The sequence below is a fragment of the Micromonospora sp. LOL_013 genome, assembly GCF_048060315.1.
GTDB lineage: Bacteria > Actinomycetota > Actinomycetes > Mycobacteriales > Micromonosporaceae > Micromonospora_E.
In genome coordinates this window covers 1-56,133 of the sequence record NZ_JBHMIQ010000011.1, presented here as the reverse complement: position 1 = coordinate 56,133, position 56,133 = coordinate 1, and the positions used below count along the sequence as shown (strand labels likewise).

The 56,133-nt window shown below is 71.5% G+C and carries 53 protein-coding genes and 1 pseudogene (1 of these 54 only partly in view); 30 read left to right on the top strand and 24 right to left on the bottom strand.

Annotated elements, in window-relative coordinates; translation table 11 throughout:
* Positions 1 to 1,651, top strand: the 3' portion of a protein-coding gene (gene dnaB / locus ACFHWS_RS09520; RefSeq protein ID WP_416568038.1) for a replicative DNA helicase. Its footprint begins 692 nt before the window's first position; 1,651 of the gene's 2,343 nt are visible here — the last part of the coding sequence; its start codon lies beyond the left edge, outside the window; it ends in the stop codon at positions 1,649 to 1,651.
* A gap of 84 nt (positions 1,652 to 1,735) precedes the next feature.
* On the opposite strand, the gene ACFHWS_RS09515 is transcribed toward dnaB, so the two are convergent.
* The 6 genes and pseudogenes from ACFHWS_RS09515 to ACFHWS_RS09490 all read right to left on the bottom strand — a co-directional run bounded on the left by ACFHWS_RS09515 (position 1,736) and on the right by ACFHWS_RS09490 (position 7,596).
* Positions 1,736 to 2,104 (bottom strand): zf-TFIIB domain-containing protein, encoded by a 369-nt coding sequence (locus ACFHWS_RS09515; protein WP_416568037.1) that lies wholly within the window; start codon positions 2,102 to 2,104, stop codon positions 1,736 to 1,738.
* Positions 2,105 to 2,129: 25 nt separating this feature from the next.
* Positions 2,130 to 2,756: a phosphoribosyltransferase gene (locus ACFHWS_RS09510; RefSeq protein ID WP_416568036.1), complete on the bottom strand. Its 627-nt coding sequence runs from the start codon at positions 2,754 to 2,756 to the stop codon at positions 2,130 to 2,132.
* A 76-nt stretch (positions 2,757 to 2,832) separates the two neighbouring features.
* On the bottom strand, positions 2,833 to 3,204 hold the full coding sequence (locus ACFHWS_RS09505) for a fluoride efflux transporter FluC (RefSeq protein WP_416550859.1): 372 nt from the start codon (positions 3,202 to 3,204) through the stop codon (positions 2,833 to 2,835).
* 37 nt (positions 3,205 to 3,241) lie between these two features.
* Positions 3,242 to 3,667, bottom strand: a complete 426-nt coding sequence (locus ACFHWS_RS09500) for a fluoride efflux transporter FluC (RefSeq protein WP_416550858.1) — start codon at positions 3,665 to 3,667, stop codon at positions 3,242 to 3,244.
* A pseudogene (locus ACFHWS_RS09495) lies at positions 3,664 to 5,147 on the bottom strand (glycosyltransferase 87 family protein). The gene ACFHWS_RS09500 and the pseudogene ACFHWS_RS09495 overlap by 4 nt, the downstream one beginning before the upstream one ends.
* Positions 5,062 to 7,596 (bottom strand): putative bifunctional diguanylate cyclase/phosphodiesterase, encoded by a 2,535-nt coding sequence (locus tag ACFHWS_RS09490; protein WP_416568035.1) that lies wholly within the window; start codon positions 7,594 to 7,596, stop codon positions 5,062 to 5,064. The pseudogene ACFHWS_RS09495 and the gene ACFHWS_RS09490 overlap by 86 nt, the downstream one beginning before the upstream one ends.
* 482 nt (positions 7,597 to 8,078) lie before the next feature.
* On the opposite strand from ACFHWS_RS09490, the gene moaC reads away from it, so the two are divergent.
* Genes moaC through ACFHWS_RS09470 form a run of 4 tightly spaced genes read left to right on the top strand, consistent with a single transcriptional unit; the run spans position 8,079 to position 10,794 of the window.
* Entirely contained in the window at positions 8,079 to 8,570 is a 492-nt protein-coding gene (moaC, locus tag ACFHWS_RS09485) for a cyclic pyranopterin monophosphate synthase MoaC (RefSeq protein ID WP_416550855.1), read from the top strand.
* Entirely contained in the window at positions 8,543 to 9,049 is a 507-nt protein-coding gene (locus tag ACFHWS_RS09480) for a MogA/MoaB family molybdenum cofactor biosynthesis protein (RefSeq protein WP_416551096.1), read from the top strand. The genes moaC and ACFHWS_RS09480 overlap by 28 nt, the downstream gene beginning before the upstream one ends.
* Positions 9,050 to 9,097: 48 nt before the next feature.
* Positions 9,098 to 10,360, top strand: a complete 1,263-nt coding sequence (locus ACFHWS_RS09475) for a molybdopterin molybdotransferase MoeA (protein ID WP_416550854.1) — start codon at positions 9,098 to 9,100, stop codon at positions 10,358 to 10,360.
* Between the two features lie 26 nt (positions 10,361 to 10,386).
* Positions 10,387 to 10,794: a molybdenum cofactor biosynthesis protein MoaE gene (locus ACFHWS_RS09470; RefSeq protein ID WP_416568059.1), complete on the top strand. Its 408-nt coding sequence runs from the start codon at positions 10,387 to 10,389 to the stop codon at positions 10,792 to 10,794.
* On the opposite strand, the gene ACFHWS_RS09465 is transcribed toward ACFHWS_RS09470, so the two are convergent.
* The 10 genes from ACFHWS_RS09465 to ACFHWS_RS09420 form a co-directional block, all read right to left on the bottom strand.
* Complete coding sequence (locus ACFHWS_RS09465) at positions 10,781 to 12,304, bottom strand: glycosyltransferase 87 family protein (protein WP_416550853.1); 1,524 nt, start codon at positions 12,302 to 12,304, stop codon at positions 10,781 to 10,783. The genes ACFHWS_RS09470 and ACFHWS_RS09465 overlap by 14 nt on opposite strands.
* Positions 12,305 to 12,551: 247 nt before the next feature.
* Positions 12,552 to 13,118 carry a DoxX family membrane protein gene (locus tag ACFHWS_RS09460; protein ID WP_416550852.1) on the bottom strand — a complete coding sequence of 189 codons (567 nt, stop codon included), beginning with the start codon at positions 13,116 to 13,118 and terminating at the stop codon, positions 12,552 to 12,554.
* A 92-nt stretch (positions 13,119 to 13,210) separates the two neighbouring features.
* A complete protein-coding gene (locus ACFHWS_RS09455; RefSeq protein ID WP_416550851.1) occupies positions 13,211 to 14,515 on the bottom strand; it encodes an ATP-binding protein in 1,305 nt (434 codons plus the stop codon).
* Positions 14,516 to 14,705: 190 nt separating this feature from the next.
* Positions 14,706 to 15,494 (bottom strand): LppU/SCO3897 family protein, encoded by a 789-nt coding sequence (locus ACFHWS_RS09450; RefSeq protein ID WP_416550850.1) that lies wholly within the window; start codon positions 15,492 to 15,494, stop codon positions 14,706 to 14,708.
* A gap of 145 nt (positions 15,495 to 15,639) precedes the next feature.
* Positions 15,640 to 16,578 carry an LppU/SCO3897 family protein gene (locus ACFHWS_RS09445; RefSeq protein ID WP_416550849.1) on the bottom strand — a complete coding sequence of 313 codons (939 nt, stop codon included), beginning with the start codon at positions 16,576 to 16,578 and terminating at the stop codon, positions 15,640 to 15,642.
* Between the two features lie 196 nt (positions 16,579 to 16,774).
* A complete protein-coding gene (locus tag ACFHWS_RS09440) occupies positions 16,775 to 20,077 on the bottom strand; it encodes a UvrD-helicase domain-containing protein (RefSeq protein WP_416568034.1) in 3,303 nt (1,100 codons plus the stop codon).
* 99 nt (positions 20,078 to 20,176) lie between these two features.
* Positions 20,177 to 21,460 (bottom strand): metallophosphoesterase, encoded by a 1,284-nt coding sequence (locus ACFHWS_RS09435; protein WP_416568033.1) that lies wholly within the window; start codon positions 21,458 to 21,460, stop codon positions 20,177 to 20,179.
* 14 nt (positions 21,461 to 21,474) lie between these two features.
* Positions 21,475 to 21,714 carry a MoaD/ThiS family protein gene (locus ACFHWS_RS09430; RefSeq protein ID WP_416568032.1) on the bottom strand — a complete coding sequence of 80 codons (240 nt, stop codon included), beginning with the start codon at positions 21,712 to 21,714 and terminating at the stop codon, positions 21,475 to 21,477.
* Positions 21,715 to 21,752: 38 nt separating this feature from the next.
* Complete coding sequence (moaA, locus tag ACFHWS_RS09425; protein ID WP_416550846.1) at positions 21,753 to 22,787, bottom strand: GTP 3',8-cyclase MoaA; 1,035 nt, start codon at positions 22,785 to 22,787, stop codon at positions 21,753 to 21,755.
* A gap of 49 nt (positions 22,788 to 22,836) precedes the next feature.
* Complete coding sequence (locus ACFHWS_RS09420) at positions 22,837 to 23,730, bottom strand: fructosamine kinase family protein (RefSeq protein WP_416568031.1); 894 nt, start codon at positions 23,728 to 23,730, stop codon at positions 22,837 to 22,839.
* Between the two features lie 175 nt (positions 23,731 to 23,905).
* Here ACFHWS_RS09420 and ACFHWS_RS09415 point away from each other — a divergent pair, with 175 nt between their 5' ends.
* Positions 23,906 to 25,084: a DUF4192 domain-containing protein gene (locus ACFHWS_RS09415; protein ID WP_416550844.1), complete on the top strand. Its 1,179-nt coding sequence runs from the start codon at positions 23,906 to 23,908 to the stop codon at positions 25,082 to 25,084.
* 156 nt (positions 25,085 to 25,240) lie between these two features.
* Here ACFHWS_RS09415 and ACFHWS_RS09410 read toward each other — a convergent pair whose 3' ends face one another.
* From ACFHWS_RS09410 to fdhD, 3 genes are all read right to left on the bottom strand, one after another.
* On the bottom strand, positions 25,241 to 25,759 hold the full coding sequence (locus tag ACFHWS_RS09410) for a hypothetical protein (protein ID WP_416568030.1): 519 nt from the start codon (positions 25,757 to 25,759) through the stop codon (positions 25,241 to 25,243).
* Positions 25,760 to 26,216: 457 nt separating this feature from the next.
* Positions 26,217 to 26,429 (bottom strand): hypothetical protein, encoded by a 213-nt coding sequence (locus ACFHWS_RS09405; protein ID WP_416550842.1) that lies wholly within the window; start codon positions 26,427 to 26,429, stop codon positions 26,217 to 26,219.
* Positions 26,430 to 26,736: 307 nt separating this feature from the next.
* Positions 26,737 to 27,585, bottom strand: coding sequence for a formate dehydrogenase accessory sulfurtransferase FdhD (gene fdhD, locus ACFHWS_RS09400; protein WP_416550841.1), 849 nt, complete (start codon positions 27,583 to 27,585; stop codon positions 26,737 to 26,739).
* A gap of 93 nt (positions 27,586 to 27,678) precedes the next feature.
* Between fdhD and ACFHWS_RS09395 the strand changes: the two genes are divergently transcribed.
* From ACFHWS_RS09395 to ACFHWS_RS09380, 4 genes are all read left to right on the top strand, one after another.
* Positions 27,679 to 27,945, top strand: a complete 267-nt coding sequence (locus tag ACFHWS_RS09395; protein WP_416568029.1) for a ribbon-helix-helix domain-containing protein — start codon at positions 27,679 to 27,681, stop codon at positions 27,943 to 27,945.
* A 26-nt stretch (positions 27,946 to 27,971) separates the two neighbouring features.
* The gene (locus tag ACFHWS_RS09390; RefSeq protein WP_416568028.1) at positions 27,972 to 28,334 is read left to right on the top strand and encodes a type II toxin-antitoxin system VapC family toxin; all 363 of its coding nucleotides are present in this window, start codon (positions 27,972 to 27,974) and stop codon (positions 28,332 to 28,334) included.
* 129 nt (positions 28,335 to 28,463) lie between these two features.
* A complete protein-coding gene (locus ACFHWS_RS09385; protein ID WP_416550838.1) occupies positions 28,464 to 29,771 on the top strand; it encodes a helix-turn-helix transcriptional regulator in 1,308 nt (435 codons plus the stop codon).
* A 45-nt stretch (positions 29,772 to 29,816) separates the two neighbouring features.
* Positions 29,817 to 30,185: a hypothetical protein gene (locus tag ACFHWS_RS09380; RefSeq protein WP_416550837.1), complete on the top strand. Its 369-nt coding sequence runs from the start codon at positions 29,817 to 29,819 to the stop codon at positions 30,183 to 30,185.
* An 18-nt stretch (positions 30,186 to 30,203) separates the two neighbouring features.
* On the opposite strand, the gene ACFHWS_RS09375 is transcribed toward ACFHWS_RS09380, so the two are convergent.
* Positions 30,204 to 31,028, bottom strand: coding sequence for a prepilin peptidase (locus ACFHWS_RS09375; protein ID WP_416550836.1), 825 nt, complete (start codon positions 31,026 to 31,028; stop codon positions 30,204 to 30,206).
* Between the two features lie 619 nt (positions 31,029 to 31,647).
* Between ACFHWS_RS09375 and ACFHWS_RS09370 the strand changes: the two genes are divergently transcribed.
* The 12 genes from ACFHWS_RS09370 to ACFHWS_RS09315 are packed head-to-tail and all read left to right on the top strand — an operon-like array spanning position 31,648 to position 41,127.
* Entirely contained in the window at positions 31,648 to 32,175 is a 528-nt protein-coding gene (locus ACFHWS_RS09370) for a hypothetical protein (protein WP_416568058.1), read from the top strand.
* Positions 32,169 to 33,104 (top strand): hypothetical protein, encoded by a 936-nt coding sequence (locus ACFHWS_RS09365; protein WP_416568027.1) that lies wholly within the window; start codon positions 32,169 to 32,171, stop codon positions 33,102 to 33,104. The genes ACFHWS_RS09370 and ACFHWS_RS09365 overlap by 7 nt, the downstream gene beginning before the upstream one ends.
* Complete coding sequence (locus ACFHWS_RS09360) at positions 33,101 to 33,754, top strand: SAF domain-containing protein (protein ID WP_416550834.1); 654 nt, start codon at positions 33,101 to 33,103, stop codon at positions 33,752 to 33,754. Before ACFHWS_RS09365 ends, ACFHWS_RS09360 begins: the two co-directional genes overlap by 4 nt.
* A gap of 3 nt (positions 33,755 to 33,757) precedes the next feature.
* Positions 33,758 to 34,558: a ParA family protein gene (locus ACFHWS_RS09355; RefSeq protein ID WP_416568026.1), complete on the top strand. Its 801-nt coding sequence runs from the start codon at positions 33,758 to 33,760 to the stop codon at positions 34,556 to 34,558.
* On the top strand, positions 34,548 to 36,401 hold the full coding sequence (locus ACFHWS_RS09350) for a CpaF family protein (protein WP_416568025.1): 1,854 nt from the start codon (positions 34,548 to 34,550) through the stop codon (positions 36,399 to 36,401). The genes ACFHWS_RS09355 and ACFHWS_RS09350 overlap by 11 nt, the downstream gene beginning before the upstream one ends.
* 2 nt (positions 36,402 to 36,403) lie before the next feature.
* Positions 36,404 to 37,306: a type II secretion system F family protein gene (locus ACFHWS_RS09345; protein ID WP_416568057.1), complete on the top strand. Its 903-nt coding sequence runs from the start codon at positions 36,404 to 36,406 to the stop codon at positions 37,304 to 37,306.
* A complete protein-coding gene (locus ACFHWS_RS09340) occupies positions 37,306 to 38,172 on the top strand; it encodes a type II secretion system F family protein (protein WP_416551090.1) in 867 nt (288 codons plus the stop codon). Before ACFHWS_RS09345 ends, ACFHWS_RS09340 begins: the two co-directional genes overlap by 1 nt.
* A gap of 58 nt (positions 38,173 to 38,230) precedes the next feature.
* Positions 38,231 to 38,473 carry a hypothetical protein gene (locus tag ACFHWS_RS09335; RefSeq protein WP_416550831.1) on the top strand — a complete coding sequence of 81 codons (243 nt, stop codon included), beginning with the start codon at positions 38,231 to 38,233 and terminating at the stop codon, positions 38,471 to 38,473.
* Complete coding sequence (locus ACFHWS_RS09330) at positions 38,470 to 38,967, top strand: TadE/TadG family type IV pilus assembly protein (protein WP_416550830.1); 498 nt, start codon at positions 38,470 to 38,472, stop codon at positions 38,965 to 38,967. The genes ACFHWS_RS09335 and ACFHWS_RS09330 overlap by 4 nt, the downstream gene beginning before the upstream one ends.
* A 2-nt stretch (positions 38,968 to 38,969) precedes the next feature.
* Positions 38,970 to 39,443: a TadE/TadG family type IV pilus assembly protein gene (locus ACFHWS_RS09325; protein ID WP_416550829.1), complete on the top strand. Its 474-nt coding sequence runs from the start codon at positions 38,970 to 38,972 to the stop codon at positions 39,441 to 39,443.
* A complete protein-coding gene (locus ACFHWS_RS09320; RefSeq protein WP_416550828.1) occupies positions 39,440 to 39,910 on the top strand; it encodes a pilus assembly protein TadG-related protein in 471 nt (156 codons plus the stop codon). Before ACFHWS_RS09325 ends, ACFHWS_RS09320 begins: the two co-directional genes overlap by 4 nt.
* Before the next feature lie 32 nt (positions 39,911 to 39,942).
* Entirely contained in the window at positions 39,943 to 41,127 is a 1,185-nt protein-coding gene (locus tag ACFHWS_RS09315; RefSeq protein ID WP_416550827.1) for a LysM peptidoglycan-binding domain-containing protein, read from the top strand.
* Between the two features lie 41 nt (positions 41,128 to 41,168).
* Here the strand turns inward: ACFHWS_RS09315 and ACFHWS_RS09310 are convergent, their stop codons facing one another.
* Both ACFHWS_RS09310 and ACFHWS_RS09305 read right to left on the bottom strand, forming a co-directional pair.
* Positions 41,169 to 42,767 carry a class I adenylate-forming enzyme family protein gene (locus ACFHWS_RS09310; protein WP_416568024.1) on the bottom strand — a complete coding sequence of 533 codons (1,599 nt, stop codon included), beginning with the start codon at positions 42,765 to 42,767 and terminating at the stop codon, positions 41,169 to 41,171.
* A complete protein-coding gene (locus ACFHWS_RS09305) occupies positions 42,754 to 44,313 on the bottom strand; it encodes an NAD(P)-binding domain-containing protein (RefSeq protein ID WP_416568023.1) in 1,560 nt (519 codons plus the stop codon). The genes ACFHWS_RS09310 and ACFHWS_RS09305 overlap by 14 nt, the downstream gene beginning before the upstream one ends.
* 126 nt (positions 44,314 to 44,439) lie before the next feature.
* Between ACFHWS_RS09305 and ACFHWS_RS09300 the strand changes: the two genes are divergently transcribed.
* The 7 genes from ACFHWS_RS09300 to ACFHWS_RS09270 are packed head-to-tail and all read left to right on the top strand — an operon-like array spanning position 44,440 to position 53,489.
* Positions 44,440 to 45,999, top strand: coding sequence for an aromatic amino acid ammonia-lyase (locus tag ACFHWS_RS09300; RefSeq protein ID WP_416550824.1), 1,560 nt, complete (start codon positions 44,440 to 44,442; stop codon positions 45,997 to 45,999).
* A 22-nt stretch (positions 46,000 to 46,021) separates the two neighbouring features.
* A complete protein-coding gene (locus ACFHWS_RS09295; RefSeq protein ID WP_416550823.1) occupies positions 46,022 to 47,602 on the top strand; it encodes an FAD-dependent oxidoreductase in 1,581 nt (526 codons plus the stop codon).
* Positions 47,599 to 48,723, top strand: a complete 1,125-nt coding sequence (locus tag ACFHWS_RS09290; protein ID WP_416568022.1) for an alpha-hydroxy acid oxidase — start codon at positions 47,599 to 47,601, stop codon at positions 48,721 to 48,723. The genes ACFHWS_RS09295 and ACFHWS_RS09290 overlap by 4 nt, the downstream gene beginning before the upstream one ends.
* Entirely contained in the window at positions 48,720 to 50,096 is a 1,377-nt protein-coding gene (locus tag ACFHWS_RS09285) for a cytochrome P450 (protein ID WP_416568021.1), read from the top strand. The genes ACFHWS_RS09290 and ACFHWS_RS09285 overlap by 4 nt, the downstream gene beginning before the upstream one ends.
* A gap of 27 nt (positions 50,097 to 50,123) precedes the next feature.
* Positions 50,124 to 51,422 carry a cation:proton antiporter gene (locus tag ACFHWS_RS09280; RefSeq protein ID WP_416568020.1) on the top strand — a complete coding sequence of 433 codons (1,299 nt, stop codon included), beginning with the start codon at positions 50,124 to 50,126 and terminating at the stop codon, positions 51,420 to 51,422.
* A 31-nt stretch (positions 51,423 to 51,453) separates the two neighbouring features.
* Positions 51,454 to 52,137 (top strand): response regulator transcription factor, encoded by a 684-nt coding sequence (locus tag ACFHWS_RS09275; protein WP_416551089.1) that lies wholly within the window; start codon positions 51,454 to 51,456, stop codon positions 52,135 to 52,137.
* A complete protein-coding gene (locus ACFHWS_RS09270; protein ID WP_416568019.1) occupies positions 52,137 to 53,489 on the top strand; it encodes a sensor histidine kinase in 1,353 nt (450 codons plus the stop codon). Before ACFHWS_RS09275 ends, ACFHWS_RS09270 begins: the two co-directional genes overlap by 1 nt.
* Here ACFHWS_RS09270 and ACFHWS_RS09265 read toward each other — a convergent pair.
* Together ACFHWS_RS09265 and ACFHWS_RS09260 are read right to left on the bottom strand one after the other, a co-directional pair.
* Positions 53,432 to 54,283: a Rieske 2Fe-2S domain-containing protein gene (locus ACFHWS_RS09265; protein ID WP_416568018.1), complete on the bottom strand. Its 852-nt coding sequence runs from the start codon at positions 54,281 to 54,283 to the stop codon at positions 53,432 to 53,434. The two genes, ACFHWS_RS09270 and ACFHWS_RS09265, sit on opposite strands and share 58 nt — an antisense overlap.
* Positions 54,284 to 54,376: 93 nt before the next feature.
* Complete coding sequence (locus tag ACFHWS_RS09260) at positions 54,377 to 55,087, bottom strand: ABC transporter permease (RefSeq protein ID WP_416568017.1); 711 nt, start codon at positions 55,085 to 55,087, stop codon at positions 54,377 to 54,379.
* A gap of 85 nt (positions 55,088 to 55,172) precedes the next feature.
* On the opposite strand from ACFHWS_RS09260, the gene ACFHWS_RS09255 reads away from it, so the two are divergent.
* Positions 55,173 to 56,129, top strand: a complete 957-nt coding sequence (locus ACFHWS_RS09255; RefSeq protein WP_416568016.1) for an IS630 family transposase — start codon at positions 55,173 to 55,175, stop codon at positions 56,127 to 56,129.
* The last annotated feature ends 4 nt before the right edge of the window (positions 56,130 to 56,133 follow it).

The following is a 56,133-nucleotide window of genomic DNA, read 5'->3' as shown; positions in this document are numbered from 1 at the left end:
GCTCAACGGGCTGCACCCCGGGCAGTTGATCATCGTCGCCGGCCGGCCCGGCCTCGGCAAGGCGCTGGCGCTGGACACTCCGCTGCCCACCCCGACCGGCTGGACCACCATGGGTGAGGTCGCGGTGGGTGACCGACTACTCGACGCCGCCGGTCGACCTACCACGGTCGTCGGCACCTCTGCCGTCCTGCTCGGCGGACGGTCCTACCAGGTCGAGTTCTCCGACGGCTCGGCCATCGTCGCCGACGGTGACCATCTCTGGCAGGTGACACACCGGCCCGCCGTGCCGGTACCGGCAGCGGCCGCCGCGGCGCTGGCCGCTGTCACCCCGGCACCGGTCTCGGCCGATCCGGTCCTGGCCGGCCGATCCCGGCCAGGACCGGATCGGTCCGCACCTGCACGGGCCACCCAGGTACTGACCACCGAGGAGATCCTGGACCTGCTCGACCGGTCACCTGCGGAGCATCCCGAGGTCACCGTCGCGAACTGCCGTGCCCTGGCGCTGCCCGACCGCGACGACCTGCCGGTGCCGCCGTACCAGTTGGGGGTCGATCTTGCCGGTGGTGACCCGGCTGCCGACCACCGCCAGGTCGACCGGCGGATCCCCGACGCGTACCTGCGGAGTTCCGAGCGGCAGCGGCGGGCGCTGCTGACCGGTCTGTTGGACACCGCCGGCACCCGCAACCCGGGCGGGCTGGACGAGTACCGGACCAACTCGCGTTCGATGGTCGAGGCGGTACGCGAGTTGGTGGCGAGCCTCGGTCTGCACTGCACGGTGTCCGTGGCCACCGTCCAGGGCCGGATGACCTCGCCATCCACCGTCTACACGGTGAGCATCCAGACCGACGACGAGCAGCAGCGAGGAATCACCTCGGTCCGACCGGTCCGCAGCGTGCCGGTGCGCTGTGTCACCGTGGACAACGCCGACCACCTGTATCTCGCCGGTCGGACGATGATCCCGACGCACAACTCGACCGCGTCGATGGACTTCGCCCGCAACGCGGCGATCCGGGCCGGTCACGCCAGCGCGATCTTCTCGCTGGAGATGAGCAAGGTGGAGATTGTCATGCGGCTGCTCTCCGCCGAGGCGAAGGTGCCGTTGCATGTCCTGCGCTCCGGCCAGCTCTCCGACGACGACTGGACGAAGCTGGCCCGGCGGATGGGCGAGATCAGTGAGGCGCCGCTCTTCGTCGACGACACGCCGAACATGAACTTGATGGAGATCAGAGCCAAGGCGCGGCGGCTACGGCAGCGGCACGACCTGAAGATGATCGTCGTCGACTACCTGCAGCTGATGACCTCACCGAAACGCACCGAGAGCCGTCAGCAGGAGGTCGCGGACCTGTCCCGTGGGCTCAAGCTGCTGGCCAAGGAGGTCGAGTGCCCGGTGATCGCGGTCAGCCAGCTGAACCGTGGCCCTGAGCAGCGTACCGACAAGCGGCCGCAATTGTCCGATTTGCGCGAGTCGGGGTCGATCGAGCAGGACGCGGACGTGGTCATTCTGTTGCACCGAGATGACTACTACGACAAGGAGTCGCCTCGGGCGGGCGAGGCGGACTTCATCGTCGCCAAGCACCGGAACGGGCCGACCGACACGGTGACCGTCGCCGCGCAACTGCACCTATCCCGGTTCGTCGACATGGCGATCTGAGCCACCATGCCGGGACGGCCGCCCGATTCCAACGGCGCGGCGGCCCGGACCAGCGCAGCGTTCCGGACCGCCGGGGGCACAGGCTCAGTCGAACAGCTGGTTGAGGAAGCTCTTCTGCCGCTTGTGCCGGTAGTGCCCGTGGTAGCCGTGGTGCCCGTAGGCGGCCGCCGGCGGGTAGGCCGGGGCCGGCGGCGGGTAGCCGGGCTGGTGGTGCGTCGGCGGGGGTGGCGGAGGCGGCGGGTATCCGCCGGCCGGGCTCGGTGCCGGGCGGGGCGGTTGACCGGGCTGCTGGCCGCCGGCACCACCGTTCCAGGCTGCCTCCGCGTCCAGCAGGCGCTCCAGCTCGCCCCGGTCGAGAAAAATGCCGCGACACTCGGTGCACTGGTCGACGGTGATCCCACTGCGCTCGTACTGCCGCATGGCGCCGTGACACTTGGGACAGTTCATCTGCATGACTTGACGGTACCGGCTGGGATCCTCACCTGCCGACCGGCAACGCGGTGACCTCGTCGTCGGACACCTGGTGGAAATCCTGGTAGTGACAACCGACGGCGCGAAAGTCCGTTGGCCGCAGCGGGCAGACGACCTCGTCGACCACGTCTTGAAGCGTGCCGATCGCCTCGGCCGAGCCGACCGGCACCGCCAGCACCACTCGGTCCGCACCGAGGCTTCGACTCACCGTGACCGCTGCCCGGGCCGACGCGCCGGTGGCCAGCCCGTCGTCGACCAGAACGGCGGTCCGGCCGCGCAGGTCCAGCGGCGGCCGGTCGCCCCGGAACAGCCGCTCGCGGCGGCGCAACTCGGTGGTCTCCGCGGTGGTGATCCGGGCGATCTGTCCCGGGTCGAGCTGGTCGGCGATCTCCGGGTTCAGCACCCGCACCCCGCCCGGCCCGATCGCGCCGAAGGCGACCTCGGACGCCGACGGCAGACCGAGTTTGCGGATGACCAGCACGTCGTACGCTACGTCGAGCTGGTCGGCGACCACCGCCGCGACCGGTGCTCCGCCCCGCAACAGTCCAAGGACGACGACGTCCGGTCGCCCCCGCAACTGCGCCAACTGCCCGGCCAACTGCTCCCCGGCGTCGCGGCGGTCCCGGTAATCCATCTCCATGTCCTCAAGGTGTACGCCGTTTCCCGCCCGCCCGCCGCCCGGTCGGCGGATTCCACACCGACGGTCGCGGTCACCCTGCCAGGATGTCGCCGGCCAGGCGGCCGACCAGCAGCGCGGCGAATCCGGCCAGCAGGGTGCCGGTGGCGTAGCCGGCGGCCGTCCAGCGATCCCGCGCGGAGCCGCCGGCCAGCTGGACCACCTCGTAGGCGAAGGTCGAGTACGTGGTCAGCGCGCCGCAGAAGCCGGTGGCGAGTAGCCGGGCCAGCCAGCCGGCACCGGTCAGTCCGGCACCGGCGAGTACGCCGATCAGCGCGGCCCCGGCCAGGTTGACCAGGAAGGTGCCCCAGAAGCTGGGCTGACCGAGCCCCACCACGACCCGGTCGGTGAGGTAACGAACCAGCGCGCCGACCGCCCCGCCACACATCACCAGGAGCAGACTCATCCCGTACCTCCCGAATGTTCCGGATGATCGGGGCGGGTCACCGGACCCGCCGCGCGATCCGGTCGGCGAGCGGCCGGGCCGCCGCGCCGCCGAGCCAGACCGCGACCAGCGCGCCCGCCAGGGTGCCGAGCGCGTAGCCTGCGGCCAGCCAGGGCCGTCCGGCGGTGAGCAAGTCGGCGACCTCCAGAGTCTGGACCGAGAAGGTGGTGAAGCCGCCGAGTACGCCGGCACCGAGGAACGGCCGGAGCAGCAGGTGCGGGTGAGGCACGGCGGTGACCACCCGCATCAGGACACCGATCAACGCACATCCGACGAGATTGGTGACCAGGGTCGGCCAGGGCAGCCCAACCTCGGCCGGGCCCGGCCAGCTGGCGGCGATGCCGTAGCGGGCGGCCGCTCCGGCCGCGCCGCCGACAGCCACCGCGGCGAGGACCGCCGGTGCCGCCGACCCCCGGGGGATCACCGGTCGGGCCCGTACGCCGGCACCAGCCCGTCACGGTCCGGCGCGAACGCCTGCGCCGGCACCTCGGCGACCCGGAGCACAGGGATCCAGCTGAACAGGGCGACCGGGTAGAGCAGGTAGCCGAACCGGGTCGACGGCAGCAGCAGCGTCGCCGCCAACAGGCCGAGGCCGCAGATCAGGGCCGCGGCGGCCGGCGGACCAGCCGTACCGCGATGGTGAACCCGGCGAGCAGCAGCAACCCGCTGGCGACGATCCGTCCGCCGGGCATCCAGGTGGCGATCAGCATGCCGGGCAGCGGCGAGGCCGCCGGGCTGGGGACCATGCCGGCACCGAGTGGGAAGCCGAGCACGTTGTGGATCAGCGCGGCGTGGTCGACCACTGCCACCGGCAGCAGGGCGAGCAGCGGCAGAGTGATCCCACCGGCCGCGACCCGGCCTACGGCCCGTCGACTACCGGTGGCGGCGTGGCAGAGCAGCACCAGCAGGACCGGCCAGGCGAACAGCTTGAGCGCGGCGGCCGCGCCGATGGCCGCCCCGGCTGCCGCGTACCGGCCGCCGGCGCAGAGCACCAGGGCGAGCAGGGCGAGAGCCAGCACCGGAAGGTCGTCGCCACCGGTGCTCATGGCCAGCGCGGCGATCGGCAGTACGGTGCTGAGCTGAGCGGCGCGCACGATTACCCGATCGCCGGACGGGCCGGCCCGGCGGCGCGCCAGAGTGAGGGCCGCGGCCAGGGCGGCGAGGGTGGCGACGGCGAACCAAACCCGGGCGTCGGTCCACCAACCGGTGCCGGCCAGCGCCCGGGGCAGCCCGAAGATCGCCATCCCGGGCTGGTACGGCAGGTATCCGAGTAGCCGTTCGTCCGCCGGCAGCGCCGCGATCTGCTGTTCGGACAGGTACGGGCTGCCGTCGGCGAGCAGCCGGGAGGCACCGCCATCGTCGACCACAACCACCTCTTCCTGGGCCCGGTCGGTGCGGCCATCGGCCCGCTGCTCGGCCTGCAGGACCAGGGGCACCGCGACCACCGCCGCCCAGGTGGCTCCGGTAAGCCACGCGCGGGCGACGCCGCCGGTCAGCCGCAGCCGCTGGCGGGCCGCGGCGTGCCGGACGACGAGTTGGCCGACCACGACGAGGGCCGCGGCCGCGTAGCCGACAACCGCGACGGCCCCCCAGGCTCGGTGCGGGGCGAGCGTGGAGGCGACCGCGGTGACCGCCGCGAAGACTGCGGAGAGCAGATAGAGGGCCAGGTCGCCGCCGAGGCCGTCGGCGCTTCGGTCCAGTTGCACCCAGCGGCGGGTGGCGACGGCTCGCCACCGCCGGGCCGGGCCAGCCGGGCGGCGCTGGCGAGCTGCGGGTCCGGCCGCCGTGACGGTCACGCCGGCAAGTCTGACAGAACGGTCAGGCCGGCAGGTGCGGTACCTTCTCGTTCCGTTGCCGCTGGCCGGCGCGGCGGGTGTGGTCGATGCGGACGACGGCGCCTGCATCGTGCAGTGGACTGGCCAGGCTGCCGGGGCGGCCGTCGGACCCGCACTGTAGCGCGGTGAGCAGCCGGTGGGCCGGCATCGGCCGGGCGAACAGGTGTCCCTGACCAGCGGTGCAGCCGATCGTCCACAACGCGCGGCGCTGTGGCTCGCTCTCCACGCCCTCGGCGACGACGGCCAGGCCGAGGCTGCGGCCGAGGTCGACGGTCGACCGGATGACGGCGGCCGATTCGGAGGAGGCCTCCATGCTCATCACGAATGAACGGGCGATCTTGAGCTCGTGCACCGGAACCCGGGACAGCATGGACAGCGACGAGTAGCCGGTGCCGAACTCGTCCATGGCGAGCCGTACCCCGGCGTCACGTAGCTGGCCGAGCACCTGGTCGACCACTTCGAGTTGGCTGAGGGTGAGGGTCTCGGTCAGCTCCAGGATGAGCCGCTCGGGCGGGACGTCGTGGGCCTGCAAGCGGGCCAGTACGGCACCGGGGAACCGCCGGTCGAGCAGGCTGCGCGGGGACAGGTTGACCGCGACCGGCAGAACGAAGCCGGATTCGTGCCAGGTGGCGGCGGCGATCAGGGACTGCTCCAGGACCGCGTCGGCGAACGCGGGGAGCAGACCGGAGCGCTCGACGGTTTCCAGGAAGCGCTTCGGGTCGAGACGGCCCCGGTCGGGGTGCTGCCAGCGGGCGAGCGCCTCTGCGGCGATCACCTCCCCGGTGCCGAGGTCGACGATCGGTTGGAAGTCGACGTTGAACTCGTGCTGGGCGACCGCGCGACGCAGGTTTCCGCCGAGCGCCAGCCGGCCGACGTCGGCGGTGTCCCGGCTGCGGGCGTAGACGGCGGTCCGGCCGCCGGATCGCTTCGCCTGGTACATCGCCACGTCGGCGCGGCGCAGCAGTTCGGCCATTCCGCCGCTGCCCGGTGCGACGGCGATGCCGCCACTGGCTTCGACGTTGATCCGCATGCCGTCAAGTTCCATCGGTTCACAGATCGCGGTGAGTAGCGCGTCCGCGCGGTGCGCGGCGATCGCGGGAGCCGGCAGCGTGGTCAGCAGTACGGCGAACTCGTCGCCGCCGAGCCGGGCCACCAGGTCACCAGGCTGCACGTTCGCGGACAGTCGCCGGGCGACCTGGATCAGCACCTTGTCGCCGGCGCCGTGGCCGAGCGTGTCGTTGATCTCCTTGAAGTGATTGAGGTCGACGAGGAGCAGCGCGGTGATCCCGCAGGTGCGCCGTCGGCCGAGCAGTTCGGAGCCGTGCTCCATCAGCCGGCGCCGGTTCGCCAGCCCGGTCAGTTCGTCCTGTGCGGCCTCGCGGGCGTGCCGTTCGGCGTCCTGGTTCAGCTGCCGGTAGAGCGAGGCGTTGCGGACCGCCGTGCACAGTGCGGACGCGAAGGTAAGCAGCGTGTAGTGCTCCCGGTCGGAGAACTTGACCGGGCCGGTCAGGCAGAGCCGCAGGGTGCCGACACTTAGGGTGCTGCCCGGACCGGCGAGCGGTACGGCGATCACGGTCCGCATGTGCGGGGTGGGGGCGCTGCCGGTGGGGCCGTCGTACTGCACACCGTCGCTGTTGCCTTGAACCAGCCGGGCAGGTTCGTTGAGTTCGATCTCGACCCGGTCGGTGGAGAACAGGTCGGCGGCCTGCACCACCGCGATGGACAGCACCGCGTCGAGGTCGACGACGTTGAGCGCGTCGGTGGCCCGGGCGAGCCGCTGCCAGGCCTGCTGGTCGTCGCGGGCCCTGGCATGTCCGGCGTAGGCCAGGTGGATGCAGAGCACTACGGGCGGAATCGTTACCAGTAGCCACTGGTCCGCCTTGAGGATCAGCAGGATGGCGACGATCAGCGGGAACCGGATCACCGCGCTGGAGAGCCGGAGTCCGAGGTTGTGCCGGAAGATGGCGCACAGTCCGGTTCCGGTGTCGCGGGCGATGACCGGGATGGTGAGCACCTCGTCGAGCACGACCGCTACGACATAGGCGGTGACGAGTGGACCGAAGAACGCCGTGCTGTAGATCGCCAGCTCCGGATCCCAGTTCGGCGTGTGCAGGACGGCACCAGCGGCGGCGGCGACGAGCATGTTCTTCGCGACGGCGAAGGTCGCCTTTATCCGGGCCATCCGTTGCACGATCATCGCGAGGCCGACGCCCAGGCCGGTGCAGAGCACCACCAGGGTGGCGGGTGCCACCGCGAGTCCGACCAGGATGGCGACTTCACTCCAGGCGATGGCGTGGGCCGTCGACCGGATACGGACGAACCATTTGACGGTGACCCCGACCGCGGCGAGGAAGACCAAGGCGGCGACGAGCGCCAATTCGTCGGCAGTGCTGACCAGCGACCCGGCGACGAGGTAGAGCGACGAGACGCCGACGGCCACCGCACAAACGGCGACGAGACCGACGAGCAGCACCAGCTGCCGATCGGTCTCGTTGTCGTGTCGAACCGTGCGGGTCACATCTGTTCCTGATCTTGTTGCGCTGCGTGGCCCGCAGAACTACTGCTCGTCATCGGTAGACGACAGTATCAGTACCATTCGTTGCTGCGCATGGTCTTCCCCTCCACTCGATTGGGCAGTTGATGCTGCCGGCTCTTGCTGACAGGAGAATCATAGAGTTGCGATATGCCACTTGCATACGGATAAATGTCCATATGCGCATGATTAGTCAAGATGGCGGCGGTTCGTCACCCTTGGTTATTGATCGCCGACGGAATGCATTCGAACAGTTCGTTCATAACCTTATGAATTCCTTAGGCGTGCACGATTTGGGGGCTGTAGTGGGTATCCGCGAAGGTGATCCGAGAAGTGCGGGTCGGTGGAGAAGCGGAAGGTGACATCCGGGCCGGCAGGTCGCCGGTACGGCCGGCCTGATGCCAACTCTGCCGCCAACCGTGGCGGTCGAGCCAGGGCCGACTGGTTTGCCCGATAGGCTCGTTCAGGTGACCGAGGTGCCGAACCTGACCCATGTCGATGAAACGGGCGCTGCGCGGATGGTCGACGTCACCGCCAAGCCGCCGACCGTCCGCCGCGCCGTGGCAGCGGGACGACTGCGTACCACCGGCGAGGTCGTCGAGTTGCTGCGCCGCGACGGTCTGCCCAAGGGCGACGCACTGGCCGTCGCCCGGATCGCCGGCATCATGGGTGCCAAGCGCACCCCCGACCTGGTCCCGCTGTGCCATCCGATCGCGCTGCACGGTGTGGTCGTCGACCTGGCGCTGACCGCAGACTCCATCGAGATCACCGCCACGGTGCGGACCGCTGACCGGACCGGGGTCGAGATGGAGGCCCTCACCTCGGTCGCCACCGCCGGGCTGACCCTGATCGACATGATCAAGGCGGTCGACCCGGCTGCGTCGCTGGACGACGTCCGGGTGCTGTCCAAGGAAGGCGGCAAGACCGGCGACTGGCACCGTCCGGCGGACCGGTCGTGAGCCCGTACGCCCGGGTGGTGGTCGCCTCCAACCGCGCCGCCGCCGGCGTCTACTCCGACACCAGCGGTCCGCTGCTGGTGTCCGGCCTGCGTGACCTCGGCTGCCGGGTCGACGACCCGTTGGTCGTCGCCGACGGCGAACCGGTCACGCAGGCGCTGCGCCGGGCGGTCGCCGACGGGGTCCAGCTGGTCGTCACCAGCGGCGGTACCGGGATCACCCCTACCGACCGCACCCCGGAGGCGACCCGCTCGGTGCTCGACTACGAGATCCCGGGGATCGCCGAGGCGATCCGGGCGGTCAGCCGGTCGGCGGTGCCGACCGCTGCGCTGTCCCGGGGCATCGCCGGGGTGGCCGGTCGTACGTTGATCGTCAACCTGCCCGGCTCCACCGGCGGTGCCCGCGACGGACTGGCTGTGCTCGGGCCGATCCTGCGCCACGCGCTCGACCAACTGGCCGGCGGCGACCACCCCCGCGCCTGACACCACCGCACCCCGGCCGCACACCTGGCCGGCGGATAGGCTCGGTCGGTGAGCGCCGAACCGACGACCGGCAGGGCCGCCCCGGCCGCCGGGCACCCACCCGTCGACTGGGGGCAGGCCCGCGCCCTGGTGCACGCCGCCGGCCGGGCCGCGCGCCGCCCGCCGGTCCGGCTGCCGTTGCCGCAGGCCGACGGGACCACCCTCGCCGCGCCGCTGACCGCCCTGACCGACCTGCCGGCCTTCCGTACCGCCAGTGTCGACGGCTGGGCGGTGCGCGGCGGTGCCCCGTGGCGGGTGGTGGGCCGGGTGCTGGCCGGCGGAGTGCCGCCGGAGTTGTCCGACGACGGCACCGCGGTGCAGATCGCCACCGGCGCGATGGTCCCCGCCGGGGCCACCAGTGTGCTGCGGGTCGAGGAGTCGACGCGAGACGACACCGGGTTGGTACGCGGCGAGCCGCGGCCGCAGCCGGAGTGGCGCTCGCCCGGCGAGGAGGCGTCGGCTGGCGAGGAACTGCTGGCGGCCGGTACGCCGGTCGACCCCGGGGTGATCGGTCTCGCCGCCTCCTGCGGCTACGACGACCTGCCGGTGTATCAGCGGATCCGGGCCGGCCTGCTGGTCTTCGGCGACGAACTGCTGAACACCGGGCCACCCGGCGCCGGTCGGGTGCGCGACGCGCTCGGCCCGGCGGTGCCCGGGTGGCTGCGCCGGTACGGCTGCGAACTGCCTGCCGAGGAGGTGACCGGGCCGGTCGCCGACACCCTCGCCGCACACGTCGACGGGCTGCGGTCGGCGCTGGCCGGCGCCGATCTGGTCTGCACCACGGGCGGCACCATGCACGGTCCGGTGGACCACCTGCATCCGGCGCTGGCCGAGCTCGGTGCCGAGTACGTGGTCAACACGGTCGCGGTCCGACCCGGGTTCCCGATGCTGGTCGCCCGGGTGACCGGTGCCGACGGGCGGGACCGGTTCGTCGCCGGGCTGCCCGGCAACCCGCAGTCCGCGATCGTCGCCCTGGTGTCACTGGTCGCGCCGCTGCTCGCCGGGTTGCAGGGCAGGCCGCTGCCGACCCTGCCCCGGCACCGGCTGGGGGCGGAGGTGCCGGGCCGTGGTGATTTCACCCACCTCGCCCTGGTGCGGATCGATTCGGTGAACCGTGCCGCGTACCCGCTGCGGCACGTCGGGTCGGCGATGCTGCGCGGGCTGGCCGCCGCCGCCGGCTTCGCCGTGATCCCGCCGGGCGGCGACGGCCGCCCCGACGACGAGGTGCCCGTCGTACCGTTGCCACTGCTGCCCGGGGAGCGTCTGCCGTGACCGTCCCGACCACCCGACCTGTCGTTCTGGTGTCAGTGACCTCGCAACCGCTCGACCTGGCCGCCCACGAGGCGGCGGTCGCCGACCCACGGGCCGGCGCGGTGCTGTCCTTTCAGGGCGTGGTCCGCGACCACGACCACGGCCGGTCGGTGCTCAGCCTGGACTACGAGGGCCATCCCAGCGCCGAGGACGTGCTGCGGGAGGTCGCCGACGAGGTGGCCGCCGATCCGGCGGTGCACGCCGTCGCCGTGTCGCACCGGCTGGGGCCGCTTGCCATCGGTGAGGTGGCCCTGGTGGCGGCGGTCAGCACCGCGCACCGGGCGGCGGCCTTCGCCGCCTGCGCCCGCCTCGTCGACGAGGCGAAGGCCCGGCTGCCGATCTGGAAGCGGCAGATTTTCGCCGACGGCACCGAGGAGTGGGTCAACTGCCCCTGACCTGACCGGAGGTTCGGGCGTCGGGCTGCCCGGTGCCGGTCGGAGCAGCCGGCTGGCGGTGCCGGATCTGCGGTCGCGGGTCGGTGTAGAACGCCGGCTCGGCTCCGGGCCGCCAGGGCAGCGCCGCGACGAGCGCGATCAGCGCCAGGGCGAGTGAGTTCTCCATCAGTACGCCGAACAGGCCGTCATGGTAGTGCGAGACCTGCGGCAACTGGTGCTCGTACGGCCAGATCGGCGACACCAGGAAGAGCAGGTAGAGCGCGATGGCAGCGGTGGCGTGCCGCATCCCGGTGAGGGCGGGGAACCAGATCGGGGTCCGTAGCCCGGCCACGCCGCTGATGCCGGCACCAGTGGGCGGGTAGGTGCGCCGCGAGATCAGCCCCTTGCTGGCGCTGCGTCGCCGCAGCGCCGCGTCGGCCAGCACGATGATCGCCGGGATCACGAAGACCAGGTGGTGCGACCAGCTGATCGGGCTGATCACGTTGGCGGTGAGGCCGATCAGGGTGAATGCGGTCAACTCGTCGCCGTCCGCGTGGGCGTGCGCGGCCCGGGACAGCCCAAGCGCCAGCAGCAGCAGGGCGAACGAGATCCAGAGCAGGCCGGGGGTCTCCATCGAGTCGTAGAGCCGGGCCAGCAGGCCGGCCAGCGACTGGTTCGGGGTCATGTCCGACACCCCGACCCGGCCGGTGTCCCACAGCACCGAGGTGAAGTAGGCGGCCGACTCGTCGGCGGCGACGATCATCGCGCCGACGGTGACCGCGGCGGCGGTGCCGATCGCGGTGGTGGCCGCCCGCCACTGCTTGGTGATCAGCAGGTAGACGATGAACAGGGCGGGAGTCAGCTTGATCGAGCTGGCCAAGCCGATGCCGACGCCGGCCCAGATGCCGCTGAAGAAGATTCGGCGCAGTGGGCCGCCGGTGCCCAGCCGGTGCGGCGTGGGCGCGGCACGCCAGCGCAACGCGACCAGGTCGGCGATGATCAGGCCGAACAGTAGCAGATTGACCTGCCCGTAACCGAGGGTTTCCCGGGACGGTTCGATGGCCACGGCGAGGGGCACCGCGAGACCGACGGTGAACCAGCGCGGCCAGCCGCAGCGGTCGGCGATCGGGCCGAGTAGCACCGCCAGCACGACGGTGAGGGCGGCGATACCGAATGCGACGTTGAGCCAGCCGGCGGTGATCATCGGAACCACCGCCATCGGCAGCATGGTGAGGCCGGCGAATGGTGGATAGGTGAAGCCCAGGGTGGTTTCCGGTGCGATGAATGCGTACAGGTCGCCGCCGTTGGCCCACCACGTGATCGCGCCGTGGTAGATGCGCATGTCGAAAAAGTTGTACGGCCGGCCGAACATGCCGATCGCGTACCAGGCGGCGTAGCAGGCCAGCGCGACGAGGCCGAGGCGCACGAGCGTGCCGCGCTCGACGTCGCGAACCAGGCGGCTCAGCGGCGCCGGACGACGTCGACCCAGTGGGGCGAGACGACGGACCCGGGATCGGACGTCCGCCACCATGATCTACCCACCCCCGGTCGTTGAATGCAGAGTCTGCTCAGTGCCCGTCCGAGCCTAGAACGCAGCGGCGTCCGGCGGCGGGCGCGTTACCCTACCGTGTCCGATCCCACACTAGTTCGCGACATTTCCACCACGTTAACGCTGTGTGCTGTCTTCTATCTCTTTCGTGGTCTTCGGTGCCCACTGCACACTGAAGTCCGATATCTACCGCCCATCGTTCGGGTCGCCGTTCGGCCGGATCTACAGATCAGCCGGGCAGTCGCCGGGCGGTGGCGGCGGACCGGACCGCGATCCGGGCGTCCCGCCGCGCAGAGTGCACCGCACGCCGCACCGACCGTCGGCTCCGCCGCACCGAGCGCTGGCTCTGCCGGACGGCCCGGCTGGTCCGCCAGCGTAGACCCGGCCGACCCTCAGTATCCGCAGCAGCGAGCAGCAGCCCGCCCAAAAGGCCCAGATTCTTGAAAAAGTGCACCTGATGGAGTTGTCGTTCGGTCGGTTCCGTCGCCGACCAGAATGGATGACCGGCCACCGTGGTGGGCACCAGCGAGGCCGCTAGCACCGCTGCGGCTGGCCGGGTCAGCCGACCGGTCGCTAACAGCAGGCCACCGGCGAGCTGGGTGGCACCGTGCAGCCGGACCAGACTCTCGGTGTCGGTCGGCAGTCGGGGCGTGGCCCGTTCGATCATCGGAGCGACCCGGTCGGTGACCGTCTTCGCCCGGTCGGCGTACTGCGCGGGGCTGGCCACCGCACGGGCGCCGCTGACGATGAAGATGCCGCTGAGCAGAGCGCGGGCAGTGGTGCGTACGGGTCTCATGCTCCCTGTCATACCCGGTCGGGCGGTCTGTTACCCGGCAAACCGGTGAGCTGTCGCATCGCGGCAAGGTTGCCGGGCCGCACCGGGCGTGGTCAACCGGGTTGGGTGCGCAGGTACCGGCCGAAGTGCGGCACGGTGAACGCGACCGTGCCGCGCTCGCCTGAGTAGATCAGCCCCTTTTTGATCAGGGCATCCCGGGCCGGGGACAAGCTGGCCGGTTTCCGGCCGAGGGATCGGGCGATCTCGGCGGTCGGCACCGCCGGGTCGATGTCCGCCGTCGCCGCCGGGTCCAGTGGTCCATCGCTCGTTTCGTCGTGGTATCCCTCGACGGCCGGTGCCGGGCCGTCCCCCGGGGTCGCCGAGGCGAGCACGGCCATCGCCCGCATGTACTCGCGCTCCGCCGGGGTGGCCCGTTCGAACCGGGACCCGAAGAACCCGACCGCGAGTTCCGCTTCCGCCTCCGGCGCGGCAACCCGCACGTCGGCGGCGGTGATCGGCGAGCGCGGAGCATGGTCCCAGGTGGCCTTGCCGTAGGCCTGTACGAAGTACGGGTATCCGCCGGACTTGTCGTAGAGCAGGTCGAGCGCCTTCGCCTCGTACTCGACCTGCTCGCGGGCGGCCGGCGCGGTGAGCGCCTGGTCGGCGGCGACCCGGTCCAACCGGTCGATCCGCTGGTAGCGGAACAGCCGTTCGGAGTAGGACTTGGCGGCGGAGAGCACCGCAGGCAGGTGCGGCAGCCCGGCTCCGACGACGATCAGCGGCCCGCCGAGCTGCGACAACTCGTGACAGGCCGCACAGAGCGCGGAGACGTCGGTCGCGTCGACGTCCTGCATCTCGTCGATGAACAGCGCGATCCCGGTGCCGACGTCGGTGGCCACCGCGGCGGCGTCGGTGAACAGCTCCACGAGGTCGATCTCGATGTCGCCGGAGTCGGCCCGCCCGGTCGCCGCCGGCACGTCGATGCCCGGCTGCCAGCGGTCGCGCAGCCGAGGCCGGGCGTTGCCACGTCCGCCGGCGGCCGGCGGGTTCGCACGCATCGCGAAGGCCTTCAGTACGCCGAGAAAGTCGTCGATCCGCTCGGGTGCCCGGTGCCGGGGCGCGAGCTCGCGTACCGCCATGTGTAGTGCGGCGGCAACCGGGCGGCGCAGCGACTGGTCCGGCCGGGCCTCGATCTTGCCGGTGCCCCAGAGCCGCGCGATGGCCTGCGACCGGAGCGCGTTGAGCAGGACGGTCTTGCCCACCCCGCGCAGGCCGGTGAGCATCAGGCTGCGCTCCGGGCGGCCCCGGGCGATGCGTTCCAGGATCACGTCGAAGACGTCCAGCTCGCGGCCGCGGCCGGCCAGCTCGGGCGGACGTTGGCCGGCGCCGGGGGCGTACGGATTCCGGATCGGATCCATGGCTGGCACCGTATCGGGCCGTCTAGCGTTTGGGCTAGAACCGGGTATAGGTCCCGATCGTGTCGGCCGACGTCCGCCGACACCTCGGCCGAGCTGCCCGCCGAGCCCCTGTCGGACCGTCGAGCAATGACTAGGGCTCTCTAGCGTGACAGCTAGAGAGCCCTAGTCATCGGTCGATAGCGGTTCCCGGTCAGAGCTCCTTCATGCAGAGCACGTAGTTGAGCAGCTGCTCACCGGTGTCGTGCGTGTAGGTGGTGTCGGTGTCCGGGTGGCCGAAAATCGGATCGTCACAGCGTTCCGTGTCGGTGGTCAGCGGAATGCGGGCCAGCACCTCGAAGGTGCCCGGATCGCAGGCAACCTTGCGCAGCACCGCGTCCTCGTCGGAACCGTCGTTGACCACACAGTCGCCGACCACGACCAGGTCGAGACCGCTGTCGGGCGGCGGCAGCGAACTGGAGTCCTCGCCCTGCTGATCGTCGGGCGTGCCGGTCGAAACGTCGACCGTCGGCAATTCCTCGCTGGCGGTCGAGGTGCCGCTGTCGGCCAACGCGAACAACCCGATCACACCGCAGCCGCAGAGCAGCAGCAGCAACACCACCGCGCCGATCACCAGCCCGATGATGAGCCCGGTGCGTGACTTCTTCGGCGGTGGGGCACCGGGCACCCCGGGCGGCGGACCCCAACCCGGCGGCGGTGGCGGTGGGAAGCCACCACCCGATCCGGGCGGTGGCGGGTAGCCACCGCCACCCGAGGTCGGCGGTGGTGGGTAGGCGCCGCCACCGGAAGTCGGCGGTGGGTAGCCGCCGGGCTGGTACGGCGAGGAGTAGGGCGTGGTCGGATCAGGGGCACCGGAACCCGGAGGCGGGTAAGCGGAGCCCGGAGGCGGGTAAGCGGAGCCCGGAGGCGGGTAACCGGACTGACCGGCGGGGTCGTCGGGCTGTCCCGGACCGGGGTAGCCCGGCGGACCGTAGCTGGACATGATCTCCCTAGCGTCGTCGCTGGATCAGGCGGAACGCTGCCCGCCTGGCACGAACCTCACCCGCCGGGCAGGGGTCCAGCGGATCAACTGTGCTACCGGAACGGTAACCAACGGCTGCCATCCAGCGGCAGCCTCACCGGTCAGTTCACCGCTGCCTGAGACAGAGCACGAAATCCAGGGCGTCGAGCTGACTGTTGAAGAAATACCAGTTGGTGTAGCCCTCGACGTCCGCGCACTTCGTCTTGGCGTCCTCTTCGCCGTCGGTCACACCATCGAAGCGGGCGAGTACTTCGTACGCGCCGGAGTCACAATCCGTGATCGTCAGGACCGGCGTCTCCTCCTCCGCCTCGGCCTCGTTGCGGACACACTGCCCTACATCGACGAACCGGGCGTCGTTTGACGAGGTCGGCGTCGGAGTGGGGCTCGGCTGGTCGATCTCGGCCGTCGGCTCGGGCTGCTCCGACGGGGCCGTGGACGGCGCCTCGTCCGGCTCGGTAGTCGGTGCCGTCAACTCCACCCCGGTGTCCGGCGTCTCGTCGCGGGTCAGAACGTAGATGCCGGCCGCGCCGCCCCCGCAGAGCAGCACCGTCAGACCGATCAACACGGCGAGTAGCCCGCCGCTCAGCCCACCGCGCCCGGACCGGCGTGGCTCCGCCGCCGGCTCCCACGCTGGTGTGGCGGCCGGGTGCTGCTGGCTGCCGTCGGAGTACGGCTGCTGGCCCCCGCCCGGCTGCTGCCACGCCTGGCCCCCGCCCGGCTGCTGCCACGCCTGATCGTCGGCCCCGGTCCAGCCCTGGGCCGGTTGGTTCGGCGACTGCCAGTTCTGGTCGCCGGCCGATGTGTGCTGCCCGTACCCCTGCCAGTCGGGACCGGCGGGCGGAGGCTGCCCGGTCGACCAGTCCGGCTGCGCACCGCCGGGCCACTGCTGGCCCGGTGCCTCGGTAGGCGCGTCACCCCAGGGACCGGGCGGCCCGCCCCAGGGATCGGACGGCTCCCGGTACGGCTCCGACGGCTGCCGATGCTCGGGCCACCGGTCTGGCTGCTCACCCGGGTACGGCCCGCCGGGCGGTCCGTATTGCGACATTTCCTGTCCTCCTGCGCGGCGGTTCCGGCCCCGGCTGTCCGCTCGGGTCGGCGATGACAAACGTCACCGTAGCGTGAGCACCCCAGCAGCTCACCTCCCCGAAGCGCGCCAACCGCCGGCCAACCACCGGATGGCCGGACGACGCACCAGGTCCGGCAGTTGCGAGTGACCGGGCCGGCGGCGGTCCGACCAGCCCCTACAGCAGGCGCAGCTGGCGGTCCTTGGGACGGCGCGGTCCTTCGTCGCCGAGCCGGTCGAACAGCCCTGCGTCGATCGCGTCCAGGAACGGCGTCGGCCGGGTCTCCCGCTCGCTGCCGTGCCGGACCCGGCGGCGGGCGTGCGAGAGGTAGAGCCGGTCCTGGGCCCGGGTCAGGCCGACGAAGAACAGCCGCCGCTCCTCGGCGACGTCGTCGTCGGTCGGCGTAGTACCGGGGAAGCGCAGCGGTAGCAGGCCGTCCTCACAGCCGACCAGGAAGACCACCGGAAACTCCAGGCCCTTCGCCGCGTGCAGGGTGAGCAGGGTCACCGCTTCGGCCCGTGGGTCCAGCGCGTCCACCTCGGCGCCGGTCTCCAACTGGGACAGCAGCATCGGCAGGTCGTCGCCGCAGCGGCGGGCCAGCGGGGTGAGCAGCTCCGCCGCGGACCAGATGTCCGCCGGCGACAGCTGCGGACCGGCCGGCACGTCCAGCGTCGGCGTGGTGAGCCGGTCGGCCAGCACCTGCCCAGCGAGCCGGACCCGGGCGGCCAGCGAACCGTCCAGCCCACCACCGGCGTGCCGTAGCTCGCGGGCGATCGCCGTCACCCCCGGCCGGTCCCGCAGCCGGTTGTGCGACCGCTTCTGCACCGGGACACCGGCCCGGGTCAGTGCGTCCACGATCGGGCCGGACTGCGCGTCGGTGCGGTACAGCACGGCGATGTCGGAGAACGACACCGACGACGTGTGCCCGTCGATCCGCCCGGAATCCAACGAGCGGTGCGAGATCCCGCCGACCAGTTCGTCGACCGTACGCACCACGAACGTCGCCTCGTCGGCGGCCGTGCCAGCCGGGTAGAGCCCGATCAACGGCGCCTGCGGATCCAGCCGGGCCGGCTCCAGCCGCCGGCCGCGGACCAGCGAACTGGGCGCGATGGCCTGCACCGCGGCGGCCAGGATCGGGGCCGCTGACCGGTAGTTGCGGGCCAGCCGGACCAGCCGGGCGTCGACGAAGTCCTCGGAGAAGCGCAGGAAGTAGCGGACGTCTGCCCCCCGGAACGAGTAGATTGCCTGGTCGGGGTCGCCGATCGCGCACAGGTTGCCGTCCGCCGGGCTGAGTAGCCGCAGCAGCTCGTACTGGTCGGCGTCGACGTCCTGGTACTCGTCGACGAAGATCCACCGCCAGCGGTCCCGGTAGCGGGCCACCAGCTTCTGGTCCTCGCGCAGCAGCCGCAGCGGCAGGGTGACCAGCTCGTCCAGATCGACCAGGCCGGCCGCGCGCAGCAGCTTTACGTACGTGGCATCGTCCTCGCCGGCCTCGGCGCGGGCCCGCTCCCGCTCGGTGTCGTCGGCGATGCGCAACGTCGCCGGCAACCCGGCCGCCTTCGGGTTCTCCCGCAGGATCGTCAACCCCAGCGAGTGGAAGGTGGCCACGGTGACGTCCTCGGCAACCGGGCCGAGTAGTCCGTCGAGCCGGTGGCGAAGCTCCTCGGCGGCCCGGCGGGTGAAGGTGATCGCCAGGCAGCGCTCCGGGAAGACGTTCAGCTCGGCGCACAGGTACGCGATCCGGTGGGTCAGCGTCCGGGTCTTGCCGGTACCCGGCCCGGCGACGATCAGCAGCGGCCCGCCCGGCGCGGACGCGGCGACCCGCTGCATCGCGTCGAGTCGGTCCAGCAGCCCGGTGCCGACCTCCTCCATGCCGGCCAGCATCGGCTCGAACGGCTCGTGCGGCGACGGCGTCGGTGGCGGCGGGATCGGCGGTGCCGCCGGCTCCTGCCCGGACCGCCCAGCCCGGCCCGGCCGCGTCGGCCGCCCACCGGAACCGGACCGGCCGGCCCCGGCCTTGGACCGGCCGGCCCCGGCCCTGGACTGTCCGCCGCGTCGGGCACCGGTTGGTGCCGGTTCGTCGGCGGCCATCGGCCCGTCGGCCGGGCGCTGCGCCGGCACGGGTAGGTCGAACAGCGCCTCCGGCTGACCGGCACCACCACCGGTGGCCAGCTCACCGGGCGCGAACAGGGTAATCACCCCGTACTCGCCGTCGTAGCCCGGCACCCGGCGGACTTCGCCGCGACGCAGCCGGGCGATCGCCTCACCGAGCAGTTCGCCGCCGGCCCGCCGGATGTCGTCCACCGGCACCTTGGTCAGGATGTCCAGTTCGGGGCCGAGCACGGCGACCAGGTTGACCACCTGGCCCTCGACGGTCTTCGACCGGGCACCAACCTGGTTGATCTCGCCGACGATTTCCGGCAGCGCCACCAGGTGGGTGACCTGCTTGGCGTTGGCCGGCCGGTGCCCGTCGGGCCGGTCGGCGAGATCCTCGACCCGGCTGAGCACCCCGACGGTGAGCGGTTTTCCGCACTGCGGGCAGCGACCGGCGGCCTGCCGGGTCTGCTCCGGAGCCCAGTTGACGCCGCAGTTGCGGTGCCCGTCGGCGTGGTACTTGCCCTCCTCGGGGAAGAACTCGATGGTGCCGACCAGCCCGTCGCCGGTGCGCAGCGCCTCACGTACCGCGTAGTAGTCCAGCGCGCTGTCCAGCACAGTGGCCTCCCGGGCCAGCGCCGGCGGCGAATGCGCGTCGGAGTTCGACACCAGTTGGTAGCCGTCGAGGCTGGACACCCGCCAGTTCATCGCCGGATCCGACGACAGCCCGGTCTCGACGGCGAAGATGTGCCCGGCCAGGTCGGCGTAGCAGTCGGCGATCGCGTCGAAGCCGGACTTGGAGCCGAGCGCGGAGAACCACGGCGTCCAGATGTGCGCCGGCACCAGATAGCCGTCCGCGCTCGCCTCCAGGGTGATTTCCAGCAGGTCGCGGGAGTCCAGCCCGAGGATCGGCCGGCCGTCGGAGCCGAGGTTGCCGATCCGGCCCAGCGCCGTGTTGAACCGGGCCACCGCGTCCAGATCCGGCAGGTAGATCAGATGGTGCACCTTACGGGTCCGGTCCCCACGCTTGTAGATCGTCGAGATCTCGACGCTCAGCATGTACCGCACCGGGTTGGTCTCGGCCGCGCTGGCCAGCCGGGGCGGCAGCCGGCGGGCGACGTCCCGTTCGGCCTCCGGGCTGAGCCGGTACAGGCCCGGCTCGGCCGGGCGCAGCGACTCACGCAGATGCTCGAACCACGCCGGATGGGTGAAGTCTCCGGTACCGAGCAGGCTGACGCCCTTGCGCCGGGCCCACCAGGCCAGGTTCGACATGTTCAGGTCCCGGCTGCAGGCACGCGAGTACCGGGAGTGGATGTGCAGGTCGGCGATGAAGGGCCCGGGTCCCGTGGCGGAGCCGGGAGAGGGCACGGCGCGGTACGGGGGCACGCCGCATCCTGTCACGTGACCGGGCCGCCCGGCGTGTCGCCACGCGCGGAAACCCGCGAGACGTGACTCTCACTCGCCGCCGGCTGACCCGTTGCGCTCCTATTCGCTGCGCAGCTCGACCAGGGAGACCTGTGGCGGCGCGCCGACCCGCACCGGCGGACCCCAGAACCCGGCGCCGTTGGTGACGTAGACCTGGGTGCCGTCGACCGTGGCGAGGCCGGACACGACCGGTTGCACCAGCCGTACCGCCAGGTTGAACGGGGCGATCTGACCGCCGTGGGTGTGCCCGGACAGTTGCAGGTCGACGCCGTAGCGGGCGGCTTCGTGGGCCTGCACCGGCTGGTGGGCGAGCAGCACCACCGGACGGTCCGGGTCCCGGTCGCCGAGCGCCCGGTCGTAGTCCGGGCCGGCCAGCGGCCCGGACCCCTCGGCAATCTGCCCGGCCGGCCGCGCGGTCTCCGCGGTCGGATCGTTCACCCCGGCCAGGTCGAGCACCCCGCCCGGGGTGACGATCTCCCGGCGTTCGTTGACCAGCACCCGGAGGCCGAGCCGGTCCACCTCGGCGACCCATTCCTCGGCGCCGGAGTAGTACTCGTGGTTGCCGGTGACGAAGAAGCTGCCGTAGCGGGCACGCAGGTCGGCCAGCGGGGCGGCGGTGCCGCCGAGCTCGGTGACGGTGCCGTCGACCAGGTCGCCGACGACCGCGACCAGATCGGCGTCCAGGCTGTTGATCAGCTCGACGATCCGGGCGGTGTGCCCCGGCCCGGTCAGCGGACCGATGTGGATGTCCGAGACAGTGGCGATGCGCAGGCCGTCCATGGCCCGGGGCAGCCGGGCGATCGGCACCTGCACCCGGTCCAGCCGGGGCGGGCCGAGCGCCGTCCGGATGCCGTAGCCGGTGACGCCGGTCGCGGTCAGCCCGGCGAAGATGGCGGCACCGCGGGCGAGCAGCAGTCGCCGGCCGGGGTCCGGCACCGAATCGTCGGCCGGCCGGCCGCCGGGCAGCTCGGCCGGCGGTGGGGCGGACGTCTCGGCCGGTACGGTCACCGGCACCGTGGCCACTCTGCTCGGCTGGCGGCTGCGGGCCCGGCCGGCCAGCCGGGCCACCAGCATCGGCGGCTCCAGCACCAGCAGGACGACCAGCAGGTAGAACATCACCGCCAGCCAGACGTAGCCGGGCCAGGCCAGCCAGGACATCCCGGCGGACCGGGTGCTCACCATGGTCACCGGCACCAGGACCGCCAACCCGACGGCCAGCAGCGTGCCGGCCCGTCGCCACCGCCCCGGCCGGGTGGTGTCCCGGACCAGCCGCCACCAGAGGTAGCAGTGGATCAGGCCGGTGATCAGGGTCAGCGTTGCGACGAACCCGAGTACGGCGAGCACGGACGCGGCCCTCCTCAGCCGCCGGCGAACGGTGGCAGCACGTCGACCGTGGCACCGGCCGGCAACAGTGTGTGACGATCATGCCAGACGACGCCGTCGACCAGGAAACTCGCCACCGCCAGCACCCGACCCAGCCGGTCGCCGTGCCGACCGGTCAGCTCGGCCACCAGCCCGGCCCGGTCCAGCCCGGCCGGAACGGACTCGGCGGTCCGCCCGGCCGCCGCCCGCGCCCCGGCGAAGTAACGCACCGTCACCGATTGCTCGGCTTCATCCCGTGTCGGGTCGCCCACGGTCAGCCGCCGATCGCTGACATCGGGCGGGCCGGCTGCAGGAACGTCGGATCGTCGATGCCGTGCCCGGCCAACTTCCCGGCCATCGCCCGTCGCCACCGCTGCGCCAACTCGTCGTCGTCGGCCCCGGACCGCAACGCGCCACGCAGGTCCGACTCCTTTCGGGCGAACAGACAGTCGCGTACCTGCCCGTCGGCGGTGAGCCGGGTCCGGTCGCAGTCACCGCAGAACGGCCGGGTCACCGTGCCGATCACCCCGACCTTGGCCGGGCTGCCGTCCGACCGCTCGGCGCCGGCCACCAGCCAGGTCTCGGCCGGTGCGGCACCCCGTTCGGCGGGATCCGGCAGCAGGGTGAACTCGACCCGCAGCCGGTCGAGGATCTCGGCGGCGGTGACCATCCGGTCGCGGTCCCAGGACTGCTGCGCGTCCAGCGGCATCTGCTCGATGAAGCGCAGTTCGTAGCCGTGGCTCAGGGCGTACCGCAGCAGCGCCGGGGCCTCGTCGTCGTTGACCCCGCGCAGCAGCACCGCGTTGATCTTGACCGGGGTCAGCCCGGCCGCCGCCGCGCCGGCCAGCCCGGCGAGCACGTCCGGTAGCCGCCGGCGGTGCGCCAACTGGGCGAACCGCTGCGGGTCGAGGGTGTCCAACGACACGTTCACCCGGTCCAGGCCGGCGGCCTGCAGGCCGGGCGCCAACCGGTCCAGCCCGATCCCGTTGGTGGTCAGCGACAGCACCGGCCGGGGCCGCAGCGCCGCCGCGGCGGCGACGATCCCGGTCAGCCCGGGGCGCAGCAGCGGCTCGCCGCCGGTGAACCGCACCTCGGTCACCCCGAGCTGACGCACCGCGACTCCGATCAGCCGGGTCACCTCGTCGTCGGTCAGGATGTCCGGGCCGGGCAGCCAGGGCAGACCCTCCGGCGGCATGCAGTAGGAGCAGCGCAGGTTGCACCGGTCGGTCAGGGACACCCGAAGGTCGGTGGCGACCCGCCCGTACCGATCGGTGAGCCGGCCGTCGACGGGCCGTGCGCTCGATGCCATGCGCCGACCGTAGCGCGCCGGTGCGTCAGGATCGCAGGGCGGCGGTGCGTCAGGATCGCAGCGCGGCGCGTGCCGCGTCCGCGACGGCCGGGCGGTACGCCGCCCCGAACAGGGCGGTGTGCACCAGCAGCAGATGCAGCTGGTGCACCGGCACCCGGGCCGCCCACCCGTCGGCCAGCGGCCACTGCTCCTGGTAGGCGTCGAGGATCCGGTCCAGGTACGGGGCGCCGCCGAACAGCGCCAGCTGCGCCAGGTCGGTCTCCCGGTGCCCGCCGTGCGCCGCCGGGTCGACCAGCCGGCAGCGCCCGTCCGCGCCCCAGAGCAGGTTGCCGGGCCACAGGTCGCCGTGGATCCGAGCGGGCGGCTCGTCGCCGCCGTACCCGTCGATGCTGTCGACCACCTGCTCGACCAGGCCGGTCTCGGCGGCGGTGAGCGCGCCGTTGTCGACCGACATCCGCAGGTACGGCAGCAGCCTGCACTGTCCGAACCAGGCCGACCAGGGCCGGTCGGTCACCAGTTCGTTGTCCTGTGGCAGCGCGCCGACGAACCCCGGCCAGTCCGCCCCGAACCCGGCCGCGCCGGCCCGATGGGTGATTGTCAGCTCCCGGCCGAACCGCTCGGCAGCGGCCACGTCCGGCTCGCCCGGCTCGACCCACTCCAGGGCCAGCAGCTGCGGCAGCGCCACCAGCACCTCCGGCACCGGTGCCCCGCCGGCGGCGGCCAGCCAACGCAACCCGGCCGCCTCGGCGGCGAACAGGCCGTCCGGCAGCGGCCTGGCGGACCGCTCCGGCCAGGACTTGGCGAACACCGAGTTGCCGTCGTCGAGGGTGAGCCGGCTCGCCGCGCAGATCGACCCGCCGGAGACCGGTGTCTCCCGGATCCGCTGATGGGTGAGGAAGGTCGGCAGGTGCTCCGGGTGGGCCCGCAGGTACGCCAGATCCATGGCGGCACGGTAACCCGCGCCACCCGCCGTCCAGCTCGGTGGCGCAACCGGTGGTGAGCAGAAACGCCGCCACCAGGGAAACTACTCTGCGTGCCTGTGGATAACCCGGCGTGTCGTCCACAGGTCGGGTCGGGACGGCCACTTCCGGTCACCGTCCGGCGCGACAGTCTCCGGCATGACACCTACCGAACCGGTACCCACCCCCGATTCCGTTCCCGACCCGGCCGCCGACCCTGCTGCTGATCCGGCTGCCGGGACGGTCCAGGGCGCCGCGCTCACCGTCCGCGAGCCGGCCGACCTGATCGCCGCCGTGCCCTACCTGATCGGCTTCCACCCCGCCGACAGCGTGGTGGTGGTCGGGATGCGCGACCACACGGTCGTCATCGCCGCCCGCGCCGACCTGCCCGACGCCACGGTCCCGGCCGACGTCCGCGCGGCGGCAACCGCCCAGCTGACCTCTATCGTCGATCGTCAGCAGGTCAGCGCCGCCGTCGTGCTTGGCTACGGTCCGGCCGACACCGTCGACCCGGTCCTGCGGGACACCACCGACGCGCTGCGCAGACAGGGCACCGTACTGCTCGACGCGCTGCGGGTGGCCGACGGTCGCTACTGGTCCTCCTTCTGCGACGATCCGACCTGCTGCCCGCCGGAGGGCCACCGTTTTGACGCTGAGATCAACCCGGTCGCGGTCGCGGCCACCGTCGCCGGGCAGGTCGCCCTGCCCGACCGGGCCGCGCTGCGCCGCCAGGTGGAACCGGTCACCGGCCCGGCCCGGGCGGCGATGCGGGCCGCCACCGAACGCGCCCGGACCCGCCGCTCCGCGCTGGTCGACCACGCTCCGCCGGCCGACCTGCTCGGTGCCCGCACCCTGCGCCGGGCCGGAGAGAAGACGGTACGGATGCTGCTGGAACGGCAGGGCCGGGGCATCGCCCCGACCGACGAGGACATCGCCTGGCTCAGTCTGCTGCTGACCGACCTGGAGGTGCGCGACTACGCCTGGGAGCGGGTCACCGACGAGCTGTGGCAGGTCACCTTCTGGCAGGACATCGCCCGCCGGGCCGAGCCGGAGCTCGCCGCCGGGCCGGCCAGCCTGCTGGCCTTCGCCGCCTGGCGGGCCGGCAACGGAGCCCTGGCCCGGGTCGCCCTCGACCGGGCACTCGACGTCGAACCCGGCTACTCGATGGCCAAACTGATGGACGACGTGCTGGTCCGCGGCATCCCACCGGCGGCGCTGGGTCCGTGGCCCAAGCCAGACCGCAACGGGCGTAAGGGCCGGTCGGACACCCGCGCGCGCCGTCGACCCGACGGCGAGCGGCTCGACCGGGCCCGCCCCGCTGGCCGACGCCGCCCGTGAACCCGCTCCGCGCGGGCATGACGCGGAAGACCCCGGGCTCGCCCCGGGGTCTTCCGCGGTCGCGCCGGTGTCAGGACGTAGGCTGCCCCGATCCGGCACATCTGGTCCGGCTTGCCGGGCTCTGGTCCGGCGGTGTGGGCTGGCCTGGGGCGGTGGTCACCTGCTGACCGCAGACCGAGCACCTACCTCCTGACGCCATGAACGGACTCCTTCCGGAATCTGGTAGTCCGGGTGCGGGTCCTCGTTCGGCTCACCCGCGATGCCGCCCGGCCCGGTGGTGGCGGTCGCCCGGAGGAAGACGGCGCCGCCGTCCCGGCAGGTGATCTTCACACCGGCCGGGGACATGTGCACCCCGGTGAAGGCGCACGGCTCCCACGAGGTGAACTCTTCGGGGCGGGCGAAGTCCAGCAGTTGTACGGCGAACGCGAGCGTGCGACGCGCCCGCTCGCGAGGTGCGGGCAACTCGGCCGGCAACGACGCCGGTGTCGGTGTGGGCTTGCCGACGGCCGCCCACAGCATGCCGGTCGATCCCGTCGAGTAGTAGACCCGTACCCCGGCTGGCGAATTGCCGCCGGGCTCGGTGTCCTGCCCGTACCGACGGACGTCGGTGATGTCCGGGTGCTTGCTGGCCTGGAACAGTGCTTCGAGCACATCCAAGACTTCGGCGACCTGCATGTCCCCGTCTCCGATCCGAGGCTGTCTGCGCTGTTCAGGGCCGAGCATAGACACCGCTGGAATCTTGCGGGGATACGCGGCGCACTTCACGAGGTCGCGCCCTTGTCCGCGCGGTCGCCCTACGCCCAGCCGGCCTTGCTCAGGCTGTGCACTTCGCCAACGCGTGGCAGTGGGTCATCAGATGCCTTACGTGGATACTTCGGCCTTCCGGCCGGGTGCCCGGCGGCTTGCCCGAGTCGGATCGCCCGACGGCCCCACTCGGTCCGTCGCCGCGCCCGCATCCCGCCGGGCCTCCTGCGGATCACAGGGCGGGGGAAGGCACCCCGGCGTTGTTTGCCGATGCGAGGCTGAGATACCTAATCCCTTGGTCGATAGGTATCTCAGCCTCACATCGGCGCGTGAGCCGGTCAGGTAGAGCCGTGCGCGAGGACCTGGTAGCCGAGTTGCTGGTTGTAGGTCATCCGCGGGCGCAGGGTGGGACCAGTTCGGTCGCCTCGGTGGACCAGTGGTGTCCCCGGTTGCCGTCGAGTCGGCGGTGGCGGGCCGACGTCGTCTGCCGCTGTCGCCGCACCTCGCGGCGCAGGTGGTGCAGCCGCTGGGAGGCCGTCGACCGGCCGAAGCGCCAGTCGAGCCGCCGCAGCCACCAGTCACGGATCATCTCGGTGATCATTCTTCTCCCTTGATCGATTGGGTCGATGGTCAGGTTTCTGCGCGCCGGGGTAGTCGGTAGAGTCCGTGGCGTTGGACGAAGATCTCCCGCCGGTCGGCGGCGTTGCCGTGGCGGTCGATGACGTATCAGGTCAGCCAGATCCATCCCTCGACGCAAGGGTTTTCCCGACCCGGTCGCGGTCCTCGCAATGGGTTCGGTGTGGCTGAAGTCGGACGTCGAGCGCTGGATCCAGGAGAACCGGCGACAGACGTGAACTTATTGGGCACGCGGAGTCCGGCGGGCCGTACGGCGACCGCCAGCGTCGGGTTCAGTCGGTGAGGCGGTCGGCGCCCGCGTAGACGTTCATCGTCGATCCGCGCAGGAACCCGACCAGGGTCATCCCCGCTTCTTCGGCGAGGGCGACCGCCAGACTGCTCGGCGCGGAGATCGCCGCGAGCACCGGGATGCCGGCCATCCACGCCTTCTGGGTGAGCTCGAAGCTGGCCCGCCCGGAGACCAGCAGCAGATGACCGCGCAGCGGCAGCAGGTCCTCCCGGGCTGCCCAGCCGATCAGCTTGTCGACGGCGTTGTGCCGGCCGACGTCCTCGCGTACCACCCGGAGCTGCCCGTCGGCGGTGAACAGGCCGGCGGCGTGCAGCCCACCGGTGCGGTCGAAGCCCTGCTGGGCGGCGCGCAGCTGGTCCGGCAAACCGGCCAGGGTCCGCGGGCTGAACGTCGCCTGGTCGGCGGCCACGTCGAACCGGGACCGGGTGCGTACGGCGTCGATGCTCGCCTTGCCGCACACCCCGCAGGAGCTGGTGGTGTAGAAGTTGCGGGCCGGGTCGGTCTGCGGCGGCGGAACGTGCCCGGCGAGCGTCACGTCGACCACGTTGTACGTGTTCGGTGTGTCGGTGCCGGCGCACAGTTGGGCGGTCACCACGTCCTCGGCGGCCCCGATCACACCCTCGGTCAGCAGGAAGCCGATCGCGAGGTCGATGTCGTTTCCCGGCGTACGCATGGTGACGGCCAGCGGGGGACGCCGCGCCGCGCCGGCGGGGCCGACCCGGATCTCCAGCGGCTCCTCCCCGGAAATCGTGTCCATCCGACGGACCTGCCGGGTCGACCCACCGCCGACGTCGATCCGCAGTACGGTGCGCCGCTCGTTCGCCCTGCCCATGCACTCCATCCTGCCCCGGTCCGCAGGTGGCGAACGGGCCGGGAGGGCGGCAGCACTCGCCTCAGGTGCTGCCATATCGCTATTGGTGTACGTATGGCGGCCAAGAAGATCACTGTGACCCTCCCCGAGGAACTGGTCGAGGCGCTCGGCGAGGCTGCCCGCGACGTTGGCGTCCCCTTGTCGAGGCTGGTGGCGAGCGCTGCGGAAAGTGAGCTCCGGCGGCGGGTCGGGCGGCGGTTGGTCGCCGACTGGCAGGCCGAGCGCGGTGCGTTCGCCGTAGAAGAGATCGCTGCGGCACGTGCGGAGATGGCTGCCGCCGACGCCCAGGCGCTTCGCGCGCCCGGTCGGGCGGCCGCGTGACCATCCCTCACGTCTACGACACGGGGGTGCTGCTGGCGATCGACAGCAATGACCGACGGATCTGGGCGATACACCATCTGGCCGTGGAGGAAGGGCGGCGTCTGCTCGTCCCTTCCGTCGTGGTCGGCCATGCCTGGCGAGACACCCGCCGTCAGGTCCAGCTCGGACGGTTCCTGAGCAGCTGCGAGATCGTGCCAGTCGGTCTGGAACTGGCCAAATCGGCCGGGGTGCTGTGCGGGAAGGCCGGTACGCGTGACGTGGTCGATGCCAGCGTGGTCACCATCGCGCTTGCCTGCGGCGGGATCGTCTTCACCAGTGACCCGGAGGACATCGCGCACCTGTCGGTTGCCTCGGACGTCAAGCCAGGGCTGGTCATCCGCCGCCTCTGAAATCCGTCAGCACGATACTGGGCCCGAGTGCTTCCGAGGCATCTGTGACGCATCTGGGGCGACCGGACGGCTCAGTCAAGCGCAGCCTCCCGTACGCTGGAACGGGAGTCCCAAAGGGCGGAGGTGCCTGTGGCAGTCAAGCGCCGCCGGTTCGTCGAGCGTCGGAAGGCGCTCGGTTTCAGCCAGGAGACTCTCGCCGAGAAGATCGGCGTGGACCGTACGACGATCGCCCGACTCGAACACGGCGTCACCACCCCCTATCCGTATACGCGGTTGAAGCTGTGCAAGATCCTGGAGGTAACGGCAGAGCAGCTCGACCACTGGCTAATGGGTGGGGACGAGGACCTGTCTCCTCCTGTTCCTACACCTCGACCAACCGCCGCCGGCCCGGTTCCGGTCCGGTCAGAGCCGACGGGTGTACTCGACGACATGCATCGCCGCGAACTTCTCCGCCTGATAAGCGTCGCGGGTGCCCTCACGGCACTACCAACTGGAAGCCACGGGGCGGCTCTGCTCCCGGCGACCCTGGCTCATGAGGCCGGTGACCTGGATCAATACGCAGAACTCAACGCCCGCCTGTGGCAGGTCTTCGGGCTGACCAGGCCCAAGCGCCTCGTCTACCCATTGGTCCAGGAGCAGGCCGCCGTGCTGGTCGACCGGCTCGACCGGGCACGTACGGGGGCCGAGCACCGCAGGCTGTGCGTGCTGGCATGCGACCTGTTCCAACTGGCGGGCGAGATCTTTTTCGACGCCGACCAGTACGCCGAGGCTGCACATTGTTACTCGTTGGCGGCGTCGGCGGGTCGTGAGTCGCGTTCCTACGACCGCTGGGCCTGCGCCTTGACCCGGCAGGCGTTTGTCAACCTGTACGACCAGCAGTACAGCCGGGCCGTGACCGTGCTCGACGCCGCAGCACGGATCGCCCAACGTGGCGATAGTCAACTGTCCACCCGCCATTGGGTCGCAGCTGTGCAGGCTCAGGCGTTCGCAGGACTGGGCGACCGGGAAGCTTGCGAACACGCCTTGGATACCGCTGAGCAGGTGCACGGTCTCGACGGCCTGGCCAGTCCTGGTGGCTGGCTGCGTTTCGATGGAAGCCGGATATGCGAGGAGCGAGGCGCCTGTCACCTTGCATTGGGGCAGGTCGATCTGGCCGAGCGTGCGCTCTTTGCGGCCAGCGCCGGTACGATGTCGCCGCGTCGTCGGGGTGGCATCCTGGCCGATCTTGCATTGCTGAGCGCTCAACGTACCGACATCGATCGGATGCTCCGGTACGGCAGCGAAGCTGTCGGCATCGCCGAGCAAACCCACTCCGTCGGTTACCTGGGCCGGAAGGTGCAGGGCTTCCAGCGCCAACTCACGCCGGCCCTGTTGGCTGATGCTCAGGTCGCACAGCTGAACGACCGGATAACCGGCCTGCTGACGGCTGCAGCCTGACGGCGAAATGATCTGATGACGAGACGAGAGGAATCAGGGCCGATCATGACCGACGAGCGGGGTCGCCACTTCCGTGAGGCGTGGACAGCCGGGGTGCTCCGGCATTATCCGGGCGAGCCGAAGCCCGGTTACGTCGCCCCGTGGGAGGCCACCCCCGAATGGGAGCGACAGGCCGCTTCGGCCGTGTTCGGCCAGATTCACGACTTCGTGCAGGTCAGTTCCGGTTGCACAGCGAAGCTGAGCCGGGAGCAGAAGGGGCGTTTTGTGGCGTTGTGCTGGATCGCCCAGATCCACAAGCACTTCGACGATCCGAAGCCGTCGTACGTGGCCGACTGGGACGCGTTGCCAGCCTGGCAGCAGGAGACCGACGCGGACATCTTCGAGCATGTCGAGCGGATCTGCATTTCGGCGTGAGTCGGGGTGAGGTTGTGCTCAGCCCGCCGGCAGTCGACTGGCCAGCAGCACCCCGACGACGGCCCCGAGCACCAGGAATGGCCCGAACGGTAGCTGCTGGGTCCACCGGATCCGCCGGGCGACCAGCAGGACCACTGCCACGCCGCCCGAGCCCACGAAGGCGACCAGCAGCCCGAGCAGCACGATCGGCCAACCGAACCAGCCGAGCACCGCGCCGACGCTGAGCGCCAGTTTGGCGTCGCCCAGCCCGAACCCCCTGGCGCCGAAAGCCAGGGTGGTGGCGGCGAACAGCGCCGCGACGCCCGTACCGGCGATGACCGCCCGCAGCCAGGCCGCTGACGGCTCACCCAGCAGCACCGCCGCGCCGAACAGCGCCCAGGTCCCGGCGGCGGCCGGGTAGGTGAGCCGGTCCGGCAGCCGGTGCACCGCGAGGTCGACGAAGACCAGCGGGACCATCCAGGCCGCCCACCAGATCAGCGCCAGAACCACCGGCCAGGGATGGCCGGTGGACACCAACGCTGCCAGCGCCGCGATGGCGACCACCTCGACGGCGAACGGTGGCGGGCCGACCCGGGCACCGCAGCCGCCGCATCTGGCCAGTGGGGACAGCGACGCCATGGGGGACAGTGACCCCGCCCGGCCGGCCGCGCCGAGCGGCGTGCCGCACCGTGGACAACCGGTGCGCCACGGTTCGCCGGGTGCCACCGAGTGGACGGCGGCGGCCCGGCGCAGCACGGGCAGCACCAGCAGTACGCCGAGCAGCCTGCCGGCCTGGCCGGGCCGTCGCCCGGCGGGGGCCGGTGCCGACTCGGTCCCGATCGGGCGCTCGTTACCGGTGATCATCCCTGCGCCCTCTCCCGGCCTCCGCGACGTCGGTCACGGTCCGTGTTTTCATGATCGCTTACTTTCGGTGTCGACCGGCCTGGCGGAGTCCGGTCGACCGGTTTCGGCTCGCACCGTGGTCGGCTCACCGGTTGGCAGCGGTCGCGCTGGCCGTCGACTTCCAAATGGGACAGAATCCGGCGCAGGCTGGCAATTCGCGATGGCGACTGTCGGTTTTCGATCACCGCCGCCCACTTGACAGACGTACTCGGATGCGTCTTAGGGCGGTGATCGGAATGACCGGGCATCGCACCGCCCTCCATCGGGACCGGACTCGAAGATCGTAACCCTGAGTATTGTTCTGAATTGCCCCTGTTGCTGTCGCGGGCGTCAGCCTATGCTCCCCCCTTGAGCGATGCACTACCGCCGGGAAACATCCGACCGACCGGCGGAAATGCGTCGGTCGACACCTGGCCGGACCAGCCGGAGGCAGCACTGGATCATTCCAGCGGACAGTACGGCAACGCCCCAACACATCGATGTTGGCAATAGTGCTTGTCGCCCTGCGCCACCCTGGCCGGCCCGGCGGGCACCGAGGAGGACGGACGTGAGGCCAAGTCAGCGCCCCTGGCCAGCGGTGATGCTGGCCGCGTCGGTGCTCGCGGCTGCCGCACTCGTCGGCTGCGCCAGCGAGCAGTCCGCCACCCTGCCACCACTGCGCGTACCGGCGGCGACCGACGACCCGGCCACCGCCGAGGCCGCCGAAGCCGCGCTCGCCGCGTACAACGGCTACCTCGCCGCCGCCGAGAAGGCCGAACACGCGGCCGACCCCCACCACCCCGAGTTGAAGAAGTATCTGGCGGATCCGCTCCTGGCGCAGGTCCGGCTGAGCATTCGAGACGCGAAGGAGCACGGCGCGATGCGGATCGGCTCGCTAATCTCCGAACCGACGGTGACCGAGGTGAATCTGGATTCGGTCCCGGTAACCGTGGTTATCCAGGACTGCCTGGACGCCACGAATTACCGGATGGTCTACGCCGACGACACCGACACGGTCGTTCCCGGCACCGAAGTGAGTCGCTACCTGGCCACCGCCACCGCGACCCGCTACGACGACGGTCGCTGGCTGATCAGCGGCGGCTTCTCGCACCGGGACCAGCCATGCTGACCGGGGTCGCCGCCACCAACCGTCGCCGGTTCGCCGGGCTGGTCCTCGTCGCCCTGCTGACCGCTGTCGGGCTGACCGCCGCTGCACCGGCTGCCGCCCAGTCGTCCGGCGGCGGCTGCGCGGTCACCCAACCCGAGTGCGACGGCTGGGTCGAGGGGCCGGGCAACCCCGGCGGCCCCGGTCACGACGGCGGTGGCGGACCCGGCGACGGCGGCGGTGGGGACGGCGGAGCCGAGCCCTGCTACCGCGACGGCGTCGAGCTGCCCTGCTACGACGAAGTCCTCGGCTGGTTCAACCGGGAGAACGGGTGCTACTACATGCGGGCCGAGCCGCAGCCGCCGGACGCTGAGCCCGGCCAAACCGCGTATCAGATCAGCTGCGTCGCCGGTCTGGTCTCCCGGGACCCGGAGTGGCTCACCGACCCGCCGCCAGGCTATGGGGCGCCGCCGGACCCGTACGAGCTGCGCCGCCGCGCGTACGCCCGAATCCAGTTCGAGAAGCCGGTCATCCACACCGCGCCCGACCCGGACAAGCCCGGCCTGGTCGGTCTGCCGGTCTGGGTGTGGTCCGAGGAGTCCAACGCCGTCTGGGGGCCGCTTGATGAGGACGAGGCGGACCGCGACGTCAGCGTCCGGGTCGTGGCCGAAGTCGACGAGATCACCTTCAACATGGGCAACGGCGACAGCTTCAGCTGCGAACGGGACGAGGTCTTCGACGCGTACGACCCGGTGGCCGACAACCCCTGGAACCCTGGCTGCGGCTACGACGACGGCTACCCGACGCCGGGCAGCTACCGGATCGTCGCCACGGTCGACTGGAAGGTCTCCTGGACTTTTAACGGGGTCGAGCAGGGCGTCTTCGCGAACCAGCAGATGACGAGCGACCCCATCGAGATTGAGATCGACGAACTGCAGGTGGTACGGCGATGACCGTGGCGACGACACGTACCGGCCAGGGCGGCGTCGACGCCCCGGTCACCCCGCCGAAGATCGTCCGGCAGCGACGGGTCCGGCCCGGCCTGCTCGGGCTGGCGGTGCTGCTGATCGCCCTCGGCGGGCTCGGGTCCGCCTTCGCGCTCACTTCGGTCCGGTCCACCGGCTCCTACCTGGCCGTCGCCCGGGACGTGTCGGTCGGTACGGTGCTGTCCGCCGACGACCTGGTGACCGTCCAGGTGGCCGGTGGGCAGGCGATCAAGCCGGTGCCGGCCAGCCAGCTCGACCAGGTCGTCGGGCTGCGGGCAGCGGTCGCCCTGGTCCCCGGCAGTCTGCTCACTCCGGCGCAGCTGACCAACGAGCCGATGATCGGGCCGGACCAGCAGCAGATCGCCATCGGACTGCGGGCCGACCAGGTGCCGGCCCGGCAGCTGAACCCCGGCGACAAGCTGATCCTCGTCGGCACCCCGACGCGTAACGCCAGTGAGAACGCGGTCACCCGGTTCGACGCGACCGTGATCGACGTGGCCGCCGACGACCGCAGCGGGGTCATCGCCTACCTGGCGCTCGCCTCGCGGGACGTGCCGGCGGTGGTGGTGCTCGCCGCCGAGGACAGGATCGCGGTCGTGCTGGCCCCGGCAGCCTGACAGATGGCCATCGTCGCGCTCGTCTCCGCCAAGGGTTCCCCCGGCGTCACCACCAGTGCGCTCGCCTGCACGCTCTCCTGGCACCACCGGGTGGTGCTGGCCGAGTGCGATCCGGCCGGCGGGACGTTGATGGCTGGCTACCTCGGCGGTGCCCTAAAGGGCCGGCGGGGGATCGGGGAACTGGCGGTCAGCGAGTTGCGCGACGGCAACCTCGAGGAGGCCTTCTGGAGCCAGCTGGTCGACCTGGACGCCCCCCGCCGGGAGCGGCTGCTGCTGCCCGGCGTGGTCGACCCGACGCAGATCGGCAGCGTCACCCCGCTGTGGCAACGGTTCGCCGACTTCTTCGTCGGCCTGGAACACGGCCGTCCACCGTACGATGTGATCGTCGACTGTGGCCGACTTTACGTCGCTAATCCACCGTGGCCGGTCCTACGGGCGGCGACTGTCGTCCTGGTGGTGGCCGCCGCGCACCTGCCCGACCTGTCCAGCGCCCGGGCGGCGGTGACCACGATCGAGCGGGACTTCGCTGAGCACCGGGTGCCGCCCGGTTCGCTGCGGCTGCTGCTGGTCGGTGACGGCCACAGCCGCGCCGAGATCAGCAAGGCCCTGCAGCTGCCGGTGATCTCCCGGTTGCCGGCCGACCCCCGTACCGCCGAGGTGCTCAGCCACGGCGGCACCGTCAAGCTCAACCGGCCGCTGCTGCGGGCGGCCGGCGCGTTGGAGGTCCCGGTCCGTTCGCTGATCGAGCGACGGCAGGCCCGGCTGCGGTGGGCTACGCCGGAAGGGGTGCCTAATGCGATTTGAGCCAGTGCTGAGCGACCCCCGCGACGAGTCCGACAACACCGCCGGCCGGCCGCAGCGGCCGGCCCGGGACCGGCCGGACCCGCTCACCTCGATCACGCCGCCGCTCGGTCCGAACGGCATCCCGGGCGAAGCCGCCCCTGGCGACGCAGTACCGCCTGCCGCGACGCGGCACAGTGGCGTACCGCTGCGTCCAGCGCAGCACGGCCACAGCGCGCGGCACAGTTGGCCGCTGGTTGTCCCGGTCAGCGCGGCACCGGCGGGCAACACACCGGCCGCTCCGCCTACCCCGGGTGCACCCCGGCCCGGTATCCAGCCCGGTACCACACCGGCCACCGCGCCTCCCGTGACCCCGCCGCGCCCCGCCCCGCCGCCCGTCGTGCCGCCGCCGACCGCGTTGGCTCCAGCCACCGCGCCGCCGGCCACCCCCGACGCCACCGGCACCGGTGCGCTGGCCCGGCCGCGTACCGACTTCGCACTGGTCCGCGAGCTGCGCCGGGAGCTCAGCACCCGGCTCACCCGCTGGCAGCGGGGTCGCGAGTTCACCATTGACGAGGAGGACGTCGAGCGGGCCCGGATCGCTGTCGCGGTCGTCGCCGAGTACGCCGACCAGGTCCGCCGGGCCGGCACCCCGCTGACCGCGTACGAGGAACGGGTGCTGCTCGACCAGGTCACCGCCGAACTCGTCGGGCTCGGCCGGCTGCAGACCCTGCTGGTCGACGACACCATCGAAGAGGTTCACATCCTCGGTTGTGACCAGGTGCGGATCACCCGGCGCAACGGGCAGGTGGACTGGCACGCCCCGATCGCCGACAGCGACGACGAGCTGGTGGAGATCCTGCAGGCGGCCGCCCGCCGGGCCGGGGCCACCGAACGGTCGCTGTCCACCTCGAAGCCGACGCTGGACCTGCAACTGCCCGACGGCAGCCGGCTGGCCGCCGTCTACCTGGTCAGCCACCGCCCGTACGCGGTGATCCGCAAGCACAACACCCTGGACATCAGCCTCGACGACGTGGCCGGCGGCCGACCCGACCTGGACGAGATGATCGACGTGCTGGTCCGCGACTTCCTGCGGGCGTCGATGCGGGCCGGGCTGAACATCATGGTCGCCGGGCTGGCCGGGGCCGGTAAGACCACCATTATCCGGGCGTTGATGGACGAGATTCCGCCCGACGAGCCGTACGTGCTGCTGGAGGAGAGCCGCGAACTGCTGCCGGCCCGGCGTACCGACCGGCACCGGGCGGTGATGAGCTTCGAGGCACGGGAGGGGCACGGCGAACGCGGTTTCGACGGCCGACCGGCCGGTGAGGTGAGCATCGCCGACCTGATCCCGGTCTCGCTGCGGATGGGCGTACTGCGGATCATTGTCGGTGAGGTCCGGTCCCGGGAGATCGTGCCGATGCTGCAGGCGATGACCACCAGCCGCGGCTCGATGTGCACCATCCACGCCCGGACCCCGTCCGGGGTCGGCGAGCGGATCGTCGAGCTGGCCCTGTCGCACGGCCGGGAGATGACCGTCGACCAGGCCCGCCGGATGGCCGGCAACGCCCTCGACCTGATCGTCTACGTCACCGTCGAGGACGAGACCGGCATCGGCGGCCGCAAGCACCGGTTCGTCTCGCACGTCGAGGAGGTGATCGGGGTCGGTGAGGGCGGTCGGATCGCCACCACCACCGTCTTCGGCCCCGGCCCGGACGGCCGGGCGGTCCCCCGGCACCTGCCGGAACGAATCCGGGAGCAGCTGCTGCGGGTCGGCTACGACGCCCGGATGTTGTCCCGCTACATCGAGGCCGGCGTCGGTGCCTGGCGTCGGCCCCGGCACACCGTCCTGCGGGGGCACCGGTGAACCTGCCCGCCAACATCGAGGTGATCGCGGTCGTCGCCGGCGCCGCCTGCATCGGCGGCCTGGTCCTCGCCGTCGTCGCGCTGATCGGCACCAGCCGACCACCCGGGCCGCCGTCGCGCGCCGGGCTGCCGGTGCGTCGGCTCTGGCTGGGCTCCGGCGCCAGCCGCCGCGAACAGCGCCAGCATCAGGCGCTGCTGGTCGCCGCCGGGCTGGTCGGCGCGTTCGCCTTCCTGATCACCGGCCTGCCGGTGGCCGGCGTGCTGGTCGCGGTCGCCGTGCCGGGGGCGCCGTGGCTGTTCAACGTCGGCAAGGCCGAGCGGCGGGCGATCGCCCGGATCGAAGCCGTCGGCGAGTGGACCCGCCGACTCAAGGACGTCTCCGGCACCGGCCAGGGCCTGCAGCAGGCAATCATCGGCACGGTCAGCACCGCCCCTGAGCAGATCAACCCGGAGGTACGGGATTTGGCATCCCGGCTACAGGCCGGCTGGCTGGGCCGGACCGCGCTGCTGGCGTTCGCCGACGAGATCGGCGACCCGGTCTGCGACCAGGTGGCGGCGGCGTTGATCCTGCACCTCACCGACCGGGGCGAGCGGCTCGGTGACGTCCTGGGGTCGATCGCGAACGCGGCCGCCGCCGAGGTCGCCACCCGTCGCGAGGTGGAGGCGAAACGCACCCAGCCCCGGTTCGCGGTGCGGTTCCTGACCGTGATGACCCTGCTGGTCCTCGGGTACGGGCTGGTCAACCCGGACTACATGGCGCCGTACGGCACGCCGACCGGCCAACTGGTGATGGTCTCGCTGGGCGGCCTGTTCGTCGCGCTGCTCGTCTGGGTGCGGCAGATGAGCATCCCGCCCCGACCGGCCCGGTTCCTCGCCGCCCCGGACCCCGACGAGGTGCTGACATGATCCTCAACTGGCAGTTGACCGTCGCGGTGGTCAGTGGGGCGCTGATCGGCCTCGGGGTCTTCCTGCTGCTGCGGGAGACCAGCCCGGCCACGCCGGCGCTCGGGCCGGCGCTGCGCCGGCTGCACCACGCTCAGAGCCGGCCGGGTGTGGTCACCGCGGACAGTGACCTGGTCTGGCTGACCGGCGTGGTCCGGTGGCTGCGGCCACCGCACAAGGAGCTCGCCCTGCTCGGCCGGACCCCGGAGCAGTACGCCCTGTCGCTGCTGCTGTCGGCGTTGATCGGGCTGGTCGCGCCGCCGGTGCTGGGCATGGCGCTCGGCGTGGTCGGCATCGGCCTGCCGATCGCCGTACCGGTGGCGGCGGGCCTGGTGCTGGCGGCGGCGGCCGCGCTGATCGCCCACCAGGACGTGCTGAGCAAGGCCAGGCAGGCCCGGCGGGAGTTCAGCCGGGCGGTCTGCACCTATCTGGACCTCGTCGCGTTGCAGCTGTCCGCGGCGCACGGGCCGGTGCAGGCGTTGGAACGGGCGGCGAAGGTGTGTGACGGGTGGGTCTTCGAACGGATCCGGGAGGCGCTGCGGCTGGCCCAGCTGCAGATGCATTCGCCCTGGGACGAATTGCGGGACCTCTCCGACCAGATCGGCGTGCCGGAACTCGGTGACGTCGGGTCGATCATGCAGTCGTCGGGCACCGAAGGTGCCCAGGTGCACGAGACGTTGCGCAGCCGCGCCGACTCGTTGCGCGACCAGATCAGGACCGACAACCTGGCTCGGGCGGAGGCGGTCACCGGCCGGCTCGACATCCCGGGAGCGTTCCTGGTCTTCGTCCTGATCGGATTCGTCCTCTATCCCTTCCTGGCCCGGATCTGACCGCCCGGATCTGACCGCCCGGCGGCCATCGGCCAGACCCCCGAAAGGACAAGTCACCATGCAGATATTCACCCGCCTCTACCTCGCGGTGGCCGGCCGGATCGGCGAGCTGCGCGGGGCTGACGAACGGGACCGGGGCGACAGCCCGGTCCCCACCGCGGTGATCATCGTCGGCCTGGCGCTCGTCGCGATCGCCGTCCTCGCCTGGGCGTCGAACCTGGCGTTCGACTTCATGAACGCCAACCCGGATCCGACCAGCGACCTGCCGGACTCGGGCAACTTCCCGGGCGGCGGCGATTGATCGGCGACATGTGCTGTCACTTCGTCGGCCGGCCGGGCCGGACCATCCCCACCCCGGTGGTCCGGCCCGCCTGCACCCCGGTGGCCCGGCCCGCCCGGGACCGGGGCGCGGCGCCGGTCGAGTTGGCGATCCTGCTGCCGGCGATCCTGCTGCTGCTGTTCGCCTCGATCCAGGTCGCCGCGCTGTTCCTGGCCCGTACCGTGGCGTTGAGCGCCGCCCAGCAGGCGGTCACCGCCGAACGCGGCTACGACGCGTTGGGCAGCGGCAACGCCGACACCGGGGTGGGTGCGCAACGCGCCGCCGCGTTCCTCGCCGACGCGGGCGACTGGCTCGACCCGGACCCGCTGCCGGAGCCGTCGGTCGGCCCGGACGGGCGGTACGTGTCGTACACCGTCAGCGGCAAGGCGCTGTCCCTGGTGCCGGGGGTGACGTTCACCGTCAGCGAGACCGCCAACGGCGAGATCGAGCGGTTCGAGCAGGTCGCGGGAGGCTGAACGTGCGGCGACGCCATGCGGGCTGCGACCGGGGCCGTGACCGGGGCTCCGTCTCGGTGGAGGTGGCCATCCTCACCCCGGCGTTCCTGCTGCTGGTCGTCGTCGCCTGGGTGACCGGGCGGACCGTGCTGGCCCGCAACGCCCTGGACGCGGCAGCGCACGACGCCGCCCGCGCCGCGTCCATCTCCCGGTCGGTGACCGAGGCGCAGACCAACGCCGAGTACGCCGCGCAGCAGCGCCTCGACTGGGAGGGCATCGCCTGCGCCGGGGAGCCGGCCGCCGACTTTGCCCCGAACGGGGTGGACACCCTGACCAAGGCGTTCGCCACCGCGCCCGGCAGCACCACCGCGCTGATCCACGTCCGGGTCAGCTGCACGGTCCAGTTCGGCGACCTGGGGCTGCCCTGGGTGGCGCAGGACCGGCTGCTCAGCGCCGACTTCCGTTCCCCGCTCGACCGCTACCGGGGGCGGGGATGAGCCGCCAGCGGCCGGGCGGAAGTCGCCAGCGGCCGGGCGTCAACGGCGACGCGTCCGGTCACCGCGACGCGGGGCGGGTCAGTGTCTTCCTCGCCGTGGCCTTCCTCGCCGTAGCGACCGTCCTGGGGATCACCGTGGACGCCGCCGGCAAGTACCGCACCAAGCAACGGGCGGACAACCTGGCCGCTGAGGCGGCCCGCACCGGCGGGCAGCAGATCGACATCGGTCTGGCAGTCAGCGGGGCGGGCCAGTTCATCGACGTCCCGGCGGCCACCGCTGCGGTAGACCACTACTTCGACGGCATGCCCGGGGTGACCGGGTACACGGTCGAGGTCGCCCCCGATCAGCAGCAGATGACGGTGACCGTCGACATGACCTACGAGACCACCATGCTCAGCCTCTTCGGTTTCCCGCCGGGGATTGCGGTGACCGGGCAGGCCACCGCCGTGCTCCGGACCGACCCGTGACGGGAAGCCGACCCCTCGAGAGGAGCGGCACCATGCGCGCGACCCGCGTTTCCCCCGTCCGGCGCCTCGGGCAGGTCCTCACCGGCCTGGGTGCGCTGACCGTCCTGTTGATCCTGCTCGCTGGCGCACCGGTCGCGCTGATCGCGTTCGCCGGCAACCCGCTGCCCGACCACCTGCCCGGCATCGACGAGATCGGCACCGCGCTGACCAGCCGCGACGACGGGCAGCTGTTCGTTCGGGTGTTGGCGGTGGCCGGCTGGTTGGGCTGGGCGACGTTCCTGCTGTCGGTGCTGGTGGAGGTGCCAGCCCGACTGCTGCGGCGGCCGGCCCCGAAACTGCCCGGCATGGGCCGTCAGCAGCGGGTCGCCGCCGCGCTGGTCGGAGCGATCTCGTTGATCCTGGTGGCCGGTCCGGCGGCGGCGTACGCCGCACCGGGGCCGGTCGAGGCGACCTCGGCGGCGGTGGTGGGCATCGGGTTCGGCAGCGCCCCTGAGCTTGCCGCGCCCGCCGGCCAGCAGGCGACGCCGAACCAGCTCGTCGGTGCCTCCGGGCGGTCCGCCGCGTCGACACCGGCCGCCGCAGGCTCGCCTGCCCCGCTGGTCTCGCCGGCGGCGTTGCACACGCTCGCGTCGGCACCCACCGGCCCGGAAGGCGGCGACACAGCACCGACGGACCAGCCGGACGAGGCGGCGGAGCCGGCTGTGTACCGGGTCGCCAAGGGTGACTACCTCGGCCACATCGCCGACCGCTACCTCGGCGGGTTCAGTGACTACCAGGAGCTGGCCGACATCAACGAGATCGGCGACCCGGACCGGATCCGGGCCGGACAGCTGCTGCGGTTGCCTGCCGAGGCGACGGACACCGGCGTCCGGCCGCACGCCACCGGCACGGTCGTCACCCCGGCGGTGACGCCCGCCCCGGAGCAGCCGACGCCGGAGCAGCCGGCGGCCCCGCAGACCCCGCCGCCCGTCGACGTACCGTCGGACGCCGACCGCCCCGCCTCGCAGGTGGACAACGAGGCGACCGGCAACCTCGGCGGCGGCGTCTCCGCCGGCCGCTCCGGTCCGGTTCAGAACCTGAACCGTCCACTCGCGGTGACCGCGGTGATCACCGCGGCGAGCATCGTCGGCGCGCAGATCGGCACCATGCTCGGGCTGAAGCGGCGTACCGCCGGAACGTCCGGCGAGACCGGCCGGCACCGCCGCGACCGCGCCTGACCTGAGCCCGTACCGACGCGACCGCGCCGGTATTCGGCTGCTCAGCCGCCGCCCGGCCGGAGCTGCCGCTTGTCCGGCTTGCCGCTCGGCCCGACCGGCACCACGTCGATGAAGGTGACGGTACGGGGCCGGCTGGCCTGGCCGAGCCGGTCGACCACCAACTCGCCCAACTCCGCTGGGTCCGGCCGCTCGGCGGTAGCTGGCACGACGAACGCGTGCACGGCCTCCCCGCTGTGCTCGTCGGGCATTCCGACGACGTATGCCTCGGCCACGCCGGGATGACTGGCCAGGACCCGTTCGATCGGGCCGGCGTACTGGATGTTGGCGTCGACGATGATCACGTCACGGATCCGGCCGAGCAGGTACAGGTAGCCGTCGGCGTCGAAGCGGGCGAGATCGCGGGTCCGTACCCAGCCGTCGACGAACACGGCCGCCGTCTCGGCCGTCTCGGCCCAGTAGCCGGCGGCCTGGCCCGGGGTACGGACGAACAGTTCGCCGGTGCCGCCTGCCGGGACCTGGTTGCCTGCGTCGTCGCGGATCTGTGTGTCGACCGGGTCGGGCGGCCGGCCGACGCTGGCCAGCCGGGCCGGCACCGCGGCCATCTCGGCGGGGGTCAGCATGGCGATCAGGCCGGCCTCGGTCTGGCCGTACCCGTGGTAGACGACCGGCCCCAGCACCGACACAGCCTGAGCCAACCGGCCGGGTTCCAACGGGGAACCGGAGACCAGCAGGGCGCGCAAGGAAGCCAGATCGACCGGACCGGTCCGCTGGCCGGCAACCAACTGATGCAGCCGGGGCACGGTGATCACGCTGGCGGTCGCCCGCAGCCGGGCGATCGCGTGCGGCAGGAACGGTTCCGGGCCGCCGGTGGGTTCGGCGATCACGGCAGTGCCGCCGGCGGCCAGGGTCAGCACCGTGTACTCCATCATCACCTGGCTGCTCAGCGACCCGAAGACCAGGAAGCGGTCCAGCCTGGCGGCCAGGTCGCGGACGGCTGCCGGCCACCGGTCGGGGCGCGCCGCCCAGCCCGCACCGAGCGCGGCGTACGTCTGGAGGCAGCCCTTCGGGTTGCCGGTGCTGCCGCTGGTGTAGATGATCCGCCCGCCGTCCCCCGGACGGCCGGCGCAGTCCAGTGCGGCCGCTGACGGCGGTCCGGCGAGCAGATCGCGAACCCCGGTCGAGCCGGCGGAACCGCCCAACGGGCCGACGGCGTGCAGGTCGAGTCCGTCGGCTGCGACCCGTAGCCCGTCGGTCGCCGTGGACCGGTCGACCACCACCGCCCGGTTGGCCGGCACCGTGCCGCCACCAGTGAGGACGTGACGCAACTGTCCCGGTGTCAGCCCGGGTCGCACCCCGGCGACCCGGGCGCCGACCACCTGGGCGGCGATCATGGCGGCGAACGCCTCCGGCGAGACGCCGAGCGCCATCGCCACCCCGTCACCCGGCCCGATCCCCGCCGCCCGCAGACCGGTGCTGATCCGCCCGACAGCGTCCAGGAGCTCGGCTCCGGTGACGTGGCGCGCACCATGCTCGAACACCGTCCGGTCGGCGGCAGCCGCCAGTAGGTCCAGGATCGGCTGCGGGTACCCCGGCGCCGGCTCGGCCGGACCAGGCAGCTCAGCCGGCTCAGCTGCCGACATCGGTGAGGCACCCCTTCACGAACACGGCCAGCGGCTGTTGATGCACGCTCGCCAGGTCCCACTCGTTCTCCAGATTCTCGGCGAGGTGGTGCACCGCGCGTACCCGGCCGCCGCTGTGGAACCGCACCACCGGATGCAGGTAGGTGGCCTCGTGAGCGGCGTCGGCGTCGTTCTCCGCGACCCGGGGTACCGACACGTCGAACGGGTCGACCGAGTCGTGGTTCTCCCCGTACTCCAGGGTGACGGCGAAGGTGGGCAGGCTGGCACCGAGTCCACCGTCGGTCAGGTACGCCAGCGGCACCTCCTCGTGGTGGTACGCCGAGCCGTCCGGCCCGACGGTTACCACGTCGGCGAGCACGCCGAACTGCTGCCACAGCGCCGACGACCGGTTGACCCGGGCGACGAGTGCGTCGGTGATTGCCTCCGGGGTGGCGTCGAGTCTGGTGGTCGGCCAGCCGGTGCCGTGGTACCGGGCGCCGAGGATGCGGTACAACGCCCGTACCCCGTACCGGAAGCCGTGGATGAATCCGCTGGTCGACGTCTTGAAGTCGCGTTGCTGGGTGAGCGTGCCGGTGAAGTACAGGTCGGGCACGGTGGTCGACTCGAAGGCGGACGTCTGCTCGGGGAACCGGTCGTTGATGACCAGCCGGGGTCGGCAGGTGTCGTCGAAGATGCCGGCGTCGAACCGGAACCCGGTGCAGGCGATCACCCGGTCGTACCGGATCTCCCGGATGGCTTCGACCGTCCGGGCGTAGCGGAACCGGACCAGGTAGCGGCCGTCGGCGTCGCGGGTGATGCGCTCGATCGTGCCGTCGAGCACCGCGTTCTGCGACTTCAGCTGGTAACTGTCGAGGAAGTTGTTGTTGACCGCCCGCAGGTGGCCGACGTAATGCGTCTGCCAGGCGAACCGGACGGAGCGGGGACCGGCGACGTGGATGACGGCCGCCGTTTCCATCAGCGCGTCGGCGGTCTCGAATCCGGAGTTGCCCTTACCGATGATCATGACGCGCTGGCCGGTGAAGTTGGTCGGGTCGACGCTGACGGTGTCGTAACGTTCTGCCGTCTCGATGCCGGGGATCGGTGGGACGTACAGTTGCGACACTCCGGTCGCGACGATCACCCGGCGGGCGTGCCAGGTCCGGCCGTGTTCGTCGAGTACGGCGAACCCGTCGCCGTCGCGACCGATCCGCATCACCCGGGTCTGGTACTCGACCCGTACCCCGGTGGCGCTGGCGAAGTCGGCCAGGTAGCGGACCAGGTCGTCGGCTGCCGGAAAGTACCGCATGCTGTACCGGGTGAACAGCAGCTCCGGATCGTCGCTGAGCAGCGAGTTCCAGTCCATCCGCAGCCGAAGTTCGGCGTCGTCGTAGCCGGTGTGCACTTTGTTGATGGAGATCAGTTGCCGGTGTCGGGGATAGCGGGTGAAGAACGTGCCGGGGGCGGCCCCGGCCTCGAGGACCGCGTAGTCGTGGCCGTCGCGGTGCATCAGGGCGGCGAGCTGAATTCCCGCAGGCCCGGCACCGATGATCAGATAGTCGTGTGCCATGGCGCGACGCTAGCGGTGGGTATTCAGAGATTCATCAGACCCGATTGGCTGAATCCGGGTCCGGGTCCGGGTCTCGGGGCTGTCGGGCTGAGAGTGTTCTGAGATTCCGTGGTTACGGTCGGCGAGGTGACCAGCAATACGGTGACCGAGATCGATGCCATCGATCTGATCGGCCCCCTGCACCCGGCCGACCTACGGCGCGTGGCTGCCGCAGTGCACATCGAGGTCACTGCGGCGGTACGCGGCCGGGTGCAGGGTTGCCGTTCGTATCTGCGTGGCGTGCTCGACGGCGACCGGACCGTCTACGGTGCGACCACCGGCTTCGGCGCCCTGGTCGGCTTCGCCGGCCGGGACAACGACGCCGATCAGGCCGACAACACCCTGGCACACCTCGGTGCCGGTCAGGGCCCGGACATCGACCCGGCGGTGGCCCGGGCCGCGATGCTCGTCCGGGTGTGGTCGTTGGCCCAGGGTGCCTCGGGCGTGTCACCACATGTGGTCGACGCACTGGTCGCCATGCTCGCGACCACGTTCGCTCCGGCGATGCCCCGGTTCGGCTCGGTCGGGGCCAGCGGTGACCTGATCCCGCTGGCGTACGCCACCCAGTCGCTGCGCGGTCAGGGCCACGCCTACCTCGACGGTGAGCGGCTGCCGGCGGCCGAGGCGCTCCGGCGGGCCGGGCTGCGGCCGTTGACGCTCGACGGACGGGACGCGCTGGCGTTGGTGAACGGCACGTCGGTGACGACGGCCGCGCTCGGGACCGCGCTGCACGACGTCCGGGTGGCGCACCGGTCGGCGCAGCGGCTGGCCGCGCTGCTCGCCGACGTGCTCGGCTGCGACACCCACCAGTTCCTGCATCCGAGGCTGATCGCGGCGTACGGCCATCCGGGCGCGGTCGAGGTGGCGGCGCGGATGCGTGGGCTGCTGGCCGGGGCGCGGCCGTCGGGCAGCCGGCCGCTGCAGGAGGCGTACAGCATCCGGTGCGGTCCGCAACTGCTCGGCGCGGCCGAGGGCGCGTTGCGCTACGCGGACACGGTGTTGGCGGCGGACCTGACCGGGGTCAGCGACAACCCGCTGTTCTTTCCGGACGACGATCTGGTGCTGCACGGCGGGAACTTCTTCGGCCAGCCGGCCGCGTTCGCCGCCGACGTGCTGGCGATGGTCACCGCCCAGGTCGGCAACCTGGTCGAGCGGCAACTGGATCTGCTGGTCGATCCGGCCCGCAACGGTGGTCTGCCGCCGATGCTCGCCGCCGGCCCCGGCCAGCAGCACGGGCTGCAGGGTGCGCAGCTGGCGGCGACCGCGCTGGTCGCGCAGCTGCGCCGGGAAGTCGCGCCGGTCAGTTCGCAGAGTCTGCCCACCAACCTGCACAACCAGGACGTCGTGCCGTTCGGCACCCAGGCCGCGCTGCGCGCGGTGGACCAGGCACGGCTGCTGCGGCTGATCTGCGGCTCGCTGGCGGTCGGGCTGCGCCAGGCGGTGCACGTGGGGGCGCGTCGGCCGACCGCACCGGGCTGCGCTCAGCTGCTCGACCAGCTGGTCGAGGTGGTGCCGGCGATCGACCCGGACCGCCCCCTCGACCAGGACGTACGCCGGGCAGCCGACCTGCTCGACCACGTCGACGAGGCGGCCGGCGGTGGATCGACAGACGCCGGACCTGACCGGCAGGCAGCGGAACCTCGGTAATTGTCCTTCGTAGCGTCAGGCGGTGAATCAAGCGATGCTCGACTATCTGATCATCGGGGCGGGCCCGGCCGGGCTCCAGCTCGCGTCGCACTTCGAACAGTCCGGACAAGCGTCCTACCTGGTGCTGGAGGCCGCCGGTGCACCGGGCGCATTCTTCGAGCGTTACCCGCGGCACCGCCAGTTGATCTCAATCAACAAGCCACACACCGGCTCCACCGACCCCGAACTCAACCTGCGGCTGGACTGGAACTCGCTGCTCAGCGACGACCCGGACCTGCTGTTCACCCGGTACACCGAACGGTACTTCCCGCATGCCGACCTGATGGTGCGCTACCTGGCCGACTTCGCCGCCGCGACCGGCGTTCGGGTGCAGTACGAATGCCGGGTGACCCGGGTGGCCCGCGACCCGGCCGGTGGCTTCGAGGTCACCGACGGGTCGGGCACGGTGCACCGGGCGCGCCGCGTCGTGGTGGCGACCGGGGTGTCCCAGCCGTACGTTCCGCCGGTGCCCGGCATCGAGCTCGCGGAAGGGTACGGCGACATGCCGGTCGACCCGAAGGACTTTCTCGACCAACGGGTGCTGATCATCGGCAAGGGCAACTCGGCGTTCGAGACGGCCGACAACCTGCTGGAGACCACCGCGTTGATCCACGTGGCCGGGCCGAGTTCGATCCGGATGGCGTGGCGCACCCACTACGTGGGGCACCTGCGCGCGGTGAACAACAACTTCCTCGACACGTACCAGTTGAAGTCGGCCAACGCCATCCTGGACGGTGAGGTGCGAAGCATCGTCCGCGACGCGGCCGGTTACCGGGTGCGGTTCAGTTTCAGCCGGGCCGAGGAGGTCGTCAAGGAGCTGCCCTATGACCGGGTGCTGGTCTGCACCGGCTTCCAGTTCGACCCGTCGATCTTCGCTGCGGACACCCGTCCGGCGTTGACGATCAAAGACCGGTTCCCGGCCCAGACCGCCGAGTGGGAATCGGTGAACGTGCCGGACCTGTTCTTCGCCGGCACGCTAACCCAGCAACGCGACTTCAAGAAGTCGACCAGCGGATTCATCCACGGCTTCCGGTACGGCGTCCGCGCGCTGCACCGGATCCTGCGGCGGCGTTACCACGGTGAGGCCTGGCCGGCGGGGAAGCTCGACGCCGACCCGGTCGCGATGGCCGACGCCATCATCGCCCGGGTCAACCGCACCTCCGCGCTGTGGCAGGTGTTCGGGGTGCTCGCCGACGTGCTGACCGTGGCCGGGCCGGATGTCCGCTTCCACGAGGAGGTGCCGGTCGACTACCTGGTGGGCAACGGGCTGTCCGCGCCCGGCCACGAGCCGACCCACGCCTTCGCGGTCACCTTGGAGTACGGGCCCGAGCACGACCAGGTGGACCCGTTCGACGTGTCGGTCAACCGGATCGCCCAGGACTCGGCCGGCCAGGCGCACGACGCCGCGTACCTGCATCCGGTGGTCCGGCGCTACCGCCACGGCGTCGTGACCGACGTCCACCACCTGGCGGAGAACCTGGAGAACCGGTGGGACCGGCCGGACGTGCACCGGGCGCCGCTGGTCGCCTTCCTGGGCCGTTGCCTGGCCACCGTACGCGGATGAACGGGACCAAACTGCCCAGCGTCGCCGCCCCGGTGAACCTGGCCGACCTGCGGGCGGCGGCCCGTCGCCGGCTCGACCCGGCGCACGACGACTTCTTCGCCGGCGGTGCCGGCGACGAACGGACCGTACGCGACAACGAAGCCGCCTTCGACGCCTACCGGGTACTGCCCCGGGTGCTGCGCGGCGTCGGCGCCCGTGATCTGCGGGTGGAGCTGTTCGGCGAGACGGTCTCGATGCCCGTGCTGGCCTCGCCGACCGCCTTTCACCGGCTCGCCCACCCGGACGGGGAGGCGGGTTGTGCCCGCGCGATCGCGGCGGCCGGCACGATCATGGTGGTGAGCATGGCCGCCACCACCCCGGTGGAGGCCATCGCGGCCGCCGCCGCCAACGTGACGCCCCGTCCGCCGAAGTTGTGGTTCCAGCTCTATCCGCAGCCGGACGTGGCGTTCACCGAGTCGGTGATCCGGCGCGCGGAGGCGGCCGGCTGCGGTGCGCTGGTGGTCACCGTCGACTCGCCGGTGTTCGGGCGGCGCGAACGGGACCTGCGGCACGGCTTCCTGGACCTGCCCGACGGGCTGTGCTGCGAGAACATGCGCGATCCGGTGACCGGCGAGATCCGGACGATCACGATGGACGCCGCCCTGGACTGGCGGCGGATCGACTGGCTGCGGGAATCCACTCGGCTGCCGCTCGTACTCAAAGGCGTCCTGCACCCCGCCGACGCCGCGCTGGCCGTCGAACACGGGGTCGACGCGGTGCTGGTGTCCAACCACGGCGGGCGGCAGCTCGACGGCGTACCGGCCAGCGTCGACGCGCTGCCCGCCGTCGTCGACGCGGTCGCGGGCCGCCTCCCGCTGCTGCTCGACGGCGGGGTACGGCGCGGCACCGACGTGCTCACCGCGTTGGCGTTGGGCGCGGTCGCCGTCGGCGTCGGCCGGCCGGTGCTGTGGGGCCTGGCCGCCGGCGGTGAGATGGGCGTACGCCAGGTCCTGGAGCTGCTGCGGGCCGACCTGGACCGGGCGATGGCGCTTGCCGGAGCGGACTCTCCGGCCGCGATCACCCCGGACCTGGTCACCCCGGCGGTGGGCGGCCGAGCGTGGCCGGCGGGGGTACGCCGATGACCGGGTCCGGCGTACCCGTGCTGCTTGCCCTCGTGGCGGCGGCGGTCCTGGTGTGGACGCTGCCCCGCTGGCTGCCGCCGGCGGTGATCGGCCTGCGGCAGTGGGTGTTCGCCCGGGTGAACGGTGGTGAAGGGATCGCGGTGCCCGGCCCGCTGGTCGGCGCGGAGCACTTCGAGCGGGTGTACGCCCACCCGGCGGCGGACGGACGCAGCCGGGGCGCGGGCCTGTCCGATCTGTTCTGGTACTGGTTGTCTCCGGGGCCGCACATGCACCAGGAGCACCTCGAATCGGGTGAGCGCTACCGCACCGTGGCCCGGACCACCCGGCGGGTGCTGGCCGTGTCGCAGCGACGGTCGACGGAGTTGGCCGCCTCGGCCGCCCGCCGGCAGCTGGACCGGCTGCCGCCCGGGCGGACCAGCCTGGTGCGGCTACGCGACATGATGCTGCCGATCTGGGCCGAGGTCTACTACGAGCTGGTCTTCGATGAGGCGTGCCCGCCGGACGCCCGGGCGCTGATCGTCGCGAACGCCGGCGACGTGTCGTCCGCGCTGAAGTGCAGTGGGCTGCGGCACCTGAGCCGGCGGAACCGGTTGACCCGCTATCTGCGGGCCCGCGTCGACGCGGGGACCGCCCCGGTCGTGCTGCCGGAGCCGTTCACCGCCCAGGAGACCGCCTGGTACCTGCACGGTGCGTTCTTCACCACGGCGGTCGTGCAGATGTCCGAGGCGATGGCGCATCTGCTGCTGGCCGTCGCTCAGCATCCGCCGACGCAGCTCGCGGTGCGCCGGGCGTTGGACGGGCCGGCGGAGGCCGCCGATGAGCTGCTCGACCGGGTGATCGACGAGACGTTGCGGGTGCATCCACTGTTCGGGGTGGCGCACCGGATCACCTCGGCCCCGATCGAGGTGGATGCCGGCACCACTCTGCCGGCCGGCTCGGTGCTGCTGTTCAACTATCTGGCCTTTCAGCGCACCGGACCGGCCGCCGACGACGATTTCGACCCGGACCGTTGGTTGCGGCTGTCCCGGCGGGAGGCACACTTCGTCCCGTTCGGCGTCACTGCGAACCGGGCCTGCCCGGCGCGCGGCGTCGCGCCGGTGATGATGCGCGCGGCGACCCGCGAGGTGCTGCGCCGGTACGCGCTGGTCTCCTCGGTACGCCACGACCGGTCGTTGCCCAGCCGGGGTCCGTGTTACCTGCTCCCGGCCGGTTCGGGCGAGGTCGGGCGGCTGCGGCTGTGGCTGATGCGCACCGAGGACCGGTGGGCCGACGTCTGGCGAAGCCTGGTCCAGCTGGTGCTGGGCAGTGTGATGGTGCTCCACGCACGACGGCTGCGGCTGTGCGCGAACCACTTCGACCAGGCCGGGCGCTGACGCTGCCGAAACTTCGCTGGAGGGCCGATGAGTACGGTCGACCTGGCGCCACGGTTCTTCATTGCCGTGGCGGTCATCCTGCTCTGCTGCCGGACGGTCGCCTGGCTGCTCGGCAGGGTCGGCCAGCCGGCTGTGGTGAGCGAGATGCTCGCCGGGGTCCTGCTCGGGCCGTCGTTGCTCGGGCTGCTCGCCCCGACCGCCCAGCGGGCGCTGTTTCCGGAACAGCTGCATCCGGTGCTGTACGTCGTCGGGCAGATCGGCCTGGTGATGTTCATGTTCCAGGTCGGTTACGCGTTCACCACCCACCGGGTGGCCGACCTGGCCGGCACCGCCGGCGCGGTCTCGGCCGCCGGGGTGCTGGCACCGTTGGCGCTGGGCGCGCTGCTGGTGTTCGCCACCGCCGGACGTGTGCCGGTGCTCGCCGACGGGGTCCCGACCGGGGTGACGGCGGTGTTCGTCGGTGTCACCCTGGCGGTGACCGCGTTTCCGATGCTCGCCCGGATCGTCACGGAACGCGGGCAGGCCGGCACCCGGCACGGTTCGCTGGCCCTGGCCAGTGGCGCGATCGACGATGTGGTGGCCTGGATACTGCTTGCCGTGGTCCTCGCCGTGGCCACCGGTCGGCCCGGTCCGGCGCTGGTCACCGTCGGCGGGGCGGTGCTGTTCGGGCTGCTGCTCTGGCGGTTCGGGGCCCGGACGGCGGCGGCGCTGATTCGCGACGGCCGGCTCGGTGACCAGTCCCGGCTGCTGGCAGTCGTGACGCTGTTGTTCGCGGTGGCGTGGTACACCGACGAGATCGGGCTGTACGCCGTTTTCGGCGCGTTCGCGCTCGGTGCGGTGATGCCGCACGATTTGCGTACCGACCGGGTGGTGGAGACGCTCGTCCCGGTGTGTCAGACCGTCTTCCTGCCGTTGTTCTTCACCTATTCGGGCCTGCACACCGAGTTCGGCCTGCTCGGCGATCCGTCGGTGCTGCTGTTCGCGCTGGCCTGCGTGGCGGTCGCGATCCTGGGCAAGTTCGGATCATGCTGGTTGGCGGCCCGGCTCAGGGGCGAGCCGAACGGCGTGGCGTTGCGGGTCGGCGCGTTGATGAACGCCCGTGGCCTGATGCAGCTCATCGCGCTCAACATCGGGTTGTCCACCGGTGTCGTCAACTCTACGATGTTCACCGCGTTGGTACTGGTCGCCCTGGTGACGACGTTGATGACCACGCCGCTGCTGAGCTGGTTCGAACGTGTCGATCGCCGCCGAGGGGCCGGACCTGCGGCAGTCCTGATCGTCGACCCGCCGACCGAAGTCCCTAAGCATCGACAAAGGTCTATGTAATCTGGGTCTGGTGTGCGATTCTCGACAGGTGATGACGGCAAGCGTGACGTCGCCACCGGCACTGCGCCTGCTCCTGATCGAGGACGACGCGGACCTCGCGGGTCTGCTGACCGAAGTGCTGGCCGACGAAGGATACCGGGTCGACGCCGCCCGCGACGGACAACGCGGACTGCATCTAGGGCTTACCCGAGCGTACGACGTCATGGTCATCGACCGGGTGCTGCCCGCGATCGACGGGTTGAACCTGCTCGCCCGGCTGCGTTCCCGTTCGGTACAGGCCCGGGCATTGATGCTGACCGCGCTCGGCGCCGTCGACGACCGGGTCGCCGGCCTTGACGCGGGCGCCGACGACTACCTGGTAAAACCGTTCGAGCTGGACGAGCTGGCGGCTCGGTTGCGGGCGCTGTGCCGGCGCGCCTTCGACACCGCCGAGACGGTACGGGTCGGCGATGGCTGGCTCGACCTCGGGCTGCGGGACGTGGTGCTGCCCGACGGATCCCGGGTCGCCCTGTCGTTGCGGGAGTTCGACCTGCTCCGGGTGATCGCCATGACGCCGACGAGGGTGCACTCCCGGTCCGGGCTGCGTCGGCAGGTGTTCGACGACGCCCATGCCACCTCCATCGTCGACACCTACGTCTACTACCTGCGCCGCAAACTCGGTCGGTCGGTGATCCGGACTGTGCACGGGGTCGGCTACCGGCTCGGTGAACTCTGATGCCCCACCCGTCGGCCGAGCAGTTCGGCATCTCCTGGGCGGCCGCCGAACGCAAGGTCATCGCGCGGGCCCGGCTGCGCGTCGGCGCGCTGGTCGGCCTCGCGGTCACCGCACTGGTCACCCTGGTCGGCGGGATCGCCTACGGCATGCTCGTGCACGGGCAGGAGAAACAGATCGACCGGGAGCTGCGGTACACCGCCAGCCGTGGCGACCCGTCCGGGCCGCCGGGCTGCACCTGGCTGTTCCTGCGCGGCGGCGGCGAGCCGCAAGACGCGGCCCTTCCCGCACTGCAGACAGCAGGAGTCCCCGCACCGGCCGGATTCCCGCTGCGCCAGGTGATGGAGACGGTTGCCGCGACCGGCATCGAGCAGGTGACCAGGGTCGAGCGCAACGACACCGTCTACTTCGTCCTCACTCAGCCCCGGGACGGCGACACCATTCAGGCCGTCTTCGACACCCGTTACCACCTCGCCGACCGTCGCCAGCTGCTCCTGGCCCTGTCCATCACCGAGGGGATCGGACTGCTGGCCGCGCTGGCCAGCGGGATGGTCGTCGGCTGGCTCACGGTCGCGCCTCTCGCCGAGGCGCTCGCGCGTCAACGGCGCTTCATCGCCGACGCCAGCCACGAACTGCGTACGCCCATTGTCCAGGTGCACACCCGGGCGCAGGTGCTCGCCCGCCGGGCCCGTAACGGCAACGGCAACGGCAACGTTCCGTCCGAATACGCCGCCGACCTGGACCGGCTGGTCGGCACCACCCGGCAACTCGGCGAGGTGGTCGACGACCTGCTGCTGTCCGCCCGGCTCGGCGCCGCCCCGGCCGACCGTGCCTCCGACGCGCCGGTCGACCTGGCCGCCATCGTCGAGGACGCGGTCCTTGCCGAGAGCGACCGGGCACAGGAGTGCGGCGTGGTGATCGCCCTGGACCGGTCCGCCGGTCCGCTGCCGGTGGCCGGGGTCTCCTCAGCGCTGCGCAGGGTGGTGTCCGAGTTGCTGACCAACGCGTTGCGGCACTCCCGACCGGGCGGCCGGATCGATGTCGCCGTCTGCCGCACCGCCGTCGGCGACACGATCGAACTGACCGTCGCGGACACCGGCGACGGCTTCGACCCCGACGAGCGCATCTTCGACCGGTTCCATCGCGGTACCGGGGCGGACCGGCTGCACATCGGCCTGGGCCTGGCGCTGCTGCGCGAGGTGGTGACGGCGCACCGTGGCACCATCGAGGCCGCCGGCCATCCCGGTACCGGCGCGAAGTTCACCGTACGGTTGCCGGCTGCCGCAGGTCCGCCGGATCAGGGCAGTTGGGCCTGCACGACGCCGGCCACCACCCGGCTGCGCAGCACCTGCTGATCGGTGGCGGCCGGGCCGTGGGCGACGGTGCCGTCGGTGAGCCGGAACGCGCTGCCGTGCCACGGGCACACCACGCAGGCGTGGCCGTCCGCGCTGATCACCTCACCCTGGTCGAGGGGTCCGTTCTGGTGGGCGCAGTGGGCCAGCAGGACCGTGACGTCCTCGCCGTGCCGGTAGACCAGCACCGGTACGTCGTCCACCTGCCGGCTGATCATGCCCGATTCGGGCAGGTTGGCGAACTCGGCGATCGGGTGCCAGCCGGCGGAGATCCGGTGCAGCTCGGGCACTGCGTGGTTGACTCCAGCGGCCTGCTTGTAGGCGAGATGGCCGCCGAGGAAGCCGCCGGCACCGACCGCGGCGAGGCCGAGGAATCCGAGCGTACGGCCGGTCTGGTGGCGGCCGCGCAGCCGGGCGACCAGCGACCCGGCGTAGCAGGCGATGCCGACGGTGTTGGCGATCGCGTGCACCAGGCCGATCCGGCGCTGCTCGCGGGACAAACTCGCCCAGTCGTTCGCTCCGGTGACGGCCGCCGGGATCGCGGCGGCCGTGCCGACGCCGACCAGGGTGGTCGCGGCCCGTCGCTGTCCGGGCAGCATGTCGAGTACGGCAGCGCTCAACCAGGCACCCATCGGCACCTGGATCAGCACCGGGTGCAGCGGATGCCCCAGCCACACCCCGTGCAGCAGGTCGCGGACCCGTTCGTCGCTGATCCGCCGCTGGACGCTCAGCTGCAGCCGGTCGCCGATCCGGTCCAGCCCGGTCGCCTGCTCGATCCTCATCAACAGTGCCCGCATCGGCGACACATTCCCGAGCTCGGCCGTCTCAAACCCGTGGCGGGCGTCTCGCATCGGTTTTGGCCGAGATCAAGGTGACCCGGGATTCCAGGATCAGCGATCGCCGCCTCGGACGAGAGTTCGCTCCAAAAGGGTTACCAAGCCCATGACGATCAGGGCCGCTGCGATGATGGTCCCGGTGACCGCCCAGACGCCGGCAATGTTGAACTCGCGCGACGACCGCATCAGCAGCCAGCCGATCCCGGCCGTCGAGATGATCACCTCCGCGTTGACCATGCCCCGGATGCCACGGCTTACGCCAAGCCGGATCCCGGTGATCGCCAGCGGTAGCGCCGACGGCAACGTGATCTTCAGGATCGTCTGTGTTCGTGACGCGGCGTAGGCGTGCGCGAGCTGTTCGTGGGCTGGGTTGACATTCTTCAGACCGGCCTGCATGGAGACCACGATGGTGAAGAAGGAATAGAGGAACACGACGGCGACTCGGGTCGCCGCCCCGAGCCCGAACACCATCATCAGGATCGGAATGGTCGCGGTGATCGGCACCGACATGCCGGCGTCGATGTACGGCGCGATCAGCTGCTCGACGGTACGGGAGAGGCTCATCAGCACGGCCACTACGACGGCGGCACCGATCGCCACTCCGATGCCCATGCCGAAGGTCTTGGCGCTTTCCGACAGAACGGAGAACAAAATCCCGTCCTGAAAGAACGAGAGCCATGTGTGGTAGATCTCGGAGACCGGTGGCAAGGCTCGGTAGTCCGCCAGCCGGCCGAAGACCTCCCAGAGCGCCAGGAATACCGCCAAGGATGCCGCTGTCGCCCACGGAAACCTCATCGCTAGTGTCGCGTGTCGTAAGTGGTTTTGTGGTTCAGGTGCGGGACAATGAGGCATGTCTGTTGCCGCGCCACTGGCGCTTCGCCCGGGAGATGGGTCTCGTCTACGCGCGTTGACCCGGTCATCACAGTCGGCGGCGGGCCTGGCGCAGCGGGCGAGGATCGTTCTACTGGCCGCTGAAGGTATGCCGAACGCGGCGATCGGCCGACAGGTCGGAGTGTCGACACCGACGGTCCTGGCGTGGCGCAACCGCTACGACGCCGGCGGCATCGACGCGTTGGCCGACCTGGAACGCTCGGGCCGACCGTCGGTGGTCGACGAAGTCGCCATCGTGGTGCGCACCGTCTCCGACGACGGGCGGCCACCAGCGGACCTCGGAGTGACGCACTGGTCGGCGCGGCTGCTGGCCGACCAGCTGCGCCGGGAAGGAACACCGGTCAGCTTCGCCACCGTGTCACGTGTCTGGCGCAAATGGGGCCTGCAACCGCACCGGTCGGAGACGTTCAAGTTCTCCACCGATCCTCAACTGGAAGCCAGGATCCGGGACGTGGTCGGCCTGTACCTGAACCCGCCGGCCGGCGCGGTGGTGGTCTCGGTCGACGAGAAGTCCCAGGTCCAGGCGCTCGACCGGACCGCGCCGATCCTGCCGCTTCGCCCCGGACTGGCGGAGCGTCGGACCCACGACTACGTCCGCAACGGCACCACCACCCTGTTCGCCGCCCTGGAGGTGGCCACCGGACGCGTCAGCGCCGACGCCTGCTTCGACCGGCACTCCAACGTGGAGTTCCTGGCCTTCCTCAAGCAGGTCGCCAAGGCCCACCCCCGAGTACAACTGCACGTCGTGGTCGACAACTACGCCACCCACAACCACCCGAACGTCAAAGCCTGGCTGGCCCGACACCCCCGCATCACCATGCACTTCACCCCCACCAGCTGTTCCTGGCTGAACATGGTGGTGCGACACGCAAGTCGCATGAGTACAGCGACACTCATCGAAGGGGGTGCGGCGTGACGTC

Excerpts from the sequence above, each read along its gene's own strand:
- ACFHWS_RS09515 (WP_416568037.1), bottom strand. The coding sequence starts at position 2,104 with ATGCAGATGAACTGTCCCAAGTGTCACGGCGCCATGCGGCAGTACGAG.
- ACFHWS_RS09510 (WP_416568036.1), bottom strand. The coding sequence starts at position 2,756 with ATGGATTACCGGGACCGCCGCGACGCCGGGGAGCAGTTGGCCGGGCAG.
- ACFHWS_RS09505 (WP_416550859.1), bottom strand. The coding sequence starts at position 3,204 with ATGAGTCTGCTCCTGGTGATGTGTGGCGGGGCGGTCGGCGCGCTGGTT.
- ACFHWS_RS09465 (WP_416550853.1), bottom strand. The coding sequence starts at position 12,304 with ATGGTGGCGGACGTCCGATCCCGGGTCCGTCGTCTCGCCCCACTGGGT.
- ACFHWS_RS09460 (WP_416550852.1), bottom strand. The coding sequence starts at position 13,118 with ATGAGACCCGTACGCACCACTGCCCGCGCTCTGCTCAGCGGCATCTTC.
- ACFHWS_RS09455 (WP_416550851.1), bottom strand. The coding sequence starts at position 14,515 with ATGGATCCGATCCGGAATCCGTACGCCCCCGGCGCCGGCCAACGTCCG.
- ACFHWS_RS09450 (WP_416550850.1), bottom strand. The coding sequence starts at position 15,494 with ATGTCCAGCTACGGTCCGCCGGGCTACCCCGGTCCGGGACAGCCCGAC.
- ACFHWS_RS09445 (WP_416550849.1), bottom strand. The coding sequence starts at position 16,578 with ATGTCGCAATACGGACCGCCCGGCGGGCCGTACCCGGGTGAGCAGCCA.
- moaA (WP_416550846.1), bottom strand. The coding sequence starts at position 22,787 with ATGGCATCGAGCGCACGGCCCGTCGACGGCCGGCTCACCGATCGGTAC.
- ACFHWS_RS09420 (WP_416568031.1), bottom strand. The coding sequence starts at position 23,730 with ATGGATCTGGCGTACCTGCGGGCCCACCCGGAGCACCTGCCGACCTTC.
- ACFHWS_RS09415 (WP_416550844.1), top strand. The coding sequence starts at position 23,906 with ATGACACCTACCGAACCGGTACCCACCCCCGATTCCGTTCCCGACCCG.
- ACFHWS_RS09410 (WP_416568030.1), bottom strand. The coding sequence starts at position 25,759 with ATGCAGGTCGCCGAAGTCTTGGATGTGCTCGAAGCACTGTTCCAGGCC.
- ACFHWS_RS09405 (WP_416550842.1), bottom strand. The coding sequence starts at position 26,429 with ATGATCACCGAGATGATCCGTGACTGGTGGCTGCGGCGGCTCGACTGG.
- fdhD (WP_416550841.1), bottom strand. The coding sequence starts at position 27,585 with ATGGGCAGGGCGAACGAGCGGCGCACCGTACTGCGGATCGACGTCGGC.
- ACFHWS_RS09395 (WP_416568029.1), top strand. The coding sequence starts at position 27,679 with ATGGCGGCCAAGAAGATCACTGTGACCCTCCCCGAGGAACTGGTCGAG.
- ACFHWS_RS09380 (WP_416550837.1), top strand. The coding sequence starts at position 29,817 with ATGACCGACGAGCGGGGTCGCCACTTCCGTGAGGCGTGGACAGCCGGG.
- ACFHWS_RS09375 (WP_416550836.1), bottom strand. The coding sequence starts at position 31,028 with ATGATCACCGGTAACGAGCGCCCGATCGGGACCGAGTCGGCACCGGCC.
- ACFHWS_RS09370 (WP_416568058.1), top strand. The coding sequence starts at position 31,648 with ATGCTGGCCGCGTCGGTGCTCGCGGCTGCCGCACTCGTCGGCTGCGCC.
- ACFHWS_RS09365 (WP_416568027.1), top strand. The coding sequence starts at position 32,169 with ATGCTGACCGGGGTCGCCGCCACCAACCGTCGCCGGTTCGCCGGGCTG.
- ACFHWS_RS09360 (WP_416550834.1), top strand. The coding sequence starts at position 33,101 with ATGACCGTGGCGACGACACGTACCGGCCAGGGCGGCGTCGACGCCCCG.
- ACFHWS_RS09355 (WP_416568026.1), top strand. The coding sequence starts at position 33,758 with ATGGCCATCGTCGCGCTCGTCTCCGCCAAGGGTTCCCCCGGCGTCACC.
- ACFHWS_RS09350 (WP_416568025.1), top strand. The coding sequence starts at position 34,548 with ATGCGATTTGAGCCAGTGCTGAGCGACCCCCGCGACGAGTCCGACAAC.
- ACFHWS_RS09335 (WP_416550831.1), top strand. The coding sequence starts at position 38,231 with ATGCAGATATTCACCCGCCTCTACCTCGCGGTGGCCGGCCGGATCGGC.
- ACFHWS_RS09320 (WP_416550828.1), top strand. The coding sequence starts at position 39,440 with ATGAGCCGCCAGCGGCCGGGCGGAAGTCGCCAGCGGCCGGGCGTCAAC.
- ACFHWS_RS09315 (WP_416550827.1), top strand. The coding sequence starts at position 39,943 with ATGCGCGCGACCCGCGTTTCCCCCGTCCGGCGCCTCGGGCAGGTCCTC.
- ACFHWS_RS09310 (WP_416568024.1), bottom strand. The coding sequence starts at position 42,767 with ATGTCGGCAGCTGAGCCGGCTGAGCTGCCTGGTCCGGCCGAGCCGGCG.
- ACFHWS_RS09305 (WP_416568023.1), bottom strand. The coding sequence starts at position 44,313 with ATGGCACACGACTATCTGATCATCGGTGCCGGGCCTGCGGGAATTCAG.
- ACFHWS_RS09290 (WP_416568022.1), top strand. The coding sequence starts at position 47,599 with ATGAACGGGACCAAACTGCCCAGCGTCGCCGCCCCGGTGAACCTGGCC.
- ACFHWS_RS09285 (WP_416568021.1), top strand. The coding sequence starts at position 48,720 with ATGACCGGGTCCGGCGTACCCGTGCTGCTTGCCCTCGTGGCGGCGGCG.
- ACFHWS_RS09280 (WP_416568020.1), top strand. The coding sequence starts at position 50,124 with ATGAGTACGGTCGACCTGGCGCCACGGTTCTTCATTGCCGTGGCGGTC.
- ACFHWS_RS09275 (WP_416551089.1), top strand. The coding sequence starts at position 51,454 with ATGACGGCAAGCGTGACGTCGCCACCGGCACTGCGCCTGCTCCTGATC.
- ACFHWS_RS09270 (WP_416568019.1), top strand. The coding sequence starts at position 52,137 with ATGCCCCACCCGTCGGCCGAGCAGTTCGGCATCTCCTGGGCGGCCGCC.
- ACFHWS_RS09265 (WP_416568018.1), bottom strand. The coding sequence starts at position 54,283 with ATGCGGGCACTGTTGATGAGGATCGAGCAGGCGACCGGGCTGGACCGG.
- ACFHWS_RS09255 (WP_416568016.1), top strand. The coding sequence starts at position 55,173 with ATGTCTGTTGCCGCGCCACTGGCGCTTCGCCCGGGAGATGGGTCTCGT.